Source organism: Mycobacterium sp. NPDC006124, from assembly GCF_040614235.1.
Taxonomy (GTDB): Bacteria; Actinomycetota; Actinomycetes; order Mycobacteriales; family Mycobacteriaceae; genus Mycobacterium.
This window is the reverse complement of the sequence record NZ_JBEXUA010000001.1, coordinates 1-57671: the sequence shown is the minus strand read 5'-3', so window position 1 is coordinate 57671 and position 57671 is coordinate 1. Positions and strand designations below refer to the sequence as shown.

At 65.8% G+C, this 57671-nt stretch carries 51 protein-coding genes and 3 pseudogenes (1 of these 54 running past the window's edge); 25 read left to right on the top strand and 29 right to left on the bottom strand.

The genetic code is table 11. The features are described from left to right. On the bottom strand, positions 1-1157 hold the 5' portion of the coding sequence (locus tag ABZ195_RS00270; protein WP_355213779.1) for a thiamine pyrophosphate-dependent enzyme. The gene continues 1060 nt to the left of window position 1, outside the view; 1157 of the gene's 2217 nt are visible here — the first part of the coding sequence; the start codon lies at positions 1155-1157; the stop codon falls past the left edge of the window. Between the two features lie 155 nt (positions 1158-1312). Between ABZ195_RS00270 and ABZ195_RS00265 the strand changes: the two genes are divergently transcribed. Both ABZ195_RS00265 and ABZ195_RS00260 read left to right on the top strand, forming a co-directional pair. Next, a complete protein-coding gene (locus ABZ195_RS00265; protein ID WP_355213778.1) occupies positions 1313-1837 on the top strand; it encodes a VOC family protein in 525 nt (174 codons plus the stop codon). Beyond that, positions 1810-2487 carry a GntR family transcriptional regulator gene (locus tag ABZ195_RS00260; protein WP_355213776.1) on the top strand — a complete coding sequence of 226 codons (678 nt, stop codon included), beginning with the start codon at positions 1810-1812 and terminating at the stop codon, positions 2485-2487. The genes ABZ195_RS00265 and ABZ195_RS00260 overlap by 28 nt, the downstream gene beginning before the upstream one ends. A gap of 21 nt (positions 2488-2508) precedes the next feature. On the opposite strand, the gene ABZ195_RS00255 is transcribed toward ABZ195_RS00260, so the two are convergent. Further along, a complete protein-coding gene (locus ABZ195_RS00255) occupies positions 2509-3162 on the bottom strand; it encodes a helix-turn-helix domain-containing protein (protein ID WP_355213774.1) in 654 nt (217 codons plus the stop codon). Positions 3163-3390: 228 nt separating this feature from the next. Between ABZ195_RS00255 and ABZ195_RS00250 the strand changes: the two genes are divergently transcribed. Continuing rightward, the gene (locus tag ABZ195_RS00250) at positions 3391-4467 is read left to right on the top strand and encodes an SDR family oxidoreductase (RefSeq protein WP_355213773.1); all 1077 of its coding nucleotides are present in this window, start codon (positions 3391-3393) and stop codon (positions 4465-4467) included. On the opposite strand, the gene ABZ195_RS00245 is transcribed toward ABZ195_RS00250, so the two are convergent. The 6 genes from ABZ195_RS00245 to ABZ195_RS00220 are packed head-to-tail and all read right to left on the bottom strand — an operon-like array spanning position 4457 to position 12611. Then, positions 4457-5437 carry a zinc-binding dehydrogenase gene (locus ABZ195_RS00245; protein ID WP_355213771.1) on the bottom strand — a complete coding sequence of 327 codons (981 nt, stop codon included), beginning with the start codon at positions 5435-5437 and terminating at the stop codon, positions 4457-4459. The genes ABZ195_RS00250 and ABZ195_RS00245 overlap by 11 nt on opposite strands. Beyond that, positions 5434-6486, bottom strand: coding sequence for an alcohol dehydrogenase catalytic domain-containing protein (locus ABZ195_RS00240; protein WP_355213770.1), 1053 nt, complete (start codon positions 6484-6486; stop codon positions 5434-5436). Before ABZ195_RS00240 ends, ABZ195_RS00245 begins: the two co-directional genes overlap by 4 nt. Then, positions 6486-7874 carry a Xaa-Pro peptidase family protein gene (locus ABZ195_RS00235; protein ID WP_355213769.1) on the bottom strand — a complete coding sequence of 463 codons (1389 nt, stop codon included), beginning with the start codon at positions 7872-7874 and terminating at the stop codon, positions 6486-6488. The genes ABZ195_RS00240 and ABZ195_RS00235 overlap by 1 nt, the downstream gene beginning before the upstream one ends. A 26-nt stretch (positions 7875-7900) precedes the next feature. Beyond that, complete coding sequence (locus tag ABZ195_RS00230) at positions 7901-10414, bottom strand: ATP-binding cassette domain-containing protein (protein ID WP_355213768.1); 2514 nt, start codon at positions 10412-10414, stop codon at positions 7901-7903. A 31-nt stretch (positions 10415-10445) separates the two neighbouring features. Beyond that, the gene (locus tag ABZ195_RS00225; RefSeq protein ID WP_355213767.1) at positions 10446-11537 is read right to left on the bottom strand and encodes a substrate-binding domain-containing protein; all 1092 of its coding nucleotides are present in this window, start codon (positions 11535-11537) and stop codon (positions 10446-10448) included. Between the two features lie 36 nt (positions 11538-11573). Beyond that, positions 11574-12611: an ABC transporter permease gene (locus ABZ195_RS00220; RefSeq protein WP_355213766.1), complete on the bottom strand. Its 1038-nt coding sequence runs from the start codon at positions 12609-12611 to the stop codon at positions 11574-11576. Between the two features lie 333 nt (positions 12612-12944). On the opposite strand from ABZ195_RS00220, the gene ABZ195_RS00215 reads away from it, so the two are divergent. Next, positions 12945-13991 (top strand): 2-dehydropantoate 2-reductase, encoded by a 1047-nt coding sequence (locus ABZ195_RS00215; protein ID WP_355213765.1) that lies wholly within the window; start codon positions 12945-12947, stop codon positions 13989-13991. A 349-nt stretch (positions 13992-14340) separates the two neighbouring features. Here ABZ195_RS00215 and ABZ195_RS00210 read toward each other — a convergent pair whose 3' ends face one another. The 6 genes from ABZ195_RS00210 to ABZ195_RS00185 all read right to left on the bottom strand — a co-directional run bounded on the left by ABZ195_RS00210 (position 14341) and on the right by ABZ195_RS00185 (position 19390). Beyond that, on the bottom strand, positions 14341-15282 hold the full coding sequence (locus tag ABZ195_RS00210) for a nitrilase-related carbon-nitrogen hydrolase (protein ID WP_355214880.1): 942 nt from the start codon (positions 15280-15282) through the stop codon (positions 14341-14343). Next, a complete protein-coding gene (locus ABZ195_RS00205) occupies positions 15171-15995 on the bottom strand; it encodes an ABC transporter permease (protein ID WP_355213764.1) in 825 nt (274 codons plus the stop codon). The genes ABZ195_RS00210 and ABZ195_RS00205 overlap by 112 nt, the downstream gene beginning before the upstream one ends. A gap of 71 nt (positions 15996-16066) precedes the next feature. Further along, a complete protein-coding gene (locus tag ABZ195_RS00200; protein WP_355213763.1) occupies positions 16067-16813 on the bottom strand; it encodes an ABC transporter ATP-binding protein in 747 nt (248 codons plus the stop codon). Next, the gene (locus ABZ195_RS00195) at positions 16810-17604 is read right to left on the bottom strand and encodes a glutamine amidotransferase (RefSeq protein WP_355213762.1); all 795 of its coding nucleotides are present in this window, start codon (positions 17602-17604) and stop codon (positions 16810-16812) included. The genes ABZ195_RS00200 and ABZ195_RS00195 overlap by 4 nt, the downstream gene beginning before the upstream one ends. 60 nt (positions 17605-17664) lie before the next feature. Continuing rightward, positions 17665-18357 carry a M24 family metallopeptidase gene (locus tag ABZ195_RS00190; protein ID WP_355213761.1) on the bottom strand — a complete coding sequence of 231 codons (693 nt, stop codon included), beginning with the start codon at positions 18355-18357 and terminating at the stop codon, positions 17665-17667. Between the two features lie 34 nt (positions 18358-18391). Further along, positions 18392-19390 (bottom strand): ABC transporter substrate-binding protein, encoded by a 999-nt coding sequence (locus ABZ195_RS00185; RefSeq protein WP_355213760.1) that lies wholly within the window; start codon positions 19388-19390, stop codon positions 18392-18394. 168 nt (positions 19391-19558) lie between these two features. On the opposite strand from ABZ195_RS00185, the gene ABZ195_RS00180 reads away from it, so the two are divergent. Together ABZ195_RS00180 and ABZ195_RS00175 are read left to right on the top strand one after the other, a co-directional pair. Continuing rightward, the gene (locus ABZ195_RS00180) at positions 19559-20587 is read left to right on the top strand and encodes a LacI family DNA-binding transcriptional regulator (RefSeq protein WP_355213759.1); all 1029 of its coding nucleotides are present in this window, start codon (positions 19559-19561) and stop codon (positions 20585-20587) included. Beyond that, entirely contained in the window at positions 20577-21710 is a 1134-nt protein-coding gene (locus ABZ195_RS00175; protein ID WP_355213758.1) for a M20/M25/M40 family metallo-hydrolase, read from the top strand. The genes ABZ195_RS00180 and ABZ195_RS00175 overlap by 11 nt, the downstream gene beginning before the upstream one ends. Before the next feature lie 62 nt (positions 21711-21772). Here the strand turns inward: ABZ195_RS00175 and ABZ195_RS00170 are convergent, their stop codons facing one another. After that, positions 21773-22192, bottom strand: a complete 420-nt coding sequence (locus ABZ195_RS00170; RefSeq protein WP_355214878.1) for a LysR substrate-binding domain-containing protein — start codon at positions 22190-22192, stop codon at positions 21773-21775. A gap of 7 nt (positions 22193-22199) precedes the next feature. On the opposite strand from ABZ195_RS00170, the gene ABZ195_RS00165 reads away from it, so the two are divergent. Both ABZ195_RS00165 and ABZ195_RS00160 read left to right on the top strand, forming a co-directional pair. Continuing rightward, positions 22200-22682 (top strand): DUF6640 family protein, encoded by a 483-nt coding sequence (locus tag ABZ195_RS00165; RefSeq protein WP_355213757.1) that lies wholly within the window; start codon positions 22200-22202, stop codon positions 22680-22682. A gap of 6 nt (positions 22683-22688) precedes the next feature. Then, entirely contained in the window at positions 22689-22976 is a 288-nt protein-coding gene (locus tag ABZ195_RS00160; RefSeq protein ID WP_355213756.1) for a hypothetical protein, read from the top strand. 13 nt (positions 22977-22989) lie between these two features. Here the strand turns inward: ABZ195_RS00160 and ABZ195_RS00155 are convergent, their stop codons facing one another. Together ABZ195_RS00155 and ABZ195_RS00150 are read right to left on the bottom strand one after the other, a co-directional pair. Next, positions 22990-23937, bottom strand: a complete 948-nt coding sequence (locus tag ABZ195_RS00155) for an AsnC family transcriptional regulator (RefSeq protein WP_355213755.1) — start codon at positions 23935-23937, stop codon at positions 22990-22992. Positions 23938-24025: 88 nt separating this feature from the next. After that, complete coding sequence (locus tag ABZ195_RS00150) at positions 24026-24724, bottom strand: alpha/beta fold hydrolase (RefSeq protein ID WP_355213754.1); 699 nt, start codon at positions 24722-24724, stop codon at positions 24026-24028. Between the two features lie 377 nt (positions 24725-25101). Here ABZ195_RS00150 and ABZ195_RS00145 point away from each other — a divergent pair, with 377 nt between their 5' ends. Further along, entirely contained in the window at positions 25102-27285 is a 2184-nt protein-coding gene (locus tag ABZ195_RS00145) for a bifunctional diguanylate cyclase/phosphodiesterase (protein ID WP_355213753.1), read from the top strand. A gap of 155 nt (positions 27286-27440) precedes the next feature. Here ABZ195_RS00145 and ABZ195_RS00140 read toward each other — a convergent pair whose 3' ends face one another. Beyond that, positions 27441-27875: a MarR family winged helix-turn-helix transcriptional regulator gene (locus ABZ195_RS00140; RefSeq protein WP_355213752.1), complete on the bottom strand. Its 435-nt coding sequence runs from the start codon at positions 27873-27875 to the stop codon at positions 27441-27443. Between the two features lie 62 nt (positions 27876-27937). On the opposite strand from ABZ195_RS00140, the gene ABZ195_RS00135 reads away from it, so the two are divergent. After that, positions 27938-28942, top strand: a complete 1005-nt coding sequence (locus tag ABZ195_RS00135; RefSeq protein ID WP_355213751.1) for an amidohydrolase family protein — start codon at positions 27938-27940, stop codon at positions 28940-28942. Between the two features lie 49 nt (positions 28943-28991). On the opposite strand, the gene ABZ195_RS00130 is transcribed toward ABZ195_RS00135, so the two are convergent. Both ABZ195_RS00130 and ABZ195_RS00125 read right to left on the bottom strand, forming a co-directional pair. Further along, positions 28992-29363, bottom strand: a complete 372-nt coding sequence (locus ABZ195_RS00130; RefSeq protein WP_355213750.1) for a hypothetical protein — start codon at positions 29361-29363, stop codon at positions 28992-28994. Positions 29364-29772: 409 nt separating this feature from the next. After that, entirely contained in the window at positions 29773-30015 is a 243-nt protein-coding gene (locus ABZ195_RS00125) for a CsbD family protein (RefSeq protein ID WP_355213749.1), read from the bottom strand. A gap of 554 nt (positions 30016-30569) precedes the next feature. Between ABZ195_RS00125 and ABZ195_RS00120 the strand changes: the two genes are divergently transcribed. Next, positions 30570-31175 (top strand): helix-turn-helix domain-containing protein, encoded by a 606-nt coding sequence (locus tag ABZ195_RS00120; RefSeq protein WP_355213748.1) that lies wholly within the window; start codon positions 30570-30572, stop codon positions 31173-31175. Here the strand turns inward: ABZ195_RS00120 and ABZ195_RS00115 are convergent. Next, positions 31162-31491: a LuxR C-terminal-related transcriptional regulator gene (locus ABZ195_RS00115; protein WP_355213747.1), complete on the bottom strand. Its 330-nt coding sequence runs from the start codon at positions 31489-31491 to the stop codon at positions 31162-31164. The genes ABZ195_RS00120 and ABZ195_RS00115 overlap by 14 nt on opposite strands. Positions 31492-32293: 802 nt before the next feature. On the opposite strand from ABZ195_RS00115, the gene ABZ195_RS00110 reads away from it, so the two are divergent. The 9 genes from ABZ195_RS00110 (at position 32294) to ABZ195_RS00070 (ending at position 47340) form a co-directional block, all read left to right on the top strand. After that, positions 32294-38242, top strand: coding sequence for an Ig-like domain-containing protein (locus ABZ195_RS00110; RefSeq protein ID WP_355213746.1), 5949 nt, complete (start codon positions 32294-32296; stop codon positions 38240-38242). A 150-nt stretch (positions 38243-38392) separates the two neighbouring features. Continuing rightward, a complete protein-coding gene (locus tag ABZ195_RS00105) occupies positions 38393-40990 on the top strand; it encodes a LuxR family transcriptional regulator (protein ID WP_355213745.1) in 2598 nt (865 codons plus the stop codon). 289 nt (positions 40991-41279) lie between these two features. Further along, positions 41280-42227, top strand: a complete 948-nt coding sequence (locus ABZ195_RS00100; protein ID WP_355213744.1) for an alpha/beta fold hydrolase — start codon at positions 41280-41282, stop codon at positions 42225-42227. Positions 42228-42389: 162 nt separating this feature from the next. Next, the gene (locus ABZ195_RS00095) at positions 42390-43034 is read left to right on the top strand and encodes a hypothetical protein (RefSeq protein WP_355213743.1); all 645 of its coding nucleotides are present in this window, start codon (positions 42390-42392) and stop codon (positions 43032-43034) included. Positions 43035-43171: 137 nt separating this feature from the next. Continuing rightward, positions 43172-43540, top strand: a complete 369-nt coding sequence (locus ABZ195_RS00090) for a hypothetical protein (protein WP_355213742.1) — start codon at positions 43172-43174, stop codon at positions 43538-43540. A gap of 265 nt (positions 43541-43805) precedes the next feature. Then, the gene (locus ABZ195_RS00085) at positions 43806-43952 is read left to right on the top strand and encodes a hypothetical protein (RefSeq protein WP_355213741.1); all 147 of its coding nucleotides are present in this window, start codon (positions 43806-43808) and stop codon (positions 43950-43952) included. A 487-nt stretch (positions 43953-44439) separates the two neighbouring features. Beyond that, complete coding sequence (locus ABZ195_RS00080) at positions 44440-45336, top strand: helix-turn-helix transcriptional regulator (RefSeq protein WP_355213740.1); 897 nt, start codon at positions 44440-44442, stop codon at positions 45334-45336. A gap of 173 nt (positions 45337-45509) precedes the next feature. Further along, the gene (locus ABZ195_RS00075; RefSeq protein WP_355213739.1) at positions 45510-45887 is read left to right on the top strand and encodes a cyclophilin-like fold protein; all 378 of its coding nucleotides are present in this window, start codon (positions 45510-45512) and stop codon (positions 45885-45887) included. A gap of 208 nt (positions 45888-46095) precedes the next feature. Then, complete coding sequence (locus ABZ195_RS00070; protein ID WP_355213738.1) at positions 46096-47340, top strand: MFS transporter; 1245 nt, start codon at positions 46096-46098, stop codon at positions 47338-47340. Positions 47341-47443: 103 nt separating this feature from the next. On the opposite strand, the gene ABZ195_RS00065 is transcribed toward ABZ195_RS00070, so the two are convergent. The 3 genes and pseudogenes from ABZ195_RS00065 to ABZ195_RS00055 all read right to left on the bottom strand — a co-directional run. Beyond that, positions 47444-47632 (bottom strand): hypothetical protein, encoded by a 189-nt coding sequence (locus ABZ195_RS00065; protein WP_355214876.1) that lies wholly within the window; start codon positions 47630-47632, stop codon positions 47444-47446. Positions 47633-47665: 33 nt separating this feature from the next. After that, a complete protein-coding gene (locus tag ABZ195_RS00060; protein ID WP_355214960.1) occupies positions 47666-47815 on the bottom strand; it encodes a hypothetical protein in 150 nt (49 codons plus the stop codon). A 51-nt stretch (positions 47816-47866) separates the two neighbouring features. After that, positions 47867-48001, bottom strand: a pseudogene (locus ABZ195_RS00055) (helix-turn-helix transcriptional regulator); the annotation flags it as partial. A 108-nt stretch (positions 48002-48109) separates the two neighbouring features. Here ABZ195_RS00055 and ABZ195_RS00050 point away from each other — a divergent pair. Beyond that, positions 48110-48534: pseudogene (locus ABZ195_RS00050) on the top strand (2OG-Fe(II) oxygenase family protein); the annotation flags it as partial. A 220-nt stretch (positions 48535-48754) separates the two neighbouring features. Here ABZ195_RS00050 and ABZ195_RS00045 read toward each other — a convergent pair. From ABZ195_RS00045 to ABZ195_RS00035, 3 genes are all read right to left on the bottom strand, one after another. Beyond that, complete coding sequence (locus ABZ195_RS00045; RefSeq protein WP_355213737.1) at positions 48755-49645, bottom strand: aldo/keto reductase; 891 nt, start codon at positions 49643-49645, stop codon at positions 48755-48757. Positions 49646-49706: 61 nt separating this feature from the next. Beyond that, positions 49707-50198 (bottom strand): cupin domain-containing protein, encoded by a 492-nt coding sequence (locus ABZ195_RS00040; protein ID WP_355214874.1) that lies wholly within the window; start codon positions 50196-50198, stop codon positions 49707-49709. Positions 50199-50411: 213 nt separating this feature from the next. Beyond that, the gene (locus tag ABZ195_RS00035; protein WP_355213736.1) at positions 50412-50717 is read right to left on the bottom strand and encodes a hypothetical protein; all 306 of its coding nucleotides are present in this window, start codon (positions 50715-50717) and stop codon (positions 50412-50414) included. Between the two features lie 199 nt (positions 50718-50916). Here ABZ195_RS00035 and ABZ195_RS00030 point away from each other — a divergent pair, with 199 nt between their 5' ends. From ABZ195_RS00030 to ABZ195_RS00015, 4 genes and pseudogenes are all read left to right on the top strand, one after another. Further along, complete coding sequence (locus ABZ195_RS00030) at positions 50917-52065, top strand: alpha/beta hydrolase (RefSeq protein ID WP_355213735.1); 1149 nt, start codon at positions 50917-50919, stop codon at positions 52063-52065. 239 nt (positions 52066-52304) lie between these two features. Next, positions 52305-53348, top strand: coding sequence for an alcohol dehydrogenase catalytic domain-containing protein (locus ABZ195_RS00025; protein ID WP_355213734.1), 1044 nt, complete (start codon positions 52305-52307; stop codon positions 53346-53348). A 51-nt stretch (positions 53349-53399) separates the two neighbouring features. Beyond that, positions 53400-54389 carry an aldo/keto reductase gene (locus tag ABZ195_RS00020; protein ID WP_355213733.1) on the top strand — a complete coding sequence of 330 codons (990 nt, stop codon included), beginning with the start codon at positions 53400-53402 and terminating at the stop codon, positions 54387-54389. Positions 54390-54431: 42 nt separating this feature from the next. Then, positions 54432-55199, top strand: a pseudogene (locus ABZ195_RS00015) (glucose 1-dehydrogenase). A gap of 38 nt (positions 55200-55237) precedes the next feature. Here the strand turns inward: ABZ195_RS00015 and ABZ195_RS00010 are convergent. Both ABZ195_RS00010 and ABZ195_RS00005 read right to left on the bottom strand, forming a co-directional pair. Beyond that, positions 55238-56362: an NAD(P)-dependent alcohol dehydrogenase gene (locus tag ABZ195_RS00010; protein WP_355213732.1), complete on the bottom strand. Its 1125-nt coding sequence runs from the start codon at positions 56360-56362 to the stop codon at positions 55238-55240. A gap of 187 nt (positions 56363-56549) precedes the next feature. Next, the gene (locus ABZ195_RS00005; protein ID WP_355213731.1) at positions 56550-57572 is read right to left on the bottom strand and encodes a molybdopterin cofactor-binding domain-containing protein; all 1023 of its coding nucleotides are present in this window, start codon (positions 57570-57572) and stop codon (positions 56550-56552) included. Positions 57573-57671 lie beyond the last annotated feature (99 nt).

Sequence of the window (57671 nt, the reverse complement as noted above, 5' to 3'; positions counted from 1 at the left end):
AGCTCGTCGAGCTCACTGGCGTCGCCCCGGACGCCGACGTTGACGAATCCGGGATCGGGCCACAACTCCTCGCGGATGCGGCGCTTGCCGTCGTTGTCGGGGTCGCGCTCGGTGAGCTCGGCGGCCACGGCGGTCATGGCCGCCTGCGCCTGGGACCGCACCGAGGCGACGCCCGACTCGTCGACGAGGCCGAGCGCGATCATCTCCTGCGCCACCCGCTCCAGCGGATCACGTTGCTTCCACTCGGCTTCCTCGTCCTTCTGGCGGTAGCCGAAGGCGCTTCCCGGGTAGGGGCCGTTCTGGTGGAAGAACCTGTACACCTCGGCTTCGACGATGGCCGGACCCTCTCCGCTGCGCATCCGCTCGGCGGCCTGCTGTGTCGCGAGATGCACGGCGAGCGGGTCCATTCCGTCGACGCGCCACCCGGGGATGCCGAAGCCCTGGCCGCGCACCGAGAGTCGGGTGTCGGCGGTGATCTCGTCGACGTGGGTGGACACGGCATAGAGGTTGTTTTCGATGAAGAAGCAGAACGGCAGCTTCCACACCGCGGCGAGGTTCATCGTCTCGAGCACGGAGCCGATCTGGCTGGATCCGTCGCCGAAGTAGCTGATGGTGAGATCGTCGGTGTCGCTGTGCTTTTGCGCCCAGGCATTGCCCGCGCCCATCGGCACGCCGCCGCCGACGATGGCGTTGGTCCCGAGCGCGCCCGCCTCGAACCACTGCAGGTGCATCGAGCCGCCACGGCCCTTGCAGTACCCCTCCTTCAGTCCAAGGATCTCGGCGAGCGTGCGCTGCAACACCCGCTGGATCTTTGGGGTCACCACGGTGGCCGGATCGAGTGCGCCGCCACTGACGTGCGTCAGCGCCTTGGCGAGGAACTGGTGGTGACCGCGGTGGGAGCCGTTGACGGCATCGGTGGACCGCAGCCCGACGATGGATCCGACCGCCCCACCCTCCTGACCGATGCTGGAGTGGGCGGGTCCGTGCACGAGGCCCTCACCCGCGAGCTCGAGCACCGTCTCCTCGAAGGCTCGGATGAGGTGCAACTCGACGAGCATCGTCGCGAGAAGCGCCGGGTCGGCGGCCTTCCAATCGTCTTCCGTGGTCGTCAGCTCGACCCATGGAGCATGTGTCTCAAGGCTGCGTTCGAGTGGCATGAACCCTCATCTCGGTCGGCGACAGCGCTCGACCATAGTGAGCGCGACCACATCAACATAACGTGTTTGGATCCAATATGGCTAGAGACTGCTCCCAAAACGCCTAACTTCGCTTACTGTGATCAATATTGGATCCACGATCTTCGAGGAGTGACATGCCCCTACCTGGCCTGGTCGGCACCGACCACATCGGATTCACCGTGCCGGATCTCGAGGAGGCTCACGACTTCTTCGTCCGGATCCTCGGCTGCACCCACGTCTACTCGCTCGGTCCGTTCGAACACGACGACGACTGGATGCGCGAGCATCTCAACGTGCACCCGCGCACGGTGATGCGACGACTGCGCTTCTACCGGTGCGGCACGGGAGCCAACTTCGAGGTGTTCCAGTACGAACCCGCCGACGGGCAGGCCCCCATTCCGCGGAACAGCGACATCGGCGGCCACCATCTTGCGTTCTACGTCCACGACCTGGACGCCGCCGTGAATTACCTTCGCGGCGAGAATGTTCGGGTACTCGGCGAGCCGACCCCGAGCCGCGGCGCGAGTGAAGGACAACACTGGGTGTACTTTCTGAGCCCGTGGGGGATGCAGTTCGAGCTGGTGAGCTTTCCGAACGGCAAGGCCTACGAGACGGACGCCGAGGTGCTGCTATGGAACCCGAATCAGCCGGCGAGGTAAGTCGCGTCCGGGACGGTGTCACCGGCGCCCGCGTCGCCGACGAGTTGCGATCAGCGATCCTCCATGGCGAATATCCGCCGGGCACGCGATTGCGCCAGGAGGAGCTCGCCGCCCAGTTCGGAGCCAGCCGCGTGCCCGTGCGTGAGGCGTTGCGAACCCTGGAGTCCGAGGGCCTGATCACCACCGTGGCCAACACCGGCGCATGGATCGCCCGACTGAGCCTCGACGAGTGCGTCGAGCTCTACCAGGTGCGCGAACGGATCGAACCACTTCTGCTGCGCTACAGCATGCCTGCCCTGCGTCACGACCAGATCGACCGGCTCACCGAGCTGGTCGAGGCAATGGAACGCGTCCGCGACGTCGAGGAGTTCCTCGAACTGGACCGCGCCTTTCACCTCGGTAGCTATGCAGGGGCGGACACCGGCTTCCTCGGGCCGACGGTCGAGCGGCTGTGGAACACCACCCAGCACTACCGGCGCGCGTTCACCCGCCTCCTCGACCTCGACGGCAACCGCATCCTCCATGACGAGCACCACATGCTGGTGACGGCGATCCGCGAGCAGGACTGCGAGGAGGCTGAGCGCGTTCTGTTGGGCCACATCCGTCGCACCCGCCTCCAGTTGGCGCGCCATCCGGAGGTCTTCGAGTAGCCGGTCTCGATCGTCGAACCCTCAGTGGGCGCGGCCGTGCACGAACCAGATGCCCTCGAACTGTTGTGGACCGGGGTTGCGCAGAACGTGGGGAATGCTCGAGTCGAAGCCCAGCGATTCACCCTGGCGCAGCAGGAAGACCTCGTCGCCCACCGTGATCTCGACCTCGCCCGCCACCACGAAGCCGTACTCGTAGCCGTCGTGGACCGACAGGTGATCACCGTCGCTCGAGGTGGCGCCCGGCGCATAGGTGATCTTCATGAAGTTGACGCCGTGTTCGGGCGTTGCCGCAAGGCGTTCCCACATCACACCGTCGGCCATCGCCAGTGACGGGCGGTGCGAGGGGTGTACGACCGACACTCGGTTCGCGTATTCGGTGGGACGCCAAGCGTGGACAGGATCAAGCCGTCCGTTGGAGCCGTTGGAGCCGTTGGACGTTCCTCGGCTACGCGCCGCCGCGACCGGGGCGGCGGTGGAATCGTCCTCGAACAACTCGTCGACGGAGATGTCGAGGACTTTCGAGAAGGCGTACAGCGTCGCGACGGAGGGCTGGGACTTGCCGTTCTCGATCTGCGACACCAGCGACGGGGATACGTCCGCCTGCCGGGCGAGTTCGCGCAGCGACACCCCCGCCTGCGTCCTGATGGCCTTGAGTCGAGGGCCCAATTGATCCATCGTGTCCCTACCGTTCGCTGAGCTCCGCGTGACGTTCCGGCGGTGCCGGCGCGCCTGAGCAAACGTTAGCAGTACTGTACGCCGCGCGCTGTGAACAGCGAATTGACGTGACCGACAGGCCGCTTTAGGCGCCCGTACCCCGCGAGCCCTCGGATATTCGTTCAGCTACACTGAACATCAATATTTGTGTCGGGCGCACCTGCGCCAAGCCCACGATGGAGGAATTCCATGACCGTTGACTCGAACCGAGGCCGCGCCCTGGTCGTGGGAGTGACCGGAATCGTCGGCCAAGCAGTAGCGCGCAGCCTGCTCGCCGACGGATGGGAGACCTTCGGCCTGTCGCGCAGCGGCTCAGCCATCGACGGCGTCACCCCCGTGCAGGCCGACCTCGGTGATCCGGACGGACTTTCTCGTGCGCTCGACGGGGTGAACCCCGAACTCGTGGCGATCACCGCATGGACCCGCAAGGACACCGAAGCCGAGAACATCGCCGTCAACGGCGGGGCGGTGCGCAATCTGCTGGGCGCGCTCGAGTCCTCGAAGTCGACGCGACACGTCGCACTCATGACGGGTCTCAAGCATTACCTCGGCCCGTTCGAGGCCTATGCCACCGGCGAGATGCCCGACACGCCGTTCCACGAGGAGGAGCCCAGGCTCGACGCGCCGAACTTCTACTACGCCCAGGAGGACGAGCTCTTCAGCTCCGCGGCGCGCAACGGGTTCACCTGGAGCGTGCACCGGGCGCACACCGTGTTCGGCTATGCGACCGGCAATGCGATGAACATGGTGGCGACGCTGTGCGCCTATGCCGCCATCTGCCAGAAACGTGGACTGCCGTTCGTCTTCCCCGGCTCCGAGACACAGTGGAACGGCGTCACGGACGTGACCGACGCGGAGCTGTTGGCCGAGCAAATCCTCTGGGCAGCAAGCAACGACGCGGGTCGCGACCAGGCGTTCAACATCGCCAACGGCGACGCGTTCCGGTGGCGATGGCTGTGGCCGCAAGTCGCCGAGCACTTCGGGCTGGAGTGGGAGGGCTTCTCGGGTGAGCCGCGCACTCTGGAGAAGGCAATGGTCGGCATGGAGGGAACGTGGCGCGAAATCGCCGACGAGCACGGCCTGGTGGAGTCGGACCTGTCCCGGGTGGCTTCCTGGTGGCACACCGATGGCGACCTCGGCCGCAACATCGAGGTCCTCACCGACATGAACAAGAGCCGCAAGGCGGGTTTCACGGCCACTCGCGACACCAGGGACAGCTTCTTCGACTACGCCGCGCGGTACCGCGCCGCGCGGGTCATCCCGTGAGCTGAGCGGTCAGCTCGATGTGCGCCTTGATCGTCGACTCGGGGTGCTGAGCGGCATCGAGAGCCGCCACGGCGTCGTCGATGCCGAAACGCTGCGTGACGATCCCCGTCAGGTCGATGCCGCTGTTGGCTAGGAAACGAAGGGTTTCGGGCCAAACCCCCGGCGAGCCAATGGAACCCGTGATGCTCAGCTCCTTGGACTGAATCAGGCCCAGCTTCGCGGGCGCCTCCCTGCCGACGTCGATGCCGATGTAGGCGACACGGCCGCGGAACGTCACCAGCTCGAGCGCCCTCGCCATCACCTCGGGTCGGCCGCTGGCTTCCACGACCAGGTCGGCCCCACCGTCGCGGCCCAGGGTGGCGAGCACGTCGTCGATGCGCTCAGGTGCCACGGTGTGATGTGCACCATGGGATCTCGCGTACGCGCGTCGGTCCTCGGACGGTTCGGCTACGACGACCACCGCGCCCATCGCCGCCGCAGCCGCCACCACCGCCAGTCCCACCGGACCCGCGCCGAGAACGACCACCGTGTCACTGGCGTCGACCCCACCGGCTCGCACCAAGGCGTAGTACGCCACGCTGAACGGCTCGACCAGTGCGCCCATCGTGTGGGACAACTCGTCGGGAAGGCGGTGCAGCCACTCCGGACGGGCGACGAAGAACTCCGCCGCCGCACCGCTGATCGAGAAGCCGAAGTGGTCCTCGCCGATCACGCACTCCCCGACCACCCGATCACCGGGCGCGAAGCCGGTGACATCGTCGCCCACCGCGACGACCTCGCCCGACCACTCGTGGCCGGGGATCAGCGGATAGGCGAACGGGATGATGTAGCGCCCCTCCAGCAGTTCGATGTCGGAGTGGCAGACCCCGACCGAGCGCGCGGCCACCAGGACCTCGCCCGCCGCAATCCGAGGAACGCCCAGTTCCGCGACGGTGGCCACGCCCTGCTCTCGGTACTGCAGTGCCTTCATCGGTCCTCCTTCGTCGTGGCGGCCCGCGGGTCGAAGAGCACCTTGCCCTCCAACTTTCCGGTGGCCAGTAATTCCAGCTGCTCGGGTAGGTCCTCCAGCGGGTGCACCGACTCCAGCACCTCGCTGGCGAGATCGGTCGTCGACAGGATCTCCAGCGCCGCTCCGAGGTCCTCGCCGCACACGTGCGCCAGTGTGGTGAGAAGGGAGATCTCCCGCATCACCAGCGTGTGCACGTCCACCTCCTGCGGCCGCGACGGCAGACCAACCTGCAGGATGGTCCCGCCGGCGCGCACCATCGAGATCGCGTTGTTCAATTGGCCTGGCGCGCCGCTGGCTTCGATGACCACCTCGACTCCACGCAGTTCCGACACGGCGTCGGTCCCAGCTGCCACCGTCCGGGCGGCGCCGAGTCGCTCCGCACGCTCCAGCCGAGATCCGGGGAAGTCGACGACGGTGACGTCGACGTCGGCCAGGGACTTGAGCCCGGCCAACACGAACGAGCCGATCGCGCCCGCGCCGATCAGGACCACGCGGTCCCCGTCGGAGGCTCCCGCACGCCTGGCCGCATGCAGGCCGACGGCCATCGGCTGGGCGAGTCCCGCGCGGTCGAGAGGCATCTCGGCGGGCACCGGGGTCAGGACCCGCTCGGGCACCGACACGTACTCGGCCATGCCGCCACCGGTGTTGAGTCCCAACGTGTAGTAGACGTCGCAGAGGTTGGTACGACCCTCCCGGCACCGACCGCAGTGCCCGCATGACACGCCCGCGCCCGACGCGACGACCTCGCCGAGGCCGTAGCGTCCGCCGTCGGCCGCCTCGACCACCTCACCGACGAACTCGTGGCCGAGGATCATCGGCCCGCTGTGCGCGGTGACGGGATGAACGCTGTTGACGGGGAACGTCTTCGGGCCGCTCGACCACTCGGTGGCATCCGTTCCGCACACCCCGCTGCGGAGCACCCGCAGGATCGCCTCACCGGGCTTGCGGACGGGGTCTGGGACGTCCTCGACGCGGACGTCGTGCGCACCGTGGTAGACCGACGCGCGCATCAGCCCTCCTCGCCGCGCCCCGCGGCGGTGTTCAGGTGCGACTGCGAATTGCGCACTACCGGCAGCTGCCCACCGACCGAGTAGTACCGCTGACCGGTGACCAGCAGTTCCTCGGCCGGGAACTTGGTGACCACCTCGCAGCCCGTCGCCGTCACCACGACCTCCTCCTCGATGCGGGCGGCGCCGATCCCGTCGGCCGACGGCCAGTACGTCTCCAGCGCGAAGAACATGCCCTCGACGAGGACCTCGGGATGGTCCAGGGACACCAGCCGCGAGAAGATCGGCTTCTCCCAGATCGACAGGCCGACACCGTGGCCGTACTGCAGTGCGAACGCCGCTTCCTCGTCGGGGAAGCCGAATTCCTGGGCGGTGGGCCACACCGAGACGATGTCGGCGGTGGTAGCCCCGGGCCGCACCAGCGCGATGGCGCGGTCCATGTACTCCCGTGCCCGCGTGTAGGCGTCGTGCTGCGCGCTGCTGGCCGAGCCCACCGCGAACGTCCGGTAGTAGCAGGTCCGGTATCCGTTGTAGCTGTGCAGGATGTCGAAGAACGCAGGGTCACCCGGCCGGATGATCCGGTCGGAATAGACGTGCGGGTGCGGTGAGCAGCGCTCGCCGGAGATGGCGTTGACTCCCTCCACGTATTCCGAGCCGAGATCGTAGAGGGTCTTGGCGACCAAGCCGACGGTCTCGTTCTCCCGGACGCCGGGCCGCAGGAATTCATAGAGCTTGTCGTAGGCGGAGTCGACCATCGACGCGGCCTGCGTCAGCAGGGAGATCTCGTCGGGTGTCTTGATCGCGCGCGCTGCCAGGAAGACCTGCTGGCCGTCGACCACGTCGATGCCCGCCTTCTGCAGGGCGAAGAGAATGGGCAGCTCGATCACGTCGACCCCGAGCGGCTCGCCGATGAGTTCGAAGCGTTCGAGTTCGCGCTTGATCTTCCGGGCCACCTCGTCGGCGATGCCGGCGTCCGGGTTGAACGCCCCGCGCAGGGTCGAGATACCTGCTCGCGCACCGGATTCGATGCGCGGCCGGACTGCGCCGTGGTGAGGTGCGTGGGGGTCGGCGTCCATCTCGGCCGTCGTCGTCGACAACCACGGGTTGTACAGCTGGTGGTGCCGCGCCGCGGAGCCGAAGTCCCACACTATCGGGTCCGAGTTCCGGGTCAGCAGCGAGAACCGAATCATCTTGTCCATCGCCCACGTGCCGATGTGGGTGGCGGACATGTACCGGATGTTCGAGAAGTCGAAGGCCAGCACGGCGCCGAGGTCGGACTTCTCGAGTTCGACCTTCAACCGCCCCAGACGCTCCGCACGAAGGCGGTCGAAGTCGATCCGGCTCTCCCAGTCGACGGCGTTGGTGCCGAATGTTGCCGTACCAGTGTCCATGTGAAGTCCCTTCGATTGCGTGTTGTCTAGACGCGGGTGCCGCGGCGCGACCGCGCCACGGTGTAGAGAACTGCGGCGATGAGGATGAGCGCACCCTGGAAGAAGTACTGTGCGGCAGAGCCGAGGTTGAGCACCGCGGTGGCGTTGAGCAGCTGCTGCAGGGCGACCGCACCCACCAATGTGCCGATGAACGTGCCGCGGCCCCCGAGCAGGCTGGTGCCACCGAGCACGACCGCCGTGACGCTGGTCAGGGTGAAGGCCGACCCCTGGGCGGGATCGCCAATACCGTACTGGCCCATGAACATCAGTGCGCCGAGGAAGACGAACAGCGACGAGCCCACGGAGGCGAGGATGACGGTCCTGTTGACTCCGATGCCGATGCGGCGCGCGGACGCCTCGTCGGAACCCACGGCCCGCAGGTTCCAGCCGATCCGGCGCCGGCGCAGGACGTACTCCATCCCGACCGCGATGAGGACGAACACCACGAAGGCCACCGGCAGCGGGCCCACCCGAAAGTTGACCGCGTTCTGGAATGCGGTGCTGACGTACCCGTCCTGCGTGGGGCGTAGCAGGAACGCCACCCCGCCCAGGGCGATGTAGAGCGTCAGCGTCGCGGCGATCGGGGTGAACTTGCCGAAGCGGATGAGTGATCCGTTGATGGCGCCCACCACGGCGGCGACGACCAACATCGCCACCAGGCCGAGGATGACGGTCGTCGCGGACGCACCGTCGACGACGAAGAACGACGAGATCGCCACCAGCAGTCCGGCGAGCGGACCCACCGACAGGTCGATGCCGCCGATGAGCAGGGCGATGGTCTGCCCCATCGCGATCAGCCCGATCGCCGTGGCGGCCGTCAGGATCGTCGAGATGTTGAAACTCGACAGATAGCGCTCGCTTCCCGGCGCGATGCAGGCACCCAGCACCACCATCAACACCAGGAGCAGCATGACCGGGGAGTAATCCCCGGCGAGCAGCCGGCTGAATCCCGAGCTGCCCGCCTCTCGCTGCGCCGCAGCCACCGCCACCGTCTCGGCCGTCGACGTCACGGCGGCGGAGACGATCCGCTCCTCGGTGACGTCGGCTCCGGCGAGGGTCTCGACCACGTGGCCGCGCGACATGACCAGCACCTGGTCGCAAAGACCTTCGAGTTCCTTGGCGTCCGAGGACGCCACGATCACCGGCACGCCCCGCGCCGAGGCGTCCCGCAGGATGCCGTAGATCTCGGCACGCGCTCCGACGTCGACGCCCTGGGTGGGTTCGTCGGCCACCAGCAGCACCGGCTCGGAGAGCAAGGCGCGCGAGATGACCACCTTCTGCTGATTGCCACCGGAGAGGGCCGAGACGGCGGCCTCCATCGACGGCGCCTTGACCGAGAGAGACTGCAACGACTCCCGAACGGAGGTGTTCTCCCGGCGACGGTTCATCAGTGGTCCGCTGGTAAACGACTTCAGTGCCGACAACGCGGCGTTCTCCCGCACCGACAGGCTCATCGCCAGGCCTTCGGCCTGTCGGTCAGCGGGCACGAAGGCACTGCGGTGCAGCAGACTTCGCGCCGCGTGCACCCCGCCGCCGACGGTGACGGTCCCGGTGAAGTTCTCCAAGCCCGCCAACGCCCTGAGTAGTTCGCTCTGGCCGTTGCCGACGACTCCGGCGATCCCGATGATCTCGCCGGGTGTGGCGGACACCGATATCGAGTCGAAGCCCGGTCCGCAAAGCTCGTCGATGACGAGGTTGGGCGAGTCGTCGGTCCTCGCCGTGTGCTTGTCGGGAAACGTCGACTCGAGCTTGCGGCCCACGATGAGCTCCAGCAGCTCACCGTCGGTGATCGCGTCCACGGTGGAGGTGCCGCGCACCCGACCGTCGCGCAGGACCGTCACCCTGGTGGCCAGCTCCCGCACCTCGGCCATCCGGTGGGTGATGTAGACGACCGCCGTGCCCTCGGCGACGACGTCGCGGATCCGGCGGAAGAGCATGTCTGCCGCGTCCGCCGCCAGTGGCGCCGTCGGTTCGTCCAGGACGAGGACCTTCGGCGTGACGGCAAAACCCTTGGCGATCTCCAGCAGGTGCTTCTCGGCCAGCGTGAGGGACTCGACCCGGTCGCCGAGGTGGACCGAAAGTCCCACTCCGTCGAGGATGGCGCGCGCCACGTCGTTCGTCGGCCCGGCGGCGAAGACCTCGTCGGGCAGCGCAACCTGCAGGTTTTCGAGCACCGTCAGATCCGGTAGCACAGCAGGGTGTTGGTGCACGATCGAAATACCCAGCTGCGCCGCGGTTTTGGGGTCAAGACCCGTCGCGACCTCACCGCGCACCGTGATGACACCCGCATCGGGGGCGACGGCGCCGGTGGCGACGCCCATCAAGGTCGACTTGCCGGCGCCGTTCTCACCCAGGACGGCGTGCACCTCCCCCGGCAACACGACCAACGACACGTCGGTCAGCGCGGAGACGCCGGCGTAGTGCTTCGAGACGCCCGCCAGTTCGAGTGCCGCGTCACCGGCCCTCTCGACGGTCATGACGTCGACGTTCGGCTGAGTCATTGCATCGTCCTTCGTCTCGGTGTCCCTGGCGTCATCCGTCGAGCCCCGCCTGTTGGTCGCCGGGCATCGTCGCGGACAGATAGGTGTCTGGGGGCAGGTCGCGGCGACACTGCACGGGCTTGGCCGGGTCGGTCGAGTCCTCGAAGACGGGACCCTTGAACGCCTTCTCGGCAGGAGGCTGGCCGCCCGTCGCGAGAGCCACCGCGTGTTGAATGGCCAACCGCACGTTGTCGTTTCCGGTCGTGACGGTGATCATGTCGAACGGACTGGTCTTCTGACTGTCCGCCCAGAAGCAGCTCAGTGAGTTGCCGTCCGACGTCGTCAGCGCGGGGATGGGTCGGCCGCTCTTGGCGAACAGCGGCAATGCACTGACGAGCGTCGGCCCGAAGTCGGACACGATCACGTCGATCTTGGGATACTTCGCGATGTCGGCCGTGAGCAGCTGCTGGGTCAGCGTCGGTTCCCAGTTGGTCGGCTGAAACGGAGTCTGGCCGATGAACGTGTAGTCCGAGCCGAGATCGCCGCTCAGGGCTTCGTATTCGGTGGTGCTCTGGCTGGATCCCGCAGGCCCGCCTAGGAACAAGATGTTCGCGCCCTTGGGAACGTTCTTCTTGATCCAGGCCGCCCAGTTGTGGGCGTCGTTGGCGAAGTCGTCGCCAATCCACTCGTCGTAGTTGACCCCGGCCCGACCGCCCGGGTCGACGCGGTAGGGAACGGTGACGACACCTTCCTGGTACGCGGCGGTCAGGGCCGGCAGAACTGCCTTGCCCGCATCGGGGAACACCACCATCGCGTCGACGCCCGCGGCCACCATGCCCTTGATGTCGGAGATGGCCTTGAGGGTGTTGCCCTGCCCGTCGGCGTATCGAAACCCCTTCACACTGGGGCACTTCGCGGTCTCCTCCTTGCCCGTCGCCGTCGCCACCAGCCGCCAGCTGTTGCCTCCGTTTCCGTCGAGCAGCCCGAATTCGATCGGCTTGGGACCGCACCACGACGGAACCGACTGTGCCGCTGCCGCATCGCGGACGGCTGGTGCCGCCGTCTCGGAGGCGGACGAGCAGCCACCCACCAGGGTGGCCACTGCGGCGATCGATCCGAACACGACCGTGGACCGTCTTGTCATGGGCTTCGTCTCCCTGGGCTCGGTTGTCGACGACGATCAGGCTGGTGCCGCGGCGGTCTTGGTCCGCGCGGTGAACGGAGTGAGGATTGCCCTCCAGTTGACCGTGTAGAGCGAGATGCCGATCGCCAGCGCAGCGGCCTGCACCAGAGGCGAGATGGCCGACGACACGCCGAGCACGGTGACGAACTGGATGAGCTGCTGGAGGAACACGGCCGCGATGACCGTAGGCAGCGCAAAACCGCGACCACCGAGTAGTGACGTACCGCCGAGGACGACGGCCGCGATGGACGGAAGGAGGTAGGTGTCACCCGCGTAGGGTGACGGCATCGACGTCACGCCCGCGATGAGAATGCCTGCGAGGCAGTACAACAGCTGCGCCCACACGTAAGCCAACGACTGGTGGAGGCGAATCCGCAGACCCGCCGCTCGCGCCATCCGCCGGTTCGCGCCGATCGCCTCGAAACGGCGCCCGGGGACCGTGCGTTTCACGAACACGGCGACCACGATCAACGCGACGACCGCGAAGAACACCGAATTCGGGATGCCCAGGGTCGACCCACCTCCGATGCCCGCCAACGCATCGGTCGTGGTTCGCGGACGACCGCTGGAGATGGCGAGGTCGACGCCGTAGAGCACGGCGTTGGTACCCAACGTCGCGATGATCGGGTTGAGACCGAGAGTGGCGATCAGCACCCCGCTCAGCAAGCCCGCGAGGACGGCGAAGACGAGGGCCAGTCCGATAGCGGGGAGCAGCAGCGAACTGTCGCCGTTGGGAATGTGGGTGACCATGACGACCGCCAGTGAGATTCCCCCGGCCACCGAGAGGTCGATGCCGCCCTGCTGGACGACGAGCATTTGCCCGAGTCCGGCGATTGCCAGGACCGCGGCGACGGGGAGCATGCCCGAGAACGACGTGAACGACACGCTTGCGGGTTCGATGACGCCCCCGACGAGGAAGAGCAGCGCTGTTGCCACACCGACGGTGACGAGGCCCTTCGACACCGAAAGCCGGGGCCCGTTCGTGCTGGTGGGCGCCTCTTCGACCCGTTCCGACCGTGAATCCGTTAGTGGCATGGTTCGCTTCGCTCTCGCTGTGACGACATCAACGTCTGGACCCCCGTTGTGAACAGGGTCACCCCTAGCTGTTCAGTAGAACTGTACGGTAAGGGCGGGAAGACGCACAAGGTGTGGCGATGTGGCGGGCGTTCTTCCGCTGAAACCGTGGATCCGAAGGTTGCCGCTGACCGGCCTTGGGCTCGTGCAGATGTCGAAGCACCGCGGTGCGCGCGTATTCGGGTGGACACGAACGCCGGAGCATGTCGTGGTAATCCGGGGGTTGCCCAGACGTGTGGTCCCCGCTTACGTTGTGTTCAGTGAAGCTAGACGCGGTCGGGAAGGTCGCCCATGGTGAAGTCACCGAGGATCGCGTTCGTCGGCGCGGGTGCACAGGGATCGGGGGTGGCGGCCGACCTCGCCCGGGCCGGTTTGGACGTCACTCTGATCGAACAGTGGCCTCGACACGTCGATGCCATCCGGTCGCGTGGCGTGGAGATCCACATGCCCGATCGCACCGAGATCACCCGGATACCGGCACTCCATCTGTGTGAAGTCGCCGAGATTCGCGAACCGTTCGACATCGTCTTCCTCGTGACGAAGGCCTACGACACGCGGTGGGCTGTCGAGCTCATCAAGCCCGTGCTGTCGCCCGACGGAGTCGTCGTCGGCCTACAGAACGGCATGAGCATCGACGACGTGGCGTCCATCGTCGGAGCGTCGCGCACCATCGGCGCAGTCATCGAGATGGCCTCCAACATGTTCGAACCGGGCGTGGTGACCAGACAGAACGCACCCGAGCATTCCTGGTTCGCCGTGGGTGCGCTTTCTCCAGAGCATCGCGACAAGGCCGTCGTCGTCCAGCGCCTTCTGGCCCACGCCGGCACGGTCGAACTATCCGACGACATCCGCTCCTCGAAGTGGATGAAGCTGGTCGCCAACGCTGGTGAGTTGGTGCCGTCGGCCATCTTGAATCTCCCGTTGGCCGAGGCGGCTTCGCACCCCGACGTGCTTGCCTTCATGACCGAATGCTGTCGCGAGGCAGCCTCCGCGGCCCTGGCCGACGGTTGCCAATTGATGCCCATCATGAATATGACCGACCGCGAAGTCGCTTCCCCTGCGCAATACGCCGAGGATCTGTTGCGAGTCGTCCTGAAGGAGTACACGTTCGCCGACACCCTCACCACGGTGCTCCAAGACTGGCGCAAGGGACGACGCGCAGAGATCGACGAACTCAACGGTCATGTCGTCGAAACGTTGAATCGTCACGGCCAGCGCGCACCCTACAACGAGCACGTGGTACGTCTCGCCCGCCGGATCGAGGCAGGACAGCTGAGTGCCGATCCCTCCAACACCGCACTGCTGCTTGACGTTCCACACAGGCAGCCGGCCATCACGTAGTCGTGTCCCCTACCGAGACATCGCCGAGTGAACGCGTCGGCTGACGTATCCACCGGCAGAAGGGCGCAACATGAACGACGACGACACACCGCCTCGACGTCCCATCGAGGCCAATCTCGCGCAAGCATTGTGCTGGGGCGCGCCCGCGTGGATCCTCGACGACGGACCACCGCCGACGGCGCCCATGGAATCGGATACCTTCGACGCGACATCCGCGACGATGCAACGGCTTCGATTATGGCTCCACCGCGTCCGTCGGTGTCGGCCACCCCAGGATGCGCCAGGTCGCCGTTAGGCGCCGTGCCGGTCCCTGGAGTGCCACCCGATCAGAGCAGCGGTTGCTCCGACATCAGGGGCCAATCAACCGGTAGGTGTCCGGGCGCCTGTTGGTCAGGGGGTTGTTGAACTCACTCCATTGACGTGCGCTTGCGGTGTTCTCGACGTCGATGTCTACGATCAGGACGTCCTCGATGTCAGCGGGTCCGGGACCGGCCGCAAGCCAGCCGCTTGCGTGTGTGATGACACTTCGGCCGAGGAACAATTGCCCTCGCTCTTGTCCGCACCGATCTGCGGCGACGATGGGTAGCCCGTTGCAGTGGGAGTTCGCCATGCACAGAATGTTGGCCATCGCCGTATCACTTTCGTTGTTGCCCGCGACGAGTGGCACCCAATTGGTGGGCACGCAGAGCAGGTCAGCCCCGGAGAGCGTCAGTGCGCGAACCGCTTCCGGGAACCAAATGTCGTAACAGATGAGGATCCCGATCTTGCCTAGCGCAGTGACGAAGACTGGCAGGCCGAGGTCGCCAGGAGTGAAGATGGTGTTCTCGTTGTCCCAGAGATGCAGCTTTCGGTACGTACCGATGTAACCGAGCGGACCCAGAATGGCGCTCGAGTTGTAGAGACGTTCCCCGGCTTTCTCGGCAATACCGAACACGATGTGCATGTCGTTGTCGGCGCAGGCTTGCAGCAGCCGTTGCACCGTCGGCCCGCTCGGTACTTCTTCGGCCACTGCGCGGGCTTCTGTGTAACTGTCGAACATGTAGCCGGTGGTGGAAAGTTCGGGGAAGACGGCGAGCTGGACGCCGGCGCGTGCCAGGTCGTCGATGGCAAGCACCATCTTCTCCACGTTGTCCTCGACCGCGTTGATGACCGGGTTTGTCTGGACACTGGCTAGCCTGATCATGGCGCGGCCAGTTCCGACGTCGCCGGCGACATATCCTGCGCCGGTGTGTGAACGGCGGACAGTGATCGATTTCTGAAGTGCGTGCGCCAGGCGGGCGCCACGGGTGATCGTCGCCATGGAGTCAGGAGCACCTCGACGAGCGCGACGATCCCGAACGCCGCCAGACCAAGGATGACCAGGAGCACGATCGCCGCGAAGACCGAAGCGACGTCCAGGCGGGATTGTGCCTCCAGCAGGGCCACTCCGAGCCCGCCCGACGTGCTTGCAGTCCACTCACCGAGCACCGCGCCCGTGACGGCGAAGGTCGCGGTCATCTTCAAGGCGGAGAACAGTGGAGTGAGGGTGGCGGGGAGTGTGACCGACCGGAAGATCCGCCACCTCGTACCGCCCATTGCGGTGGCGAGGGCGACGAGATCCTTGTCGACTGCGGCCAATCCGTCGAGCACGTTGACGACTACCGGAAAGAAGACGATCAAGGCGACGATCGTCAGCTTCGGGGCCAACCCGAATCCCATCCAGATCACCAGCGCCGGAGCTACGGCGATGATGGGCACCGCCTGAGAGGTGATCAATACGGGATAGAGCAGACGCTGCACCAGGCTCGACCACGACATGGCAAGCGCGAAGATGAATCCTGCAACCGCGCCGATGAGGAAGCCGGTAATGAACTCCTTGCTCGTGATGACGGTGCCGGCACGGAGGGTCTCCCAATCGTCCTGGAGGGCATTGAAAGTGCGTTGCGGGCTAGGTAGCACGTAGGGCGCAATGTCGAAGATGCGCACGGCCAGATCCCACGCCACGACGATGACGACGAGACTCACCAGCGGTATCGCTATGGCAGTCAGAAGACGTGCGCTCTTGGCTGTCCTGGTTGATGGCATCGTGTGCGCTCCTATGCTGCCCGGCCGTAGATGAGGTCCAGGAGACGACCCTTGAGGCGGGTGTAGGGGATCTCTGCGGTGAGGTGGACGTCGCGCGGACGTCGGAGGTCGACGGTGACCAGTTCCTGGACGCGGCCGGGGCGAGGCGACATGACGATCACCCGATCGGAGAGGAACAGCGCTTCGTCGATGTCGTGAGTGACGAACAGGATGGTCTTCTCCTGCTCGCGCCAGACGTCGAGTAGCCACTGCTGCATCAGTAACCGAGTGTGGCTGTCAAGCGCCCCGAAGGGTTCGTCGAGCAGCATGACGGGGTGGTCGAGGGCGAGTGTTCGCATGACTGCGACCCGTTGGCGCATACCGCCGGAGAGTGCGTGCGGATAGTGGTCGAGGTAGTCGCCTAGGCCATATCGCGCGGCCATGTCTGCCGCGCGTTGACGCTCTTGATTGGTCGCACGCCCCCGAAGATCAGCCCCCAGAACGATGTTGTCGAGGACGGTTCGCCAGGGCAGGAGCAGATCCTTCTGCAGCATGTATCCGACGTGCCCGGTCTGGCCGGTGATCGGTGTGCCGTCCAACGTCACCGAACCCGTAGTGGGTTTGAGAAGTCCAGAGACGATGTTGAAGATGGTGGATTTGCCACACCCCGAGGGGCCGACGATCGACACGAATTCACCGGAGGCGACCTCGACGTCGACTGGTGCCAGCGCTTCGATCCTTCCGAAGCTCTGGGACACCCCGCTCAACACGAGGCTCATCGCGCTAGCGCCTCGCCGGTGAGCGACGTAGCCGCCGGCTCGACGAACCCCTCGGCCAACCACGTTGCGGTCTGACCCCACAGCTGGCCGAATCCGTCCCACTGGGTGAAGCCCGCCGGCGCCCAGTGAGGACCGATGTCACTGGCGAAGGCGGCGCACCGGCCGCGACCGTAGGCACCGACCGTGAGAAGTGGTTGTCCGTTGACTTGGACGAGGACTTCGGAAGCCGACCGTGCACGAAGACGCTGAAACCCCAGCAATGCTGGCCACGCGGCGGGCAGACCCGCGGTACAGGGGTGCTCGGCGCCAATCTTCTGTGGAATGACCCCTTCGGGGCATTCTTCGCGGTCGTCGCCGTCTTCCATCAACACGGGCAACGCCTCGGCCAACGGCGAATTCTTGTAGTTGGCCTTGGCTTCGATTCCCTGGAAACTCAGGTAACCGCCCACCATCATCAGCGCGCCACCACCCCTGACCCAGTCACGCAAGGACCGCAGTCGGTTCGGGCGGGGTTGACTGCCGATGAAGACGTCGTTGGGGAGCAACAGGGTATTGGCCCCGATGTCGCTCAGCACGACGACGTCGTACTGAGCGAGCTCCTCGACTGAGCCGGGAAATGACTGCGCTGCCTGGTGATTGGGCATGAAGGTGGTCGAGTGACCCGTGTTCTCCAGCGCTGCCTTGAAGTCGTGGACGCCCTCCTGGTAGGCCACGGTGGTGAAGGAATCGAAGCCCTTCGTGTGGATCGAGGTGGTGGTCCATGATTCGCCGGCGATCAAGACGTGTGCCATCGGATTCGTCGCTTCCTTGTGTAAGTGTGAATGTGGTCGAGGTCGGTGCGTCGACGACTGTCAGCGGATGACGGTGCATACCTCGGTGCCGAACCAGATGACGTCCTCGACCTTGACTCCGAAACTGTGATTGCCGATGAAGGGCTCCACAGCCCAGCCACCCCACATGGGTGTCGTGTTGTGCCGGTCGATGTATCCCATTGTGTAGGAGACATTTTGGCCAATGGAATGGCCGATGTTTCCGAGCCGGTCCATGGCGTTCCATCCCGTGTCGGCGACCAGGTCGTGAAAGGCGCCCCAGAGTTCGTTTGCCGGCATTCCCGGGTAGGCGGCGGCCAGCACCGTGTCGTGAATGGACTGGATGTGGTCCTTGGCTTCGACGTAGTCGGGTTGGTCGCCCACGACGAAGGTCCGGGTGCAGTCTCCCCACCATCCGTCGACCACCGGGTGGACGTCGATGTATCCGCAGTCGATGTTCCACAGCATGCGATCGCTCGGCATCTCGGTGGGGAAGCACTTCAGGCTCCCGGCGCCGAATCCGACGTTGACCATCGTCCACAAGCCCGTGGAGCCTCCGGCGCGCAGGGTCTCCTCTGCCCACCGGGCCAGGTCCTTCTCGGTCATGCCCGGCCACACTGCGTTCGCCGCCGCCTCCGCGACGTCACGGGCGAGGAGCTGTGCGGTGACCAGCCCCTGGGGAGGTTGCGCGGTGAGTCCCGGGGGCATCGTCCGCGAGGTGGTGTCATCGATCATTTGAGTCCCTTCCTCCGGTTCTGATGCGGACGCTCTACTTCGGCAGGTAGTCGTTGGTCCAGTAAGAGTTGGGGGCGCCCGTCGACTTGACCAGGCCCTGGTCGACTGCGGCCTTCAACAGACCCTCCCACTGCTGGTCGCTCTGAACCAGCGGAGGCTGCTGAGGCTTGAGGATTCCGACCGTCGTGTTCCACGCATCGGTGACGAAGCCCATGTCGGAGCTGGGATACATCTTCTTGAAGATTTCGAGTGCGGCGGTGGGGTTTTCGACGGCATCGTTGAGACCGTGAATGGACGCTGCCATGAAGGCGCGGGCTTGATCTGGGTTCTTCTTGAGCCAGTCGGTGTTTCCGGCCACGACGAAGATCGGAGTATTGGGAGCGCCGTGGTCGCGGGCCGGCATGAAGAAGGGGTCGAAGCCACCCGTGGATCGGATCTCCGATGATTCCGCGTTCGTGACTCCGGTGATGACGTCGACCTTGTCCTGAAGAAGCAACGGGACGGTGTCATCGGCAGCCGTGACGAGTTTGACGTCGGACAGCTTGAGGCCGACCGAGTTCAGCATTAGCGACAGCTGCGCCTTTGACCAGGCGTCGTTGTAGATGCCAACCGTCTTCCCCTTGACTTGGGCGAGATCGAAGGGCGCCTTCGCGATGAGGCCCCAGTTGTTGCTACCGCCGTAGGAACCGGTAGCGACCACGGGCGCGTCCTGATCGCGGGCGAAGAGGACGTCGAGAGTCGTCGTGAATGCCATGTCCGCCTGGGCCGTGCCCAGGAACTTCATGGTGTCGGCGACGGTCGGCGGTGGAGTAATCGTTACGTCCAGGCCGGCGTCCTTGTAGTAGCCCTTGTCCTTGGCGACGAGGAAAGGAGTCCAAAAGGCATCCGCAACAGGCCATTCCATGATCATGTTGATCTTGGTCAGCCCGTCTGCGGTTTGGCGATCCGCGTCATCGCTGCCGCACGCACTCGACGCGCCCACAGTTGCGAAAGCGAGAAGCGCAGCGGTGGCGGTTCGCAGGCGACGTCTCATCAGCGGTCTCCTTCAGATGTAATCGATTACTCATCGGCTAGGGTTTGAGATAACACCACATCGCCAAACATCGCAAGAGCTATGCGTTTCGCACATGTAAACGATTTCACGAAAGTGGACGAGCGTGTTAGAAATGAACGGCTTCGGTTGTCGACTCGAGGGGGTGTGGTGCGTCCTACGATCAAGCAGGTCGCCGAGCTGGCCGGTGTGTCCACGGCCACGGTTTCGCGCGCCTTGGCGGGCGCGACGAATGTCTCCCCGGCGTTGACGTCTCGCATCGAGAGCGCCGTCGCCGAACTCGGCTACTCGGGCAACGTCATCGCCAGCTCGCTGCGCCGCAATCGAACCGACACCATCGGCATGATCGTTCCCGACATCTCCAACCCGTTCTTCACCGCGCTCATCCAACACGTGGATTACGCGCTGGCTCAGCGCGGTTGGCAGATGTTGCTGTGCGATGCGCAGTCCGATGTCGGCATTGAGGCTCGGCGTCTGGATTCGTTGGTGACGCGGAGGGTCGACGGCATCATCATCAGCCCCACTCATGAGACCGACAGTGCGTCCGCCGTGCGGTCGGCGTCAGCTCGCACACCGGTGGTGCAGGTCGACAGACGTGCCCGAGACACGGACACCGACTGGGTCGGGATCGACGACGACTTCGCCCAGTCGTTGATCGTCACGCATCTACGCGAACTCGGCATGCGAAGCGCAGCGTTCGTCAGCTCGGAGCTGACGAACTCGTCGACCGAGCTGCGCCGTGCCGGATTCCTCAAACACGCTGATAAGCAGAGAATTACGGTGCGCCCCGAGTGGATCGAATTGGGCGATTACACCGTGCAATGGGGGCAAGTTGCCGGTCGACGAATTCTCAGCGGGGAGTCGCTCCCCGGTGCCATCGTGTGCGCCGACGACCTGATTGCGCTCGGCGTTCTGCAAGCGTGCAGGGAGATGTCCGTCGCAGTGCCCGAAGACGTCGTGGTCATCGGATTCGACGACATTCCCTTCGCCGCCCTGAGCACTCCGCCGCTGACCACCATCGCCCAACCACTCGCCGCGATGGCAGCGGAAGGCGTCCGGCTGCTCGCACAGGCCATCGATGGCGCAACTGGACGCAAGCTGACGAGCACCTCGCTGGGCTCCGAGCTCGTCGTGCGAGAGTCATCGGTGTCCGCATGCGTCGGACCGGGTGTTCGATGATCCCGTCGGTGATGGTGTCCCTGCGCACCCCCGAAAGGACGTCATGGATCATCAGGGCCTGTTGATCGATCTGGTCTCGATCGACACCACTTCAAGGGTCGCCGCGGCGCAGCGACGAGTGATGGACATCTGCATTTCAGAAGTCCGGCGCACTCGTCCCGCGCTCCACGTTCACGGCGACCTCGACGGCGCACATCCATGGGTATTGCTGACCAATGACGCTCACCCACAGGCCAGTCGACTGCTGTTCGCGTGCCACGTCGACACCGTCCCAATCGGCGTGTCCTCCGACTGGCAATTCGACCCCCTTGCGGGCGACGTCGCGGACGGCCACATCCTCGGTAGGGGTTCAGTAGACATGAAGGCCGGCCTCGTTGCCGCCCTGGCGACCCTGGCGGACACCAGCGACGACACGCCGCTTGCGTTGTTGCTCACCAGCGACGAGGAAGTAGGTTCACTTGGGGCCGAACGCGCCGTCCCCGCACTATCCGAGCACCGATTCGGTGCGGTGATCATTCCGGAAGCCACATCCAACGCAGTCCACCTCGGCCACCGCGGTGCATTCTGGTTGCAGATCATGACTCGCGGCGTGGCCGCTCACGGCAGCACACCGCACCTCGGCGTCAACGCCATTCACAAGCTGCTCGACGTACTCCAGCGCGCACGGACAGAGCTGCCGACGGTCTTCCATCCGCATTTGCGTCATTCGACGTGGAACCTCGGACAGCTGAACGGCGGAGCGGTTCCGAACGTCGTCCCGGCTGCTGCCAGTGCCGTAATCGATCACCGGACCGTCGGAGACCAAGAGCAGCTGTTGCACTGGTGGGGCTCGCAGCCGGAGATCGACGAGCTTCATACCCTGATCGACTTACCGGCGGTTTGGACACCGGCCGAAACCCCATGGCTGGAGACACTTCCCGCCGCTGTGTCCGATGAGGCGGTGACCTATTTCACCGACGGTTGCTACATCGCGCAGGCACTACCTGGTGTCCCGATCGTGGTGTGGGGCCCCGGGCACCCGACCGCCATGCACGCCATCGACGAACGCGTCGCGATCTCCGACCTCGAGCTCGCGATTCAGCACTTCAAATCCGTGGCTCACTCATGGGACCACGACTCTTGACCGAGTCGAGATCCGTCGCTTGGCCACAGGCGCAACCACGTCCCGTCGCGTCCACCGCAGCCCTACGGATAGTCGCTCGACGCGAGCAGCGCCTGATGGACCGCTTCGACCGCGGGCCGCTGCGGCGTACTCGGTCGAGCGAGCACGAGGACCCGGGTCAGCGATGCGTCCCTCGACGATCGGCGCGGTAGGAAGGCTACGCCGAGGCCACCACGAACCAGATCGAGGGCGGCCACGGTGTCTGCCACCTCGATGCCGACATCGCGCCCGACGCCAGCCTGCGCGAAGAGCTCGTCGGCATGCACCCGGTTGGGCCACCCCGGCGGAAAGTCGACGAACGGCAACGCGGAGAGGTCGGTGAACGTCACCGGCCCCTCCGGAATGGGGCGGTGTGGCCAAGACGCCACGGATGGGGACGCAGACGTCGGAAAACGCCATTCACGGGCTATTGGCTGGTCACCGTCACCCCTCGCGCCGACCATCATGCGCGTGACCCACATCAGCGTTGGCAAGACCCTGTTGACCCTGACCTCGACCTGGTCGGCGGTGGGCAGTTACCTATTCGACTGGAACGACACCCACATCCACAATCCCGAATGGACGCCGCACGCCAAGTTTCACAACGCCCAGTCGATGAGCATGGGTGTGTTTCTGGGAGCGCCAGCACTGTGGGCATTGTGGGGACGCGGACCGTGGGATGCGCGAGCGTTGACCGCAGCCGCGATCGGTGCCTCGGGCTACTGGATCACGCAGCTGTCCGCCACGTTGTATCCCGGTACCGCGCTGTTCGACTACCGACGCAAACCCCTTGGTACGAGCGGCAATGCCTTCGTCGAGGACGACTCCTCCGAGGCGCCGTCGGGAGCGCCCCCACGTCTGTGTGGCCCGCAACCGGTGGTGTCCGGCGCGGCGTTGGCGCTCAACCTGGTCGCGTTCGTCGTGGAACGTCGACGGCTGCACGGCAGGGTGTGAGCGTCCATGACGATCACTTACACGCCAGCCCGATCGATTGCGCTGCGGCGTATTTCGGCAGCCGTGGGCGGGCTCGCCGTCGTTGCCGCTGTCACGGTGTCGACGTGGGTCGACTCACCGGCACCGACGGTTCACATCGACGCTCACCAGAAGTTCGAGGTGGTCACCGTCACCGCGAATACGCCACCCTCGTCGCCCGCGACGGTCACCGAGACCGACAAACCCCGTCAACTCCACACGCCGCGAGCTACACCTCAGGTCCGAGCGAATCGGACCGTCATGGTCCCGCCCTGACATAGGACGGCACTCACAGCCGCTTGAGGGTCCGGATCACCGGGGCCGTCTCCACGGCTTGTAGTGAGGGAAGTGCTGCCACCTCGGTAGTGAGGTACTCGAAGAGTGCACGCGCGTCGCGGCAGACGACGTTGGCGTAGACGTTGGTAGTGCCGGTCGTCGCAGCTGCGAAGGCGACTTCAGCGTGGCTGGCGAGGTCACGGCCCGCCTGCACCAACGCCTTCGGGCTGATCGTCAGCCATAGGATCGTCTGACTCTCGAAGCCGAGTCGGCGGTAGTCGAGGTCGACGTCGAAGTACAGCACGCCGGCGCGCCGCAGCTCGGCGAGGCGCCGGCGCAGCGTGGTCGCCGCGATCCCGGATGCTGCAGACAGGTCGGCGAGTTCGACTCTCCCGTCGTCTCGGAGCAGATGGAGTATGCGGGTGTCGAGGTCGTCGAGGTGGATCTGGTCGGGATGACCGGTTTCGACTGGCCGCAACTGGGCGACCTGGTCCTCGGATAGCGAATGAATGACGCCGTCGGTACCTCCGAAGAACATGTGCAGCATGCAGTTCGCCGTGACGTCGAGGACGTCGCGAGTCCGCGGAAGTTGCTCCAAGAGCAGCGACGGGCTGTCGCCGTGGGCGGGGCCACGGACCACTGCGACGATCTCCGTGCCCCCGGATGTCAGCTTCACCCAGGAGGTTTCGGGGCGACGGGCCAGCGCCTCGCCGACCGCGATGGCGACGTTCGGGCTGCACCGAACCCGCACGAACCACGACGTCTCACCGATGCTGTGCGGGTTGGTTCGACCCACGACGCGGATGACGTTTCGCGAACGCAATGACGCGTAGCGCCTGGCGACCGTTTGGTCAGATACGCCGAGCACCTTGGCGATCGTGCTGAAGGACGCCCGACCGTCGATGTGGAGCGCTTCGATGAGCTCGCGATCCAACTCGTCGACGAACTCGGATCGCGCCACGGAAAGACCTCCACACGTCACTCGCCGCCAAAGTTACCGATGCCGCCCATTCTCTTCTAGGGGATCTCTGGTCGATCAGATCCGTGGGTCAGCTCGAGGTGGCGAGGAGGGCGGCCAGCAGCTCGTCGGGTCGGCCCAGAGCGGCCAGGTGCCCCCCGGGCACGGGGTGTACCTCGAGGTTCAATCGGTCTGCAGCGACGCGTTGCTGAAACTCGAAGGGAAACATGCGATCAGACCGAGCGGCCAGTACTCGGGTGGCGATGTCGGGCCAGGCGTCCGGGGGCCACGAGTCGGCGAAGGGGGTCTGGGACTGGAGTGGTTCGCCGGCGCGGAATGCTTCGTCGACCACGTGCTGCGGGACGTCGTTGAACATGTCGTCGACGGGATCGACGCCGTCATGTGGCGGGCGCCCCTCCTCGCGCGCGAGGCCTTGGGCTGCAGCGGGCTGACCGGTGTTGGAGAACCACTCACCGACGCGTTCACCGGGGCGGGGAATCATGGCATTGAGAAGGACCAACTCGCGGGCGCCAAGTTCGAGGGCGACGCTGGGAGCGACGAAGCCCCCCATCGACTGCCCGAGCACGATCACCGACTGGTTGGACCTGGCTTGCGCGCGAAGGGCTTGGTCGACTGCAGCGTCGACGTAGTCGCTGACATATGCGTGATCGTCGCTTGCCGGAAGTTCGACCGCCACCGCGGTGTGTCCGTGCTGGGTGAGCAAAGGGACCAGGCGGTGCCAGTACCACGCGCTACCCCCGGCACCTGGAACCAGAACGTAGAGGCTCATCACGCCAAACTAGCGCGGAGGCTGGACCAGCGTGGCCACAGGGAGCGACCACGTCCGCCCATCGTGTCCGGCGTCGCACTGACCACGTGCCTCCGGCCACGACGCTCGGTGGGTCAGCGTTGCTGAATCCTGGCAAGGAAGCGGCGACGACCCCGGGCGGCGATGGTTTGACATCACGCTTCGATGAATCGAAGATATGGCCAATGACTGCTTGCCGGATACTTGTATCAAGATCTGGCAAAGTTCTGACAGGTGCAGTCGTTGCCCTCGTTCTGTTTGCTTGCTGGCTCCGGGGCGAGTGGGGCGGACCCGAGGCCACTGCCGCGGCAAGAGACTGTGGTGCGCTGTTCTTCAGCGCGTTTGCGTTCAGTTGCACGATGAGCGCCGCCCGCTCCTTCAACGGCCGTCGACGACTGGCCTGGTCGATGACGGCGGCCGGCGTAGCGTGCTGGGTCTTCGGCGATCTGGTCTGGGCGTACTACCGAATCGTGCAGGGCGCGAATCCTCCGTTTCCCTCGATCGCCGACGCTGCGTTTCTGCTGTTACCGGTCGCGGTGTGCGTGTCGTGGATCGTGAACACTTCCGGTCCGCGCCTGGTGAGTGGCATCCGCCCACTCCTGGACGGTCTGATCGTGGCGTCATCGGTCTTCGTCGTGTCCTGGGTGGCGGCTCTTCGGACACTGCCCTTCACCAGTGGACCAGGTGGAATCCAGCTACTTACGGCGCTGCTGTACCCGGTCGCGGACGTCATCCTGCTGACGATGGCAATCATCATCACCGCAACCCTGCCAGCAGCCCACCGTCTTGCGACGGGCCTGTTCACCGCAGGGCTGACCGTGATTGCCATCAGCGACACGCTGGGCGCGTTCTTCAGCATTCACGGCGGGCGGATCGGCAACGGCCTAGTCATCGGATGGTCGACGGGCATCGTGTTGATAGGCGCAGCTGCGTTGGCTGCCACGTCCGCACCGGCCCTGCAGACACCGGGTCATCCAGGTCGAACGTCCAAGTTCCCCTTCTGGCTGCCGTACGTGCCGACCGCGGTCGCCACAGTCGTCGGCGTGGTGTTCTTGTGGTCGGGACACACTGATCATCCGATGCTGGTTGCTGGGTTCCTGATGATCGTCGTCACCCTCATTCGCCAATTCATGGTGCTCTTGGACAATCGCCGACTCACCGCCACGATCGCCGAGCAAGCTCTGCGGGACCCGTTGACCGGTTTGGCCAACAGGTTGTTGTTCACCGACCGGCTCGGCCACGCGATGCAACTGTGGGAACGGGACCGCAGTTCGCTTGCGATCCTGTCGCTGGACCTCGACGACTTCAAGCTCGTCAACGACAACCTCGGCCACCCCCAGGGCGACGCGCTGCTCAAGCTGGTCGCCGAACGGCTGCGCAGCGTCGTGCCCGCGGAGAACACCTTGGCGCGGCTGGGCGGTGACGAATTCGCGGTGCTGGTGGAGGGCGATCCGTGTCCTCGAGACATCGCCCAACGCGTCGTGGAAGCCTTCGACAAGCCCTTCTTCCTCGGTGGGGAGGAGGTGTACATCCACCCGAGCGTCGGTCTGGCAATCGCCACCTCGTCTGCCGGCGACGATCAGCCGATCTCCGCGGATGAGCTGTTCCATCGCGCCGACCTGGCCATGTACACCGCCAAACGCGCCGGCGTTGGCGGTGTTCAGTGCTTCACCAACGACATGCGCCACGTCGAAGTCGCCGAATTACGCACGGCGCTCGGCAAGGAGAGTCGACGTCGCGACACTCCGTTGGCTGGCATCGCCTTACTAGGTCAGCTGCGCCGCGCCATCGACGACGACGCACTCTCCCTGGTGTACCAACCCAAGATCAGTCTTTCGTCGGCAGCGATCGTGGGCGTCGAGGCACTCATTCGATGGCCGCACCCCGAGCATGGCTTGTTGACACCCAATCAGTTCTTACCGTTGGTGCGGCGCAACGGTCTAATGGGTGCTGTCACCGATCTCGTCATCGACCGCGCCGTCAGTGACGCCACCTCGTGGTACGACCCGGTGGACTGTGCGATCCCGGTAGCCATCAACTTGTTTGCGCCCTCCCTCGGTGACCTCTCGTTCCCCGAGCGAATCGGTGCCGCGCTGGACCGCGCTAGTCTCCCTGCGCACGCTCTATCGGTGGAGATCACCGAACATCTGCTATTGGGCAACGTCTCCCGGGCGAGCACGGTGATCCAGCGGTTGCGTGCCATCGGGCTGGGAATCGCCATCGACGATTTCGGCAGCGGATATTCGACCATGAGTTACCTACGTGACTTGCACGTCGACGAACTCAAGCTCGACCGACAGTTCATCGCCCCGATCGTGCGCAGCGAACGCGCCGCAGCCATCGTCCGATCGGTCATCGACCTCGCGCACACTCTCGGCATCGTCTGCGTCGCCGAAGGCGTCGAGGACCGCGCCACCGCCATCCAGCTTGCAGACGACGGGTGCGACGTCGCCCAAGGTCACTACTTCGCTCGGCCGATGACCGCACCGAGCCTGCGAGAAGCCCTCCACGACAACAGATGGGCCGTGCTTCCCGCGACGTAATAGGCACGCCCTCGACTGAGGTGTCCCTGTCTGAAGTACCCCGCGCCTGTGATCCACGTGGTTCTGAATCGACCGCGCGCGACGTCGTCGTCGAAACAATAGTTCGACGTCTCGCGCTAAGGGCTGCGCCGCCCACGTAGGGTGCGCCGACCGGTCTAGTCGTCCGTGCCTCCACAGAGGATTTCGAGGCTCTCCAACAGGATTCGAACCTGGCCAGGGGGCAGCAAGCGGAGTCGCTGAGCCAGACCAGGCCGAATACGCGCGCCGACGTCATTAGTGGTCTGAATACCGTCGTCGGTCAACGTGATTCGAGATCGGCGCGAGTCCACCAGATCGATCTGGCGAGTCACCAGCCCCGAGTCGACGAGCTTGGACAGTGCCCTACTGACAATCGATGGATTGAGACCGAGATCGCTGACGAGAGCGCCTGGAGTGTCGACGCCCAGTTTCACCGTGCGCAGCACCAGAAAGTCCACCAGTTCCAGATGCGCGGTCGCTGCGATGTGAACGCGGGCGTCCGCCACCACCAATTTGTTGAGTCGGTAGAGCGCATCGAGAAGCTGCAGCTCGGGAGCGTCGATGTCGACCATGGCAAAAACGTAACAGAAGATGATTATTGACAAATATCAACTATTGCGAGTTGAGTATTGCCATGACCGATGACAGCACCCCGATCCCCGGACGTGTCGACTTTCACCACCACTTCATGCCGACCACCATGCTCACCTCCGGACTGTTCGGCTCTACGGCCGGCTGGAGATTCCGCGAGGACCGGGGAGATTGGACCCCTCAGGTCAGCGTGGACGTCATGGACGAGCTGCAGATCGACACTGCGATCCTGTCCATTCCCAACGACATCGAATCCCGGCTCCCGGAGAACACGCGTCGTCACGTCGCCCGCGAGTTGAACACGCTGACCCGCCAGGCCGTCGACGACTACCCAGGAAGGTTCGGTCTCTTTGCGCATCTTCCCACCCCGACGGATCTAGATGCCGCACTCGAAGAGCTGACCTACGCCTTGGATGTGTTGGGGGCGGACGGAATCACCCTGACCAACGTGTACGGCGTCGGCGAAGAGGCCCGATCCCTGGGCGACCCGATCTTCGAACCGCTGTGGGCCGAACTCGACCGTCGACGCGCGCTGGTGTTCCTGCACGGTGAGCAGACACCCGGTAGAAATCGCGCCCCGAGCAAGTACTTGCCCACCCCGGTCAGCGAAACCCCGAACGAAACCTACAAGGGCGCAGCTGATTTGGTGACCAGTGGGCGCAAGCGACAGTTTCCGAACGTGCGAATCATCCTCTCCCACTCTGGCGGTAGTACGCCAGTTCTCGCGGCTCGCGTCGCCGCGTTGGGCGCGTTCCATCTCGATTGCAACCTGAGCGCGGACGAAATCATCGCCGACTTCCGCTCCTTCTACTACGAGACCGCCCTGTCAGGGTTCGAGACCAACCTGGAGGCGCTCGAGAGTTTCGTCGAGCCGGAACACATTCTGTTCGGCACCGACTTCCCTGCCGCCAACCCGAAGACCATCCGTTGGTTCACGCACAACGTGGACGTCTACTTCGAAGATCGGCCAGACATGCGAGCGCGAGTGATGCACGACAACGCCTACGGCCTCCTACCGCGGCTGACCGCCGGAACTCCGGCGCGGTAGAGCGTCTAGCTTCCAGCCAATCTGGTCAATGTGCCGGATTTGATCGCCGTCAGGACTGCGGTCGGCGGGTGAGCGCTGCGACGGCCGACACCAAGCCCGCGGCGTTGATGATTGCCCACGCGATGTTGCCGGGCTTACCCGCTCTGGAAGCTGCGACGGCGTGATTGGTTCCGAAGAGAGCAGAAAGGACGGCGAGCCCTCGCAACTGCGCTCGCACGGGATCACCGGTGCCGGCGACGAGCGCCCCGCCCGCGACCAGAGTGCCAAGGTTCCAGATCGCGATCTCCCGCTGCCACCCCTCGTTGCGGCCCCATTCCGTGGTGTCCGCGAACTGCTCCGGGAAGACGCCCTGCACGACGAGCGCGACGGCAGTCCCCGCGAGCCAGGTGCCGGTCGCGGCGCGGACCGTGGGTCGGTACATCGTGTCTCCTCTGAAGGTCTCCTCTGATGATGAACGAGCCGAGACTACCTCGCTGTGATCGCTGAATTCCGGAGTCAATCGACGGCCGGACGACGCTGGCTCGCCGCTTGTCCGCGTGATCGGCGGCCATCACTCGTTCACCGTTCTCGTAAGCAAAATCCGCGGTGTGGACGTCTTGTCAGAGGCCGCGCAGAATCGGGCCTAAAAGAGATGGTCGCGAACACGAGCTTCGCCAGGCTCGCGTTGAACCAACCGACACCGAATCGACTGCCACGCAGTTCAGTTCGACCACTGAGTCGTTGACTTCAGGGTCGGCGCTCACGGTGAGCCCGTGCAGCGATCTGGAAGCTGACGCCATACAGGTGCACGGCCAGTCTCCGATGACCGGCCGTGCACCTGTCGAACGGACCTAAGCCTTCTCAGCTGCCTTCTGACGGGCTTCTTGGGTCTTGACTTCCGCGCGCGCCTTCTCGGCCTCGGCTTCCTTCTTCGCGACGTCCTTCTCAGCCTCGGCCTTGTCTACTTGAGCCTTGCCCTGCTCCTGCAGACGGTCGTTGTTGATCAGGATGCCGATGACCTGCTTCGCCAGGCCGACGCTGCCGTCAACCAACGCTCGAAGAGCGGCGATGGGTCCGCTGGTGTTGTCCGCCATGTGTGAAACCTTCCGTGGTGTGCACCGCAGACTGCTCGATGGGCCCTTGCGATGCAGCGTTGTGGGATGTGGGCCTATTGGACGTGTTCCCGTCGGCTCCGCTCAACGCACGCAGTTGTTAGCAGGATCTCAGTGTCGGGATGGGGTTGCGACCGATCTGGTTCCGTGAGGCGGAATAACCTCATGGCTCGAATGGCCTGTGGAAATGGCTGCGCCATAGGTAATGCATCGAGGTCTGCACCTAGGCTCTGCCGTCTGCGAGGCCGTCGTGACCGGACGTGTGTTGGCTCTACTGCTCGGGGAGGTTGGTCGTGACTCATTCTCGCCATTGAGGACCACCTGGACCGCCTGGGCAGTCCCTGCTGTGATGGGTCGACGCCGTCGCCTGAGGTGTGCCGCGCGATGGCGACCATCCGCAGTGAGGGCAGGCTCAATCGTCGCCACGGACGAGCTAGGTGCGGCGTACAGTTACCCCATCACCGGCGGCCACGAAGGTAGGAGTGGTTGCGATGGCAAGGACCCGAGTACGCAGCGGAGAGCTGGAGCTCCCGCCAATGCAAACTCTCTCCGCCGGCAGGCATGGTCTGACCCCGGAGGAGGTCGCCGCCGATCAACGGCGCCGCATCTTCGCCGCGATGGCCGAGGTGATGGCCGCCAACGGCTACGCCAACACCACGGTCAGTGACATCGTCACTCGCGCACGCGTGAGTCGGCCCACGTTCTACCAATTCTTCGACGACAAGCGTGATTGTTTCCTGGCTGGTTACGCGCACACACAACAGGCCATGATCAACGGGATCTTGCGCGCCCCGTTGGCGGGGACCCCGATGCAACGCTTCGACGAACTGTTGCAGCGCTATCTGTCCGCGCTCGCCGCCAACCCCGCCACGTCGATGGTGTACCTCGTGCACTCCTACGAAGCCGGGCCCGAGGCCGTGAGTCGTCGCCTGGAAATGCAGCAGCGGTTCGTCGACGGGGTCGCAGGAATATTCAAGGCCCGCAGCAAGGCCGACCGCTTCGCCTGCACGATGCTGGTCGGCGCGATCTCGACGGTGGTCACCCACGCCCTCGTGGAGGATCGAGCCGAGGAGATCGTGACGCTGCGCAAACCGATCCTCAACGTGGCCGAGAGGTTGATGGCCCGCCTCATCGTGCGGTGAGCCGGCGCGTTGCCCGACGCTCGCCAGCGGTCGAGGATGCCGCCTGCGTTTGCTGAGGCAGACTCGCGGGCCGGTGCCCTTCCACGGTATGGGCACTGATGAACGAGCGGCCGGCGATCTCCTGATTGGTCATGCCGTGCTTCGCCAGTTCGGCGATCTGCTGCTTCTGTGGACTCAGCCAGTCGCCTGTGGCGGTGGGCTGTTGTGGCGTTGAGTTCGTTGCAGCAGCCGATCCAGTCGATGTCTGGATGCGCGGCGACGGCGTCGTGCAGTGGGAACGCGTAATCCCCTCGCACTCCGCAGATGTCGTCGACACCGACGTCGTGGAGCCTGGGCCCGGTCAACTTCGAATGCCAACTGACGCCAAAGACGGCCGTCCGCGCATCAGTGAAACAATGTCTTCCGCCGCAGCAACGGAGCCGGCCGCACCGATCGGCCTCGAGGGGATCGACACCTGGTCCCGGCATGGCCTGGAGGGTGACGACTGTGCAGGCAGTCCTGCGAGGACGCGATTTGGGACGGGTGACCCCCTTTTCGATTCCTGTGAGATTGCGGTGCAGTAGTGCCTGTAAGGCGACACCTGCGATGCCGTCGTCGGCTCAAAACGGATAGAGCTGGGAGTATGCACGTGCGCACCTACGACGTGCGGGGTGCAGCGGTGCGGCGGGGGCGGTGCGGAGCTGCGCGGCGACGGTGGCCGTTGCGATCGACGGGTCGTTGTCGGGCGGACTACTGCACTTTGGACGCGGCACTACTGCATTCTTCGTGCGCGTCACTTCTTGGGCTCGCCGGTGGTGGTGGGCGGGTTACATTTCGCGTCGGCGTCGTCGTGTAGCAAACCGCGGCCACGCTCAGGGCGCGCTCCGAGTTCTCGATTACCCGCTTCCGTCGTCGACGGGACCGGGTGGACTCGCGCGTCCAGGGGTGTGCGGGACGGCCTGTCCCGAGGGGCTGCTCGACGAACACGTGAATCCGAAGGGGAGTTCCCAATGGCGGGTCGGCATCGCAACGGCGCTCGGCGCAACACCACACTCACCGTCGGAAGTGGGGCGAGTCGCGTATTGCCGGTGTCGGCTTGGTTGACCGCCGGAGCCCTCAGCGTTGGCGTAGGTGCGGCAATGCTGACCGGGGCCGGGGCGGCCCACGCCGACACCGGAGACTCCTCGACCTCCCACCCCGCCAGCACGGGCGCATCGGGTGCATCGGGGAGTTCGGCCGGCACCCGGGACACCACGTCGTCCTCCGCGGGCCCGAAGCCTTCCACGTCCTCGACGACGGCATCGTCCTCCGCGGCCTCGGCGACCGACTCCCTGGGCACCGCGGGCAAGACCACCTCCTCGACGGAGACCGGGGGGCCTTCCACGCCAGCCGACGCCACCTCCCCGGACGACTCCCCCGCGGCGTCCTCGACCTCGACGACGTCGGGCCAAGGCGCAACTGGTCACACCGGCGGGCACACCTCACACGACCTTGCCTCGGGTACGGCGCGCACCGCATCGCGCCCGTCCGTGAAAGATGACGCCGGCACCACGCCCGCCGAATCCGGAACCGATTCGGCGGCGATCACCCCATCGACTGCGACCGAATCGGCGGCACCGCATCGCGTGGTGCCGCAGGCCCTGGCAGTCACCGCCGAGGCGCAGACCACCCCCACCCTCACGAGCCCTGGCGCGGCCAGAGTCGCAGCTCCCGTGACGGCCGTGGTGGTCCCCACCGCACTGACTCCCGTCCCACCAGATCTGGGGACGTTCGTCTCCGAGGTACTGGCGTTGTTCATCAGCAATGGCACCGCCACTCACCCCAACGCCGGACTGTTGTTGGGCGCCGGATTCAGCTATACCGCTGCCACCTGCACCAGCGGGACGGCCTGCCGCGGCGGCAACGGCGGCCTGCTCCTCGGGCTGGGGGGCAGTGGTTTCGCGGGTGGTGATGGCGGAGCGGCCGGGCTCCTCGGCAACGGCGGCAACGGCGGTGCCGGTGTGGCGGGCATCAACGCCGGGGCCGGAGGCCGCGGCGGCAACGGCGGCCTGCTCATCGGCACCGGCGGCACCGGCGGCGCCGGGGTGGCCGGAGGGAACGGCGCGAACGGTGTGAGCGCAGGTCAATCCGGGACCATCGGGTCCGCCGGCGGCCGAGGCGGATCCGGCGGATCCGGCGGTCTGCTATTCGGTTCCGGCGGCAACGGAGGGTCCGGCGCGAACGGTGGTTCGGGCGGCAACGGGGTGGCCGGCGCGCAGGGGTTGGCGGCTGCCGCGCCCGGAGCCAACGGCGGCGCCGGCATGGCGGGCGGGTCCGGCGGTGCCGGCGGAGCAGGCGGTGACGCCGGCGCCGGTGGCAGTGCAGGTTTGTTCGGTACCGCCGGCACGGCCGGGATCAACGGTTCCGGCGGCCGCGGCGGCAACGCCGCCAACGGCGGTGCCGGTACCGACGGCGCGGACGGCGCCAACGGATCGAACGGAGCCGACGCCACCATGGCCGGGATGAGCGGCGGCGCTGGCATCGCCGGCGGAAACGGTGGTGCGGGCGGAAATGGTGGCGCGGCCGGGGCGGCCGGACTCGGCGGCGTCGCAGGTCGCGGCGGCCGCGGCGGTTCTCGCGGCGCCGACGGCGCCGGTGCGATCCAAGGGGCCGGTGGCGCCGGGGGCGATGGTGGCGACGGCGGTAATGGCGGCGACGGCGCCGCCGGAGACGGTGGCACGCCTGCGCTTACGGCCGGCACCAAGGGTGGCAACGGGCAGGCCGGCGGTGACGGCGGTGACGGTGGCCGCGGCGGCAACGCCGGCCGCGGCGGCGCCGGGTCCACGCTCGGAACGACCGGGCACAACGGCTCCGGTGGCAACGGAGGCAACGGCGCCGCGGGCGGGGACGGCGCCGCGGGTGCGGCAGGCTATGACGCCGCCAGCGACCCCGCCGCCGCCGAGACCGGAGCCGACGGCGGGAACGGCGGTGACGGCGGGAACGGCGGTCGCGGTGGGCGCGGCGGCGCAGGTGGCAGCGCCGGCACCACCGCGGGTGGTGGGCTCGGGACCAACGGTGACGGCGGCGACGGCGCCGACGGTGGCGCGGCCGGGCTGCCCGCCGACGGCGGCTCCGGCGCGAGCGGAGGTGTCGCGCACCCCAATGGTGGCAACGGCGGTGACGGTGGCAACCCCGGCCTCGTCGGCGCCGGCGGCAGCGCCGGCTCGCCCGGGACCACCCCCGGCGGGGGCGGTGCTCGCGGCAGCAGCGATGGGGTCGACGGTGCCGCGGCCACCGGGTTGGCCGGCAGCGGCGGCAACGGCGGGACCGGGTCCGACACCTTGACGTACGAGGCCGCGGGCACCGGCGGTAACGGCGGCGACGGTGGCAGCCTGGGCAACGGCGGCGACGGTGGGACCGGCGGCAACGACCTGATCCAGGATCCGGACGGGGGGTACATCGGCGGCGGAGCAGGCGGCGGCGGAGCCGGCGGTGACGGCGTCATCGGCGGTCATGGCGGCACCGGCGGCAGCGCCGGCTACGCCTACTTCGGCCAGACAATCTCTGTCGTCACAGGAGGCGCTGGAGGCGCAGCCGACCGCGGCGGCGACGGTGGCGATAACCAAAAAAGCCGTGGAGGCGTGGGCGGTCCGGGAGGTGGCGGCGGCGGCGCTGCGATCGAGAGCGACGGATACGGCGGCTCCGCAGCCGTCGGCGGCGACGGGGCGGCAGCCCACGGCGCCAGGGATGTCCCGAAGGTCGAAGGTGGCAGCGGTGGCGGAGCCGGCAGCCCCGGTAGCCCCGGCGTCAACGGCTACGAAGTTGGCTCTGGCTATTACGGCGGTGGCGGCGGTGGTGGCGGCGTCGGCGGTGCCGGCGGTAATGGCGGCACAGGTATCAACGCCGGTAGTGGCGGTGGTGGCGGTGTCGGCGCTGCGGGTGGCGCCGGTGGCCAGGGAGATCAGTTCATCGGCACCGGCGGCGGCGGCGGCGGCGGTCGAAGCCTGGGCAACCACAGCGGGCCGGTCGATCAGACACCGGTAGCGGTCGACGACTCGGTCACCGTCGCCGAGAACAGCGGGCCCACCGTGATCGCTGTGTTGGCCAATGACACCGACGTCGACGGCGGACCGAAGGTCATCACCGCGGTCACCCAATCGACCCACGGTGCGGTCACCGTGACCGACACGACCGCCAGCTACACCCCGGCGGCCAACTACTACGGCACTGACAGCTTCACCTACACACTGAACGGCGGCTCCACCGCGACCGCGACGGTCACCGTCGTGGCGGGCAGTCCCCAAGTCGGTACTCCCCAACCCGGGACCCCCACTGCAGGGCAACCCAGTTCCACCGGCGTGATCGTCGGCACCGCCACCTTCACCGATCCCGCCGGGCGCACATTGCACTACAGCACTTCCGGCACCAGCACCGGCGGCGCCACCGTCACCATCGACGACGCCGGCACGTACACCTACACCCCCACCCGCGCCCAGCAGCAGGCCGCCGAAATCGCGGGCTCCCGCGGCAGCGACACGTTCACCGTCACGGCCTCCAACGGCGTGCGTTCAGCTAGCGAAACCATCACGGTCACGGTCGATCCGGGCACTCCCCAACCCGGTACCCCTACTGCGGGGCAACCCAGCTCCACGGGCGCGATCACCGGTACGGCCACGTTCACCGACCCCGCCGGGGGCACCCTGCGCTACAGCACGTCGGGCGCCAGCACCGGCGGCGCCACCGTCACGATCGACGACACCGGCACGTACACCTACACCCCCACACTGCGCCAACGCCTGGCCGCCTCCACTGCCCCGACGGACACCTTCACCGTCACCGCGTCCAACGGCGTGAACTCCAGCAGCGAGACCATCACCGTGCCGGTCGCCCCGGTTTCGGCGGGAACGGTCGTCGGCCAGGGGACTCTGAGTGGGGTGGTGGTGGGGTCACCGGTGTTCAGTGCCGATGGGTCTGCAGCGCTGATCATCCTGAAGACCGGCACGGGTTTGAGCGCGGTCGACGTCAACACCAGCACCGGCACCCCGATCCAACGCCCGATCCAACTGGGCGGGACGACCACCACCACGGTGCACTCGGCGGCACTCAACGCCGACGGCACCCACGTCGTGGTGATCACCCAAACCCCGGCGGGGCCCAACCAGACCTTCCAAACCCTGCTCAACGTGATCGACACCAGCACCGGCACCCAGGCCGGACACACGGTGACACTAGGCGGTTCGCTTCTCGGATCACCGCTCTACAGCGCCGACGGCACCCACGTGGTGATCACCACCCAAGCCGGCGGCAGCCAAAACACCGCAGTCAACGTCAGTTCGGTCGACACCGTCGCCGGTGTGCAAACCGGCAGCACCCTCACCTTCAAAGCCAGCGCAGTCACCGGACCCCCCGCAGTCACGGTGGTACTGAACCCCACCGCCACCCGCGTCGTCGTCACCACCGCCACCAGCGTGACCGTGATCGACCCCAGCACCGGCACCCAACTGGGCACCACCTACACCGTCAACAAGGGCTACTCACCGCCAACCGTCGCCCTCAGCCCCGACGGAACCCACGCCCTCATCACCACCACCCCCCCAAACAACACCACCAGCAGCCTGCTCAACACGATCGATCTCGGCACCGGCGCCCAGCCCCGCCAGCAGTCCTTGGTTGGTGCGGTGGTGGGGTCGCCGGTGTTCAGCGGTGACGGAACCGCGGCGCTGATCATCCTGAAGACCGGCACCGGTCTGACCGCAGTCGACGTCAACACCAGCACCGGCATCCCGATCCAACGCCCGATCCAACTGGGCGGGACGACCACCACCACGGTGCACTCGGCGGCACTCAACGCCGACGGCACCCACGCAGTGCTCATCACCCAAACCCCGGCTGGGCCCAACCAGAACTTCCAAACCCTGCTCAACGTGATCGACACCAGCACCGGCACCCAAGCCGGCCACACCGTGACACTGGACGGGTCGATCCTGGGATCACCGCTCTACAGCGCCGACGGCACCCACGTCGTGATCACCACCCAAGCCGGTACCACCAGCCAAGGCCCCCTCAACCACCTCAACGTCAGCGTCGTCGACACCGTGACCGGCGTCCAGACCGGCTCCACCATCGCCACACCATTCGCCAGCAGGGGCACCGGACCCACGGTGGTACTGAACCCCACCGCCACCCGCGTGGTCGTCACCACCGCCGCGAGCGTCACCGTGATCGACCCCAGCACCGGCACCCAACTCGGCACCACCTTCACCGTCAACAAGGACAACTCACCGCCAACCGTCGCCTACAGCCCCGACGGAACCCACGCCCTCATCACCACCACCCCCCAAAACGACACCACCCGCACCCTGCTCAACACAATCGATCTCGGCACCGGCGCCCAGTCCCGCCAGCAGTCCTTGGTTGGTGCGGTGGTGGGGTCACCGGTGTTCAGTGCCGACGGAACCGCGGCGCTGATCATCCTGAAGACCAGCACGGGTTTGACCGCGGTCGACGTCACCACCAGCACCGGCACCCCGATCCAGCGCCCGATCAGCTTGGGCGGAACGACCGCCACCACGGTGAATTCGGTGGCACTCGCCGCCGACGGCACCCACGCAGTGGTCATCACCAAGGTCCCAGCTGGGCCCAACCAGAACTTCCAGACCCTGCTCACCGTGATCGACACCAGTACAGGCACCCAAGCCGGCCGCACCGTGACCTTGGACGGCTCGCTTCTCGGCTCACCGCTCTACAGCGCCGACGGCACCCACGTCGTTATCGCCACCCAAACCAGTACCACCAGCCAAGGCCCACTCAACCAGCTCAACGTCAGCGTCGTCGACACCGTCACCGGCGTCCAGACCGGCTCCACCATCACCGTCAGAGCCACCGCAGCCACGGTGGTCCTGAACCCCACCGCCACCCGCGTGGTCCTCACCACCGCCGCCAGCGTGACCGTGATCGACCCCAGCACCGGCACCCAACTCGGCACCACCTACACCGTCCCCGGGGGTTACGCACCGCCGAGCGTTGCGTTCAGCCCCGACGGAACCCACGCCCTCATCACCGCCGCCCTCGACACCACCCGCACCCTGCTCAAGGTCCTGCTGCTGTAGTGCCGCCTGCCGCTATTCGGGGCTCGTGGTCCAATCCGACACCCCGCAACAGGTGCGATAGGGCCACGACGGGGTAGTGCAGGTGGCGGGAATCATGACGGCGGGCCCGACGACGTCTCATCAATTGCCACTTCCAGCTAATCTTCGGTGATGTCGCGGACGTGGCCCCTGGCGGGGCGTGACGACCTGCTCGACGAGGTCATGGCGGTGCTCGAGGCGTCCGGGCAAATGGGTGTCGCGCTGACCGGAGCGGCGGGGGTCGGCAAGTCCCGGGTGGCGTGGGAGGCGGCCGAGCATGCTGCCGCGCAGGGGTGGACCGTTCGGAGAATCAGCGCGACCGCCACCAGTCAGCACGTGCCGTTGGGTGCGTGCGCCCAGTGGACCGACGACGTCGGAGGTGGCGAGGCGGCGTTGGTGCGTCGGGTGGGTGAGGCGGTGGTCGCGGGCAGTGACGCGGGCCGGCTGTTGCTCGTCGTCGACGACGCGCATCTGCTCGACGACTTGTCGGTCCTCGTGGTTCGGCACCTGGTGGACTCCGGGGCCGCCCGGCTGGTGATGACACTACGCACCGGGGAACCGACGCCGGCCGCCCTGAACGAGCTGGGCAAGACCGGACACGTCGTATGGCGTGAGGTCATGACGCTGTCACGCGAGCAAATGGACGCGGCCCTGGCGGCAGCATTCGGGGCGCCGCCCGACCACGGCTGCAGTGACCGATTCTGGAAATTGACCGGCGGAAACATGCTGTTCGTGCGACGACTGGCCGAGCAGGAGACCGACGCCGAACGGTTGGCCGTGACCGACGGGATGCTGCAGTGGAGCGGGGACGTCGTGGTGAGCGGGTCGCTGGCAGACCTCGTCGAGCACGAAGTCGGTGCGCTGCGAGGGCCGGTGCTGGACGTGATCGACACGATCGCCGCCGCCGAGCCCCTCGACCGGCGCTGGTTGTCGCTGCTGGCCGAGCAGGACGCCGTCGAGGAAGCCGAGCAACGAGGGTTGATCCGGATCGCCGATGAGCAGGTCTACCTTGGACATCCCCTGTTCGCGGAGATCCGCCGCTCGCGATGCGGTTCGGTGCGCCTGGCACGGCTGCGCGGGCGGGTGGCCACGGCAATGGGCGAAGGCGGCAGCGCTGCGGTCGTGGTCAAACGGGGATTGCTGTGGCTGGAGTCGGATCTGGCCCTGCAGCCCGAGCTTTTGACGGCGGCGGGCGGCGCGGCGAACTCCCTGCTCGACTTCGATCTGGCCGAGAGGTTGTTCGCCGCGGCAGCCGAGGCCGGTGTGGGGCCACGAGCCCACGTGTTGCGGGCCTGGACTCTGTTCATGATGGGTGACGGCGAATCGGCAGACGACGTCCTCACCCAGGCGCCGCGTTCAGGTGAGGTCGGCCCCGGATTCCGCAACGAAGTGGTGCTGCGCGCCTCCAACGAGCTGTGGGCCAAACGCAACCCGCAGCAGGCGTGGCAGATCGTCGAGCGCGCCCTGATGACCGAGACAGGCGAGCGGCGTGCGCAGATTCTGGTGTTTCGGGCCAACCAGCTGGCGCTGGCCGGGCGCACCCTGGAGGTGCTGCAGACCTTGGAGCAGGTCGACGACCAGGAGCTCGATCCTTACGGGACGGTGATGGCCTGCATCCCCGCCTGCATGGCCTACGGCGAGCTGGGCAAGCCAGAACACGTGGCCGACGTCGTCGCGGTGTCCGCGCGAGCGTTGGAATCGACCTTCGAGGGTGCGCACCTGCGCGGCCCGATCACCGAGGTCCACGTCAGCGCACTTGCAGCGTCGGGACACATCTCCGAGGCCGTAGCGATCGCGCAACAGTTCGCCCGCAGCCCGTACGGCCGTGAGACCACGATGCGCCACATCGCCCAGCAGATCCTGGGAATGGCACATCTGGCCGCCGGTGATCTTCGAGCGACCTTGGACCATCTGCCCGCCCACCCCGATGCGAGCTGCTGGAGCGGACGAGGTTTCCACGCCGCCAACAGTTTTCCCAGATTTGAGTTGATGCGCGCGCAGGCGCTCGCTCGGGTCGGCGACGTGGATCTCGCGGAGCGGGCATTGGCCACTGCCCGCGAGTGTCGACCACCGGCGTATCACTACTACGACTCTGCCGACCTCATCGCCGAGGCCTGGATCGCCGCAGCCCGATCGCGATTCGGCGATGCCCGTGCCCTGGCGCTGACCGCGGCCGACTTCGCCCGTGATCACCAGCAGTGGGCACGGGAAGTGTGGTGTCTGCAGACGGCAGTCCAGCTCGACGACACCGACGCCGCCGAACGATTGTCCGAGCTCGCCCAGCGGGTCGGGACCGTGCGCGCTACGGTGGCCGCCCGCTACGCCGAGGCGTTGAGCAGCGATGACGCCGCGGGTCTGGAGGCGGTGTCGGAGCTGTGGGAGTCGACGGGTGATCGGCTGGCCGCCGCCGACGCCGCAGCCCAATCGGCGACCTCGCACCGACGGGCCGGTCGTGCAGCCAGCGCCACCACCGCGGCCGGGCGAGCGAGGCGCTTGGCCGCGCTGTGCGGTCACGCCACCAGCCCTGCCATCGTCACCGCCGGATTCGCCGCACCGTTCACCAACCGCGAACGCGAAATCGTCGTCCTGGTCGCCCAAGGGCTGACCAACCGCCAAATCGCCGACATCCAATCCCTGTCGATACGAACCGTGGAGAGCCACATCTACCGCGCCAGCAACAAAGCTGGCGTCACCGGACGTGCCGGCCTCAGTCAGCTCATCGACATCTGAGGTCCTCTGTGACGACCCGGGCCCCCTTTTCGGACGCACATCCTCCGGCCGCTGGGAGGTGACTGTGCAGTAGCGCCGGTGGGCGGACGCGTCACCCGGCAGAGAGGCTCAGACCAGCGCATTCGTGCTCCGCCATCGTTGGAGGCGCCTGCATCGCCTAGTGCGGGGAGGTCGTGCGGTGCGGTCTGTGTGGGCTCAGCGGCGGGAGTCACTGCAATTTGCCGGTGATCAGGAGACACCGCGGCACGCTGCTAGGGTCGCCGCGTGCCACTTCAACAGATCGTCGGCCATGACAGAACCCAAGTCTGACCGAGCCTTGGAGTCGGCCCCGGTAGGGGCGATACCCCCACTCGATGTCGTCGGCTCCGGCATTCTTCCCCCGGTAGCCGATGACGTCCGCAGGCGTTTCCGTGTTCTCGAACGGTTCGCACCCGCAATCGGCTCTCGGTGGGCGGTCGACTTGTGGTGCACACCGCCCGTCATGGAATCCGCTCTGCGGCTGCCGCCGGGTGTGCCGCCGGGCAAGCCGCTCGAGGCATATTGGGACGGGCACCGGGTCGTCGGCGAGGGATGGGGCGAGGGACCGCCGGTCTATCTGGTCCACGGCTGGGGCGGTCGACGTCCGCATCTGGCGATGTTCATCAGGCCACTGGTCGCAGCCGGGTACCGCGTCATCGCATTCGACCTGCCCAGCCACAACGAATCCGACCACGGCGAGTTCGCGCCCGGACGGACCACATCGGTCGAGTGCGCTGCGGCGATCAAAGCCGTGATCGAGGCACACGGGTCGGCCCATGCGGTGGTGGCCCACTCGCTGGGCGGAAATGCCACGGTGTGCGCGGCGGCCGAAGGCGCCTCAGTCGGACGATTGGTTCTGCTCTCGCCGATGGGCGACTTCCCCCTGTACCTCGAATTGTTCGCGGCGCGGCACGATTTCGGCCGCCGTATTCGAGCCGGGCTGCAACGCCGCCTGGAGAAGCGGATCGGAATGCCGCTGCACGAGACCAACATGGAACACGTCGGTCGCCTCGCCGGGTACCCGCCGCTGCTCGTCATTCACGACCCCGATGACCCCGATGCGCCGTATGCGGCCAGCCAGCGACTGGCGGCGACGTGGCCGGGCGCGCGACTCCTGACGACGAAGGGTCTCGGGCGATTGGCTCACTATCGGATCCTTCGCCACCGACCCGCGATCACTGCCGGTGTGGAGTTCATCGGTGCGCCGCCCCTGACCTGACCCGAGAAGCGGCTGTGTCGATCTCGACCAAGGCCTCCGCGCACCGTGAAGGTTTCGCGATCGTCGGCATCGCCGGCCCACTCGTTGCCGCGCAAGACCATTCGTCTGTGGCCACGGCACTGCCTGCGATTCATCGGGGTTCCAAGGCGCTAACGTCAGGAGATGTCTGAGTCTGATTCCGGCGATTTCGAGTTCGAGCGCAAGTTCTACGTTCGCGAGATGCCCGACGTCACTGCCCTCGATCCGCGGCCCGAAGTGATCGTGCAGGCCTACCTGTTCGCCGCCGAGGGATACGCGGTGCGCGTGCGACTGCAGGGCCCCGCCCCCGTTGACTTCGATGTTTCTTCACGCGGTCTCGTCAATGCCAGGGACCTGGCTGCTGCTGACGCAATCGGAACCATGACCGCCAAGGGTCCGGCCGCCGGAGGCACCCGCTACGAAGCCGAACGCGAACTCGACCCGATCGTCGCCGGCCAGATCATTTCGCACGCAGAACATGTCATCACGAAGATTCGCTACTCTGCGTGGCTCGGCGAGGACGGCTGGATCGTCGATCGGTTCCTCGGCCGGAACGCACCTCTCTTACTGGCAGAGGTCGAGCGCAACACTCCGGTCGTAGATCTGACGATCCCCGCGTTCTGCGTCACCGAGGTCTCCGAGGACGACCGATTCCGCAACGAGTACCTGGCCCATCACCCCTTCGGCTACTGGGCCGATAGTTACCGTGACGAGCTGTCCCGGACCGGACCTCGTTTCGTCGACGGCCTCGGCATCAACGAGGTCGAGGGCAGCCAGCCCAGGCCGTGACGATCGCCCAGCGGAGTGGTTCTCGGCCGCATTGGCTAGAGAGTTAAGCAGCAGGCCCCGGCGCTTTCGGCCATCACCTGCAAGCGGCGCCGCACTCTCGGCGGCTTCGGGGTTCTGTGAGGTCTAGCGTTGGCGGAATGGGTTTGTTCAGCCACGAGGAGTTCCGGGAGTCCGCCGACCGCACTGCTGGCGGCGCCAATGGTGGGGTCGTCGAGAGGGCGCGCGGTGCTGTGGTGGACGAATTCGGCGTGCCCGACCCTGCGGTGGTAGGTCCGGGGCCGCTGCCCGAGGATGGGTCGTGCGGTCAGTTCGCCGTGCAGTTTCACGTGTCTACTGCGATGCTGGTCGGGTTGAAGCGCATCGCTGACATGCGTGGGGTGAGCGTGCCGGAGGTCTGCCGCCAGGTGGTCGGTGTCTTCGTTGCCCAACAAGAGGGCGAATTGGGCGCGTTGCTTGCTGCCGAGGCCGAGGTTGCTGACTACCGGCCGAGTTTGGGTCACTCCTAGTCGAGCCCCGCTGCGGGACGATTACGTGGACGGGCTGGGTCGTGCAGACGCGTCGCCCTGGTTTCCAGATCACGCGAGCGGTTCTGACGCAAAGGTTTTCGCGACCGCTTCGTGAGGACGAGGGCGCAGCCCAGCTTCGCGGCGCCTAGATCGAAGACTAAGCACCAACACCGGCAACGAGTCTCATCTCTTCGTCCTCGTCGACCAGAAGTTGATCGACGCGGCCGGCCACCGGTATGCGCCGCGCGGGATGGCCGCGTTACGCATGGACCACGAGACGGCGGTATTGGAGATCCCGCCCGCCACCACCACCAAACTGGGCATCCGATTCGACATACCGGCGGGGACGCAGTTGACCGCCATCGAACTGCACTACTCCGCGACCTCCCCCGGAGCCACGGAGAGTCTGTGATCTAAGCAAGCAGTGATAGCGCCGCAAGTTTTTGTCGCGCAGGGGTGTTGGAAGTTCGACCCGGTCAACTGATGGCGGTGCCTCGGATCCCGTCGCCAGACCACCGACTCTCACTCTCAAGTCCAATTGGACATCAGGTGGACATTTCCACGTGAGAAATGGACATCAAACTTGAGAAGCCACAGCAGAGCACCACTGTGGCTTCTCAAGTTTCGTGTCCACATGCGGCCTGCTGACCTGCGCCAACCGGGACATTCTCGCACGATGTCCACAGCGCGGATTCTCACTTTGATGTGCACTCTGCCAAGGACACGATTGACCGCCACGCGCAGTCTGCGCGTTTCGTCACAGTGATGAAGAACGAATTCGAGCAAATCCAGATCACTGTGCACACGGGAAGCAGGTCACACCCAGGAAGTGAGTCCATGAGGAGGGGTGTACCGAGAGTGCATTCCATGTCGCACGAAGCTCTCGTACCGTAAATCACATGGACAATCGCGCCGAAGTCCGCGAATTCTTGATGTCGCGGCGAGCCAAGCTCACTCCGCAGCAGGCGGACTTACCGGAGTTCGGGAATCGCCGGGTACCGGGGCTGCGCCGCGGAGAGGTCGCCTCCCTCGCCGGCGTCAGCATCGAGTACTACAGCAAGCTCGAACGCGGCAGCTTAGCCGGCGTTTCGGCCTCGATTCTCGATGCCGTCGCCCGCGCGCTGCAGCTCGACGACGCCGAACGGGCTCACCTGTTTCACCTTGCGCACGCCGCCAATGGCACAAGCGAAGGCATGCGGCCACGGCGGCGCCCAGCCAAGCGCTGGACCCCGCGGCCCAGTTTGCAGTGGGCGCTGGACAAGTTCACTGCCCCGGCGATCGTCCGCAACGGCCGGATGGATCTGCTGGCCGTGAACCACTTGGGACGAGGCATGCATTCATCGTTGTACGACAGCGACCCTACCCGGCCGCCGAACTTCGCGCGCTTCACATTCCTGCACGAGGATTCCCACCGGTTCTATCCAAACTGGGAAGAGGCCGCCAACATCTGCGTCGCCATCCTGCGCACCGAGGCCGGCCGCGACCCTCACGACGACCTGCTCCAAGATCTCGTGGGTGAATTGAGCACTTGCAGTGATGATTTCCGCCGCCGATGGGGCGCGCATGACGTGCGCACCCACGGCGCGGGGGCGAAGTCTTTCCACCACGACGTGGTTGGCGACCTCGAATTGTTCTACGAGAGCGTAGACATGATCTCCGATCCGGGGCTGACGCTGACGCTCTACGTCGCCGAACCCGCGTCGCCGACCGCGCATGCACTGGAGCTACTGGCCTCGTGGACCGCCGAGCAGCTGCCCGACGTAGCCGTCATCGACGAGTCCCGGAGGCTGACATGAGCGTGACGGCTTGGCGTTCGGGGTGCCGATTGATTCTTCTGCGGACCGCGCCTATCGTCCAAGTAGTATGCAGTGCAATGCTTTTGGCTGCGTGTAGCGTGCAAGTTGAACGCCTTGGCGCCCCTACCGCCGCGGCCCCTGATACCAATCCAGCAAGGATTCCTGCCGCACCGATGAGTACGTCCCCTAACGTTGCAGCGCAGTTCCGCGTCGTAGTCGGCGACACGACCCTGATCGGACGCCTGTTCGACAACGCCACCGCCCGAGACTTCGCGTCGCAGCTACCGATGACGCTGACGTTCAGCGATCTGCACGGGGTCGAAAAGGGTGCAAAACTGCCTCGGAAACTGTCGGTGGACGGAATGCCCGCGGGCGACGATCCTCAGATCGGTGATCTGGGCTACTGGGCGCCCGACGGCAACCTGGTGCTCTACTACGGCGACGTCGGTTACTGGACCGGGATCATGCGGGTCGGTCATTTCGACGGAGACATGCGCGCCATCGCAGCCAAGTCCGGCGACTTCGACGCGACCGTCGAGCTCGTCCCCTAGGGCCACCGACCACTAGTCAATCCCTCTGTTTCAAACAGGTCAGGACCCAGGGGTGCTCTGCCGTTACGTGTCACCAGGGGAACTCCCACCCGATCTGCCCGACGGCTTGAATGAAAGCTGTCAAAACCATCGAACACGGCGAATCGATCGTGACGGCAACGGCGCCGTCCGCCCCGCGCGTTCTTCGCAATTCAGACGATGAGGCCTCATGAGCTACTCGACTGCACCGACCACAACCGCTCCCAAGCAGGTCGACGGCGGCCTGCCGTTGGCTGCTCTCCTGATCATGGCGTTGATGGGGTTCGTCCTCATCGCTTCGGAAACCATGCCGGCGGGTTTGCTTCCGCAGATCGCCGCGGGGATGGACGTCTCCGAAGCCACTGCGGGTCAACTCGTCAGCGCATACGCCTTGGGCACTGTCATCGCGGCCATTCCGGCGACCACCGCGACTCGCGGATGGCGGCGCAAGCCTCTCGCCGTATTTGGCATGCTCGGCATCCTGTTCGCCAACGTGGTCACCGCGGTATCCCCGGAGATCACGCTGTCGCTGGGCGTGCGACTGTTCGCCGGGGCGTGCTCGGGACTGCTGTGGGGAATCCTTGCCGGTTACGCCCGGCGGATCAGCCCGCCCGAGCACGCCGGACGCGCCTTGTCCATCGCGTCGATCGGCGTCCCGGCAGGGCTGGCATTCGGTACGCCGCTGGGATCGTGGATCGGGTCGACGATGGGTTGGCGATACTCGTTCGCGACGCTGTCGCTCGTCGCCCTCGCCACGGTCGTCCTGGCCGTGCTCTTCGTACCGGACGCACCGGGCCAGCGCGCCACGTCACGCGTGCCCGTCATCAAGGTGTTCGCCCTACCGGGTGTCGCACCGATCCTGGCAGTGATCGTCGCGTGGATGCTGGCGCACAACACCTTCTACACCTACATTGCTTCCTACCTGGCGTTCGCCAACGTTGGATTCTCGACTCAGGCTGCTCTGGTCACCTTCGGTGTTGCCGCCATTGCCGGCGTCTGGGTCACCGGTCTGCTGATCGACCGCGCCCTTCGTTCGTTGGTGCTGACCAGCATCGCGTCCTTCATCGTGGCGGGTGTCATCTTCGCGGTGGCGCACCAATCGCTGGGCGCCGTCGTAGCCGCGATCGTGCTCTGGGGCATAGCCTTCGGTGGGGCGGCCACCCAACTTCAGACAGCGATGGCCGAGTCGACCGGCGAGAATGCCGATGTCGCGAATTCGCTTGTCGGAGTGGCTTTCAACACCGCCATCTTCGGCGGCGGTGTCGTCGGCGCGGTCTTGATCACCCAGGTCGACGGTCTCGGCCTGCCGATCGTCATGATCGCGCTTGCACTCGTCGCCTTCTGCGTCACCCTCGCTGCGCGCCGCTCTGCCTTCCCGTCTCGACGCGGTCGGAGTAGCCAGGTCGCCGCCGCCGCAAGCGGCGAAGCTACTTGAAAATGCTGCGGGGCGGCGGACTGCCCAGCATGGTCCGTTCGCGTCAATCGGTGATGCGACTATTCACGGGCCAGCGAGGTACGAACAGAATCCCCACAGTCCATCACATCGTACGAGCGGGGCGTCGCCGCGCCTCCTCAGATGGATGGGCGATCGCCTGAAGCGCATGTGCCGGTTGATCATTCACCAATGGCCAGCGATGGCGGGTGGCCGCCGGGTGCGCCAGCAGGTCGCCGGGGTGCAGCCGTACGACCGGGCTCCCCTCAATCTCGACGTCGAGCGCCCCGCTCACTAGATAGACGGCCAGATCCCCGGCCAACTCGAACTACTCTTCGAGGTACTGGCCTGGTGCGACGCGATACTCGATGATCTCGAGCGGATTGCCCGGCTGTATCAGCAGGGCGCGGCCCGCGGCCGCATCGGGACGATTGGCCACCGGGATGGCGCGCCCCTCGTCGGCGCGAACCACAGTCACCTGAGAGGTAGGTGAAGCAGGAAGAAGTGCACCGGGCAGGACCTCAAGAGCCTCAGCGAGACGGAAGGTCGTGACCATCGATGGCGCACTCGCCCCTCGCTCGATCTGACTGAGGAACGGTTGACTCACGCCTGAGCGCCGCACAAGTTCGCGCATTGATAAATGCCCCTCGTCGACCTGTCTCACTGGAACCACGGCTCAGCGACCGAACGAGCCGCGCTCGCAGCGCAACTCGATACCGCCCTGCAGACATCAGGATTCCCAGCCGACGTAGTCCTGGAGCCCGATCAGGTGGGAATGGGCGCACACACCCACCACGGGATCGTCACCGTCCTATGGGCAGATCCCTTGCCGAGCTTGCAGATCCTCGGCGGGGACGGCGCGTGCCACCCCGTGCAGCACGCACCTGACGCCCTGCTCGTCAACCTCGGTGACGCGTTGGCTCGGTGGACCAATGACCAGTGGATCTCCACGATGCACCGAGTCGCCGCACCTCGCGTGGACGGCGAACTCGTGCCTCGCCGCTCGGCGGCCTACTTTCACGACGGAACATCGACGCGGTGGTCGCTCCGCTGCCGACCTGCGTCAGCGACGACCGACCGGCGCTCTACGAACCCGTCACCGTCGGGGAACACTTACGCGCCAAACTCGCCGGTTCTCGCAACCGCGTACTCAACGTTGCCGCCGAGCGCGAAGCCGGTCGGTTGGGCGTTCGATGAGCGGACCGGGAGAGGCTGCTGACCATACGCACGGTTGCTGAATGAGACCGTTCCCAGCCATTGACGGCGTCGAACTCCGCGTCTCAGCTGCCGGGCGAGACATCGATATCGGTATGGGTTACGGAATGATCTGTACCGCAGCGAATCTCGACTTCGTTGCGCGAGCATGTTCCTGGTGCGCAAGCGGCTGCGCCGCTTCATCTTCAGCTCAGACACAGTGTCAGGGTTCCGGGATGACCATGTCCCAGGACGAGGGGTCGACCTCGTCGGGGTCGGGCCCACCGCGCACGCCTCGATCGAGCGAGTCGATGGCGACGAGCTCATCGGCGCCGAGAATGAAGTCGAAGACGTCGATGTTCTGAGCCATGCGCTCCGCGTTCGTCGACTTGGGGATGACCGACCGGCCCTGCTGGAGGTGCCACCGCAGCATGACCTGCGCCGGTGTCCTCCCGTGACTGTCGGAGATGGCGCGGATCGTCTCATCGTCGAGAACGCTCTTCCGGTTCTCGCCTCCCCAGCCCGGGTAGAAGGTGATGCCGCCGATCGGCGACCACGCCTGGGTGAGGATGCCGAGTTCGGCGTTCGCCTGCTGTGCGGCGGGCTGAGTGAAGTAGGGGTGCAGTTCGATCTGATTCACTGCGGGAACGATCTCGGTCTGCTCGCGCAGGGCCGCGAGGTGGTGAGGCATGAAGTTGCTGACCCCGATGGCCCGCACTCGTCCGTCAGCAAGGAGCCGTTCGAGTGCGCGGTAGGCCTGGATAGTGCGCTGGAAGTGCTGCGGCATGGGCTGATGCAGGATCAGCAGGTCGATTTGTGCAACCCCGAGCTTGGTCGCGCTCTTGTCGAACGCGTGTTGGGTCTGGTCGTAGCCGTAGTCGCTGACCCACACCTTCGTCTCGATGACGACGTCGTTCCGGTCGACTTCCGAGCGGCGGATCCCTTCGCCGACCTCGCGTTCGTTGCCGTACCCGGCGGCGGTGTCTATGTGTCGGTAGCCGGCCTTCAGGGCGGTTTCGACGGCGACGGCGGTCTCCTCCGGTTCGCTCTGAAACACGCCGAAGCCGACCGCGGGGATGCGGACGCCATTGTTGAGGGTCAGTCGATCAGTCATGGGTTCTCCGGGTTGAAGGCAAGACTTGGCACACTGGATCGCCGGCGGCCACCGGTGGTCCCTAGCTCTTGTATTCGGCGTCGGTGACGTGTTCCATCCAGTCAACGGCCTTGCCGTCAAGGGTTCCTTGAATCGCGATGTGCGTCATGGCGGCGTCCTCGGTGGCGCCGTGCCAGTGCTTGACGCCCGGCGGCGTCCAGATCACGTCACCCGGGTTGATCGACTGCTTCATGCCGTCCCACTGCTGAATCCAGCCTGATCCCGACAGGACGACGAGGGTCTGCCCTGCGGGGTGGGTGTGCCACGCCGTCCGCGCGCACGGGGTGAACGACACCTCGGCCGACCCGAACGTGCGGACTCCGTTGGGATCGAAGAGCGGTTTCACCGTGACGGCGCCGGTGAAGGTCTCCGCGGGTCCACCCCCCGCTGGGCGGGCATCGTTCGGTGAGATCTCCATGGTCTGGCCGGCGATTGAGTCGTCAGCGCCGGCGGGGCCCGCTTCGTTCAGGCTCATCGAGACGGCCGCCGCGAGAACTCCAAGTGTCTTGTACATCTTCACGATATCTCCTCAGGGTGTGAAACTGGTTGTAGTACAACAGTTTCTCGATGGTGATCAGAAGGTCGGCCATACGTGTACCGGTGGCGATCGCGGCCGGCCAGATCTCCCCAGTGAACCGGGGCTTGGCTCGTTGAGACAGTCACTGGTGAGGGGTGTACCCCCGGTACACCCCTCACCAGTCGTGAATCCAGGCCGGACGTCACCGCGTCAGCACGCGAGGTCGACGTACACGGTCCTGGAGACGACGGTGGTGGTGAGGGTGTCCCCGGGGACTCCGCTGTCGGTGCGGGTGATCTCGTGGCCGGGTCGCACCGCGCCGATCGAACACGCCGACAGCGGAGCGGCTCCCACGCGGTTGACGATGACGTCAAAGCCCTTGACCTCCAGTCCGCTGATCGTCGAGGTGACGTTCGAGGGACCGGTGGGCACGGCGGCCACCGCGAGGTTGGCTGACCCCAAGGCAGCCGCTGCGAGAGCGCCGGTAACGAGCGTGGTGGCGAACAGGTTCTTCATGGTTGTTCCCTGCTTTCTACATTGGGGAGTGCGATTGGACGCGACATGAAAGATGATGTCGTGCAGCAGTTCCTGTCGTCACGGGTGCAGGCACCCGACTTGTCGCGGACCGCGGGTCAATCGATCTGGGAGGAATTCCCGACCGGTTCGGGAATCCGCACTCATGACACCGGGAACCCGGTGACCGCATGCTGACGGCATGAATCTGGATCACGCTTGCGCCTTCGAGACCACGACCACGGTGGGGAACCGTACGCGTCGCCGCCTGACCACGATGGCCACCAGCGCGCTGGCACTGGGCATCCTCGTGACCGCAGGATGCACGACCTCAGAACGCGGCACCGCTTCGCCTGCGCCGACCGCATCGACGGTGAATCTGGCGCCCGGGGACACGTCCCGGGGAGCGGACAACTTCTACACCAGCGATCGAGTCACCGTGCAGAAGGTGACGTTCAAGAATCAGTACCAGATGAAGGTGACTGGGAACCTGTTCGTGCCCAACGACTTGGATCGCAATGTCAAGAGCGCTGCAATGGTCGTCGGTCACCCCATGGGTGCGGTCAAGGAGCAGAGCGCCAACCTCTACGCCACCAAGCTCGCCGAGCAGGGTTTCGTCACGATGTCGCTGGACCTGTCGTACTGGGGCGAAAGTGAAGGCCAACCGCGCAACCTGGTGGCGCCCGATGTATACACCGAAGACTTCAGCGCCGCCGTCGACTACCTGCGCACCCAGTCATTCGTCGACACCGAACGCATCGGGGCGCTCGGCGTCTGCGGCAGCGGCAGTTTCGTCATCAGCGCCGCCAAGATCGACCCGCGGATCAAAGCCGTGGCTACAGTCAGCATGTACGACATGGGTGGTGTCAACCGCAATGGATTGCGCGGGGCGATGACCCCGGAGATGCGACAGCAGGCCCTCGCGGCGGCCGCGGCACAGCGCGACGTCGAATTCACCGGTGGCAAGACCCAATACGTCGGCGGCACGCCGTTCGAGCTGACCGATCAGTCGACCCCGATCGACCGCGAGTTCTACGACTTCTACCGCACCGCCCGGGGCAACAGCCCCCACACCAGCACCCAACCCACCCTGAGCAGCAACACGCGGTTCATGAACTTCTACCCGTTCGAAGACATCGAAACGATCTCACCGCGACCCATGCTGTTCGTCACCGGCGATCAGGCGCACTCCCGCGAGTTCAGCGAGCAGGCCTACGAACTCGCCGCCGAACCCAAGCAGTTAGTCGTCGTTCCCGGGGCCGGCCACGTCGACCTCTACGACCGCACCGACCTGATCCCCTTCGACACCCTGAGCACGTTCTTCCACAACAGTCTCAGCACCCAGCAATAGACCCCGGCAATCAGCTGCCCAATAGACCCCGTCCGCCACTCAGTCGCCCCCCCGACTGGGTGGCGGTCGGCCTTAAGGACTCGACGACGACGCACGAGAACTCCGATTGGCCGCGGCCGGTCAAGGGGTGCCCTGGCGGTACGTGTACGACCAGGCACTGGCACTACCGCGGGTCGTGACGGAGGGTGAATGGCGATCGACGAATCGGCAACCGACGCGACGAAGGGAATCCCACACTCATGCGCGCAACATTGATGTACGGCGCCGGCGACGTCCGCGTCGAAGACGTTGCAGACTCGACGATCAAACAGCCTACGGATGCACTGGTCCGCATCACCGCATCCTGCATCTGCGGAAGCGACCTGCACCCCTACTCATCGATGCGTGCCGCAGGCAGTCCCGCCCGTATGGGCCACGAGTTCGTCGGCGTGGTCGAGGCCGTGGGCGCCGAGGTGGCGACCGTCAAGAAGGGCGACCTCGTCGTGTCCCCGTTCTCGCTGTCAGACAACACTTGTCGGTTCTGCCGCGAGCGTCTACACACCGCGTGCGCCGACCCGGCGGCCACCTTCTGGGACGACATCACCGACGAGGGCGCGCAGGCTGAGGCCATCCGTGTCCCGCTAGCTGACGGTACGCTGGTCAAGCTGCCGGTCACCGAGGATTCGGCGTTGATGCCATCGCTGTTGACGCTGTCCGACGTCTTCGGCACCGGGTATCACGCCGCCGTGATGGGTGGGGTCACGGAGCGGACCCGCGTCGCGGTGATCGGCGACGGCGCAGTCGGTCTCATGGCGGTGCTGTCGGCCAAGCGCCTGGGTGCTGAGCAGATCATCTTGATGGGCCGCCACGACCAGCGCACGAATCTCGGCCGCGAGTACGGCGCCACCGACGTCGTCTCCGCCCGCGGTGACGAGGGCATTGCCGCAGTCCGCGAGCTGACTGCAGGCGATGGCGTGCACGTCGTCTTGGAAGCCGTCGGGCACATGCCCGCCTACGAACAGGCCGTCGGCATCGTGCGCGCAGGCGGGGTGATCAGTCGCGTCGGCGTTCCGCAGTATGAGGAAGCGCCCGTCGGGTTCGCCAGCCTCTTCGGCCTCAATATCCGACTCGCCGGTGGACCGGCACCGGCTCGGGCCTATATCGAGGAGCTGATGCCCGACATCCTCGACGGCACCGTCGACCCGGGCAAGGTATTCGACGCCACCACCGACCTCGACGGCGTCCCCGCGGGGTATCGGGACATGGCGTTTCGCAAGAGCCTCAAGGTGCTCGTTACACCCTGACGTCACCCACGAAGCGTTCGACATCAAGACCACAACATCCAAGGAACACTCATGCATATGCGCACACTGGGCCAAGGACTCGAAGTCTCGGCGGTCGGCCTTGGCGCCATGGGGATGTCACAGGGCTATGGCCCCAATCCCGGCGACCGTGACGACATGATCGCCGTCCTGCGCTACGCAGTCGAGAAGGCCGGGGTGACGTTCTTCGACACCGCCGAGGTCTACGGCCCATATGTCAACGAGGAACTCGTCGGTGAGGCCCTGGCGCCGGTACGCGATCAGGTGGTGATCGCCACGAAGTTCGGCTGGAACATCGCCGACGGCAAGATCGTGGGAACCGATTCGCGTCCCGAGCAGATCAGGCGAGTCGCCGACGCCTCACTCAAGCGGCTCCGCACCGACGCCATCGATCTGTTCTACCAACATCGGGTCGACCCGACGGTACCGATCGAGGACGTCGCTGGCACGGTCGGTGAACTCGTCCAGTCCGGCAAGGTGCGACATTTCGGACTCTCCGAGGCCGGGGCCGCGACGATCCGCCGCGCGCATGCCGTACATCCCGTCACCGCGGTGCAGAGCGAGTACTCGCTGTGGACGCGTGATCCCGAACCCGACGTGCTGCCCACATGCGCAGAACTCGGCATCGGCTTCGTGCCGTTCAGCCCGCTGGGCAAGGGCTTCCTCACCGGAACCGTCACGAAGGAAACGGATTTCGCCTCGGGGGACATCCGGGCCACGATCCCACGGTTTGCCGCCGGCAACATCGATGCGAACGCTGCTCTGCTGGGCCTCGTTCGCGGGCTCGCCGCGGCCAAAAGCAGCACTCCCGGACAAATAGCGCTGGCATGGTTACTTGCCCAACAACCGTGGATCGCACCCATCCCGGGCACCCGACGCCGTGAACGCATCGACGAGAACGTCGCAGCCACCACCGTCACACTATCCGCCGACGAAACGGCCGAACTCAATGCACTCGCGGCACGGGTGGGCGTCCAAGGTGACCGATACAACCCGGCCGGAATGTCCATGGTGGGTCTCTAACTCGAAGGGCCGAAACACCTCAACCATCGAAGGGATCTACTAGTGAACCCCACCTATGACTTCGCCGACCGCGTCGCCTTCGTCACTGGCGCTGGATCCGGCATGGGATTGGCGACCGCGCGAGCCTTCGCCGAGGCCGGCGCGGCCGTCACGCTGGCCGACATCGACGGCGACCAGCTGCAGGCCGCCGCGAGCCAGCTGCGCGACTCCGGGCACCGCGTGCTCGCAGTGCGGTGCGACGTATCCGACGAGGACCAGGTGGCCCACGCCGTCACCACCACCGTCGACACGTTCGGCAGCCTCGATCTGGCCTACAACAACGCCGGCATCCAATCACCGATGACCGACGCCGCCGACGAGACCGCCGAGCTCTTCGACCGCGTCAACGGCATCAACCTGCGCGGCATCTAGGCCTGCATGAAACACGAACTCGCCCAGATGCGGACCCAAGGCTCCGGCGCCATCGTCAACTGTTCCTCACTCGGGGGGCTGGTCGGACTACCCGGGCGGGCCGCCTACCACGCCTCCAAACACGGCGTCATCGGGCTAACTCGAAGTGCTGCACTCGAATACGCCCCCCGCGGCATCCGCATCAACGCCATCTGCCCCGGCACCATCGAAACCCCGATGGTCACCCAGATGATCGAGTCGGGAGACCTCGACCGCGACCAAGCCGACGCCGACCAACCCATCGGCCGTCTCGGCACCGCGGACGAAATGGCAGCAGCCGTTCTTTGGCTGTGCAGCCCCGGCGCCAGCTTCGTCGTCGGCGTTGCCCTCCCCGTCGATGGCGGCTACACCGCGCGTTGACCCCCCCACTGACGAAGCGGTCAGGACAAGGATCCGCGTCAGGTGAAGTCAATGACGAACCGGTATCGAATGTCCTTGTCGAGGATGCGCTGATAGGCCGCGTTGATCTGGTCGGGACGAATCAGTTCGACGTCGGCGGTGATGCCGCGCTGCGCGCAGTAGTCGATCATCTGCTGAGTCTCGGCGATGCCGCCGATCATCGATCCTGCCAAGCTCTTCCGCCCCATGACCATCGCCATACCGCTGAGCTGCGTATCAGCCAGGTTGTTCAGGGCTCCGACGTTGACCAGTGTGCGATCCAACTTGATCAGGTCCATGAACGGCTGCATCGGGTAGGCCTGCGGGACCGTCGAGATCAACAGATCGAACTGGTTGTTCAACCCCGACATGGCTGCCGCATCGGTGGACAGCACCGCCTCACGGGCACCGAGTCGTTGCGCGTCGCCGAGCTTCCGTGGGGTGGTGGTGAACAAGGTGACGTCCGCACCGCGGGCAGCTGCCAACTTCGACGCCACATGCCCCAGACCGCCGACACCGATGATCCCTACCTTCTGGCGCGCTGCCAACTGCCAATGCTGCATTGGCGAGAACGTCGTGATTCCCGCGCACAGGAGTGGGGTAGCACCGGCGAGGTCCACACCCGGCGGAATGCGGATGGCGAACTTTTCTGTCACCACCAGGGTTTGGGAGTACCCCCCGAAGGTGTAACCACCAGAAACCAGATCGGGTGCGTTGTAGGTAAACGTCGTGCCGTTGACGCAGTTCTGCTCACGATCGGCGAGGCAGTTCACACACGTGCCGCAGGAATCGACCATGCAGCCGACGCCGGCGATGTCACCGACCCGCAACGATGTGACCGCGTTACCCACTTCGGTGACTCGGCCGATGATCTCGTGCCCGGGGACAATGGGATAGGAGGGCGCACCGAAGTCCGCACGCACCGTGTGGATGTCGGAATGGCAGATGCCGCTGTACATCACGTCGAGGCGCACGTCGTGCGGCGCGACAGCTCGGCGCGTGATCTCGAGGGCCTCGATCGGCCCGGTGGCGCTCCGGGCGCCGTACGCGCGAACGGCTCGGACTCCGGGCTCGTGTGAATCGGCTGCAGCGTACGCAGCCAGCCCGGCCAGGAACGGGGTTGCGGCCAGACCCGCGCCCGCCATCAGGGCCTGACGTCTACCGAAGACTCCGGGCCGCTTGGAATCATTCCTGTTGCCTTGTTCGTTGGACATCTACCCGTGGTTCCTCGTTGGTTGCAGATTTCGCAGCTTTGGCTCAACTACCTCGGCCGTCGGTGCGGTGGTAGCCGAACAACTCTGTTCAACCGGTGATTTCAATGACGATCTGTCGTCACAGGAGCGCTTCGGCAGTGATGGGGAAGTCACGGATACGCCGACCCGTGGCATGAAATACTGCGTTGGCGATTGCTGGCGCGACTCCGACGATGACGATTTCGGCGAGACCCTTCACGCCAAGAGAGCTGTACTCGCGATCATTTCCTCCGCTGAGATACAGGGCGCGCAGATCCATGATGTCGGCGTTCACCGGCACCAGGTAATCGGCGAGGTTCGCATTGACGATGCGTCCGTCGCGTGGGTCGGTGACGGTGTGCTCCAGCAGTGCGCCGCCGATGCCTCCGGTCATTCCCCCGATTGCCTGGCTGTTGGCGAGTTTCGGATTCACGATGCGCCCTGCGTCGTACACGCCGAGCATTCGGCGGATGCGCACCGTGCCCAGGCGAGCATCGACGGCCACTTCCGCGAATACCGCCCCGTACGAGTACATGGAGAACTGGTTCTCTTCGGCCGGTGTGAAGGAACCAATGGCCTCCAGGTGCGAGCGGTTGTTGCGAGCCAGCAACTGCTGGTAGGTCTCACCTCGCACGTAGTCGTTGCGCAACTGCAACCGTCCATCGCGGACCAGCACGTCGGTGGGTCGAGAGCCGTGCAACGGAGAGCGAGAGTCATTGACGGCCAGAGAAATTGCTTGTTGCCGCAGCGTCTCGCAGCCTGCTTGAACTGCAGACCCGACGCAGCCCATGGTCATCGAGCCGCCATGAGGTGGGGTTGGCGGCATGTTCGAATCACCGAGTTCGAACACCACGTTACTCATTCCCAGACCGAGCGCATCGGCGGCGACCTGGGACATCGAGGTGTAGGTGCCGGGTCCCATATCGCTGGTGGCAGACTGCACCAGCGCAGAGCCGTTGGCGTTGAGTCGCGCATAGGCCTTCGCGGTCACCCGGCCAGGCCCGTAGACGGCGGCGGACATCCCTGTACCGATCAGCCGATCGCCGTCCACAGTGGAGCGTGGTTGGGGATTGCGACGCGACCAGCCGAATTCTCGGGCACCCGTGCTGTAGCACTCACGCAACCTTCTAGTGTTCTGAGTCGTTAATTCGTTGGCAGTAGTTGCCGATGCTGGCGAGGATTTGATCGGCGGTCTTGGTCCACACGTAGGGACGTGGGTTCT

Coding starts and splice junctions, on each gene's coding strand:
- ABZ195_RS00160 (WP_355213756.1), top strand. CDS start 22,689: ATGACGATCACTTACACGCCAGCCCGATCGATTGCGCTGCGGCGTATT.
- ABZ195_RS00195 (WP_355213762.1), bottom strand. CDS start 17,604: ATGGCACACGTCTTGATCGCCGGCGAATCATGGACCACCACCTCGATC.
- ABZ195_RS00185 (WP_355213760.1), bottom strand. CDS start 19,390: ATGAGACGTCGCCTGCGAACCGCCACCGCTGCGCTTCTCGCTTTCGCA.
- ABZ195_RS00170 (WP_355214878.1), bottom strand. CDS start 22,192: ATGGTCGGCGCGAGGGGTGACGGTGACCAGCCAATAGCCCGTGAATGG.
- ABZ195_RS00025 (WP_355213734.1), top strand. CDS start 52,305: ATGCGCGCAACATTGATGTACGGCGCCGGCGACGTCCGCGTCGAAGAC.
- ABZ195_RS00250 (WP_355213773.1), top strand. CDS start 3,391: ATGACCGTTGACTCGAACCGAGGCCGCGCCCTGGTCGTGGGAGTGACC.
- ABZ195_RS00030 (WP_355213735.1), top strand. CDS start 50,917: ATGAATCTGGATCACGCTTGCGCCTTCGAGACCACGACCACGGTGGGG.
- ABZ195_RS00040 (WP_355214874.1), bottom strand. CDS start 50,198: ATGTACAAGACACTTGGAGTTCTCGCGGCGGCCGTCTCGATGAGCCTG.
- ABZ195_RS00080 (WP_355213740.1), top strand. CDS start 44,440: ATGGACAATCGCGCCGAAGTCCGCGAATTCTTGATGTCGCGGCGAGCC.
- ABZ195_RS00265 (WP_355213778.1), top strand. CDS start 1,313: ATGCCCCTACCTGGCCTGGTCGGCACCGACCACATCGGATTCACCGTG.
- ABZ195_RS00140 (WP_355213752.1), bottom strand. CDS start 27,875: ATGGTCGACATCGACGCTCCCGAGCTGCAGCTTCTCGATGCGCTCTAC.
- ABZ195_RS00230 (WP_355213768.1), bottom strand. CDS start 10,414: ATGACTCAGCCGAACGTCGACGTCATGACCGTCGAGAGGGCCGGTGAC.
- ABZ195_RS00120 (WP_355213748.1), top strand. CDS start 30,570: ATGCAAACTCTCTCCGCCGGCAGGCATGGTCTGACCCCGGAGGAGGTC.
- ABZ195_RS00145 (WP_355213753.1), top strand. CDS start 25,102: ATGAGCGCCGCCCGCTCCTTCAACGGCCGTCGACGACTGGCCTGGTCG.
- ABZ195_RS00020 (WP_355213733.1), top strand. CDS start 53,400: ATGCATATGCGCACACTGGGCCAAGGACTCGAAGTCTCGGCGGTCGGC.
- ABZ195_RS00010 (WP_355213732.1), bottom strand. CDS start 56,362: ATGGCGGGCGCGGGTCTGGCCGCAACCCCGTTCCTGGCCGGGCTGGCT.
- ABZ195_RS00190 (WP_355213761.1), bottom strand. CDS start 18,357: ATGATCGATGACACCACCTCGCGGACGATGCCCCCGGGACTCACCGCG.
- ABZ195_RS00240 (WP_355213770.1), bottom strand. CDS start 6,486: ATGCGCGCGTCGGTCTACCACGGTGCGCACGACGTCCGCGTCGAGGAC.
- ABZ195_RS00070 (WP_355213738.1), top strand. CDS start 46,096: ATGAGCTACTCGACTGCACCGACCACAACCGCTCCCAAGCAGGTCGAC.
- ABZ195_RS00225 (WP_355213767.1), bottom strand. CDS start 11,537: ATGACAAGACGGTCCACGGTCGTGTTCGGATCGATCGCCGCAGTGGCC.
- ABZ195_RS00075 (WP_355213739.1), top strand. CDS start 45,510: ATGAGTACGTCCCCTAACGTTGCAGCGCAGTTCCGCGTCGTAGTCGGC.
- ABZ195_RS00130 (WP_355213750.1), bottom strand. CDS start 29,363: ATGTACCGACCCACGGTCCGCGCCGCGACCGGCACCTGGCTCGCGGGG.
- ABZ195_RS00090 (WP_355213742.1), top strand. CDS start 43,172: ATGGGTTTGTTCAGCCACGAGGAGTTCCGGGAGTCCGCCGACCGCACT.
- ABZ195_RS00085 (WP_355213741.1), top strand. CDS start 43,806: ATGGACCACGAGACGGCGGTATTGGAGATCCCGCCCGCCACCACCACC.
- ABZ195_RS00110 (WP_355213746.1), top strand. CDS start 32,294: ATGCTGACCGGGGCCGGGGCGGCCCACGCCGACACCGGAGACTCCTCG.
- ABZ195_RS00035 (WP_355213736.1), bottom strand. CDS start 50,717: ATGAAGAACCTGTTCGCCACCACGCTCGTTACCGGCGCTCTCGCAGCG.
- ABZ195_RS00135 (WP_355213751.1), top strand. CDS start 27,938: ATGACCGATGACAGCACCCCGATCCCCGGACGTGTCGACTTTCACCAC.
- ABZ195_RS00220 (WP_355213766.1), bottom strand. CDS start 12,611: ATGCCACTAACGGATTCACGGTCGGAACGGGTCGAAGAGGCGCCCACC.
- ABZ195_RS00100 (WP_355213744.1), top strand. CDS start 41,280: ATGACAGAACCCAAGTCTGACCGAGCCTTGGAGTCGGCCCCGGTAGGG.
- ABZ195_RS00235 (WP_355213769.1), bottom strand. CDS start 7,874: ATGGACACTGGTACGGCAACATTCGGCACCAACGCCGTCGACTGGGAG.
- ABZ195_RS00150 (WP_355213754.1), bottom strand. CDS start 24,724: ATGAGCCTCTACGTTCTGGTTCCAGGTGCCGGGGGTAGCGCGTGGTAC.
- ABZ195_RS00200 (WP_355213763.1), bottom strand. CDS start 16,813: ATGAGCCTCGTGTTGAGCGGGGTGTCCCAGAGCTTCGGAAGGATCGAA.
- ABZ195_RS00105 (WP_355213745.1), top strand. CDS start 38,393: ATGTCGCGGACGTGGCCCCTGGCGGGGCGTGACGACCTGCTCGACGAG.
- ABZ195_RS00245 (WP_355213771.1), bottom strand. CDS start 5,437: ATGAAGGCACTGCAGTACCGAGAGCAGGGCGTGGCCACCGTCGCGGAA.
- ABZ195_RS00045 (WP_355213737.1), bottom strand. CDS start 49,645: ATGACTGATCGACTGACCCTCAACAATGGCGTCCGCATCCCCGCGGTC.
- ABZ195_RS00255 (WP_355213774.1), bottom strand. CDS start 3,162: ATGGATCAATTGGGCCCTCGACTCAAGGCCATCAGGACGCAGGCGGGG.
- ABZ195_RS00260 (WP_355213776.1), top strand. CDS start 1,810: ATGGAACCCGAATCAGCCGGCGAGGTAAGTCGCGTCCGGGACGGTGTC.
- ABZ195_RS00095 (WP_355213743.1), top strand. CDS start 42,390: ATGTCTGAGTCTGATTCCGGCGATTTCGAGTTCGAGCGCAAGTTCTAC.
- ABZ195_RS00125 (WP_355213749.1), bottom strand. CDS start 30,015: ATGGCGGACAACACCAGCGGACCCATCGCCGCTCTTCGAGCGTTGGTT.